General features: G+C 56.5%; 63 protein-coding genes, 4 tRNA genes and 1 rRNA gene (1 of these 68 only partly in view). 55 read left to right on the forward strand and 13 right to left on the reverse strand.

All coding sequences use genetic code 11. The features are described 5' to 3' along the window. Nucleotides 1-61: 61 nt before the first annotated feature. From rrf to bfr, 50 genes are all read left to right on the forward strand, one after another. Nucleotides 62-177, forward strand: a 5S ribosomal RNA gene (gene rrf / locus F475_RS14110). A gap of 135 nt (nt 178-312) precedes the next feature. Then, nucleotides 313-1,272 (forward strand): bifunctional biotin--[acetyl-CoA-carboxylase] ligase/biotin operon repressor BirA, encoded by a 960-nt coding sequence (birA, locus tag F475_RS14115; protein WP_018925649.1) that lies wholly within the window; start codon nt 313-315, stop codon nt 1,270-1,272. Then, on the forward strand, nt 1,262-2,011 hold the full coding sequence (locus tag F475_RS14120) for a pantothenate kinase (protein WP_111454175.1): 750 nt from the start codon (nt 1,262-1,264) through the stop codon (nt 2,009-2,011). The genes birA and F475_RS14120 overlap by 11 nt, the downstream gene beginning before the upstream one ends. A gap of 7 nt (nt 2,012-2,018) precedes the next feature. Next, nucleotides 2,019-2,459, forward strand: coding sequence for a hypothetical protein (locus F475_RS14125; protein ID WP_064620713.1), 441 nt, complete (start codon nt 2,019-2,021; stop codon nt 2,457-2,459). Between the two features lie 143 nt (nt 2,460-2,602). Then, a tRNA-Tyr gene (locus tag F475_RS14130) sits at nt 2,603-2,687 on the forward strand. Between the two features lie 24 nt (nt 2,688-2,711). Continuing rightward, nucleotides 2,712-2,785 (forward strand) — tRNA-Gly (locus tag F475_RS14135). A gap of 26 nt (nt 2,786-2,811) precedes the next feature. Next, nucleotides 2,812-2,887: transfer RNA gene (locus tag F475_RS14140), tRNA-Thr, on the forward strand. 174 nt (nt 2,888-3,061) lie between these two features. Further along, nucleotides 3,062-3,137, forward strand: a tRNA-Trp gene (locus F475_RS14145). Between the two features lie 45 nt (nt 3,138-3,182). Then, on the forward strand, nt 3,183-3,551 hold the full coding sequence (gene secE, locus F475_RS14150; protein WP_007933728.1) for a preprotein translocase subunit SecE: 369 nt from the start codon (nt 3,183-3,185) through the stop codon (nt 3,549-3,551). 9 nt (nt 3,552-3,560) lie between these two features. Further along, complete coding sequence (gene nusG / locus F475_RS14155) at nt 3,561-4,094, forward strand: transcription termination/antitermination protein NusG (protein ID WP_007933727.1); 534 nt, start codon at nt 3,561-3,563, stop codon at nt 4,092-4,094. Between the two features lie 117 nt (nt 4,095-4,211). Further along, complete coding sequence (gene rplK, locus F475_RS14160; RefSeq protein ID WP_007933726.1) at nt 4,212-4,643, forward strand: 50S ribosomal protein L11; 432 nt, start codon at nt 4,212-4,214, stop codon at nt 4,641-4,643. Further along, nucleotides 4,643-5,338, forward strand: coding sequence for a 50S ribosomal protein L1 (gene rplA / locus F475_RS14165; RefSeq protein ID WP_007933725.1), 696 nt, complete (start codon nt 4,643-4,645; stop codon nt 5,336-5,338). The genes rplK and rplA overlap by 1 nt, the downstream gene beginning before the upstream one ends. A 198-nt stretch (nt 5,339-5,536) precedes the next feature. Beyond that, nucleotides 5,537-6,037 carry a 50S ribosomal protein L10 gene (rplJ, locus tag F475_RS14170; RefSeq protein WP_018925653.1) on the forward strand — a complete coding sequence of 167 codons (501 nt, stop codon included), beginning with the start codon at nt 5,537-5,539 and terminating at the stop codon, nt 6,035-6,037. A 78-nt stretch (nt 6,038-6,115) separates the two neighbouring features. Then, the gene (gene rplL / locus F475_RS14175) at nt 6,116-6,481 is read left to right on the forward strand and encodes a 50S ribosomal protein L7/L12 (protein WP_018925654.1); all 366 of its coding nucleotides are present in this window, start codon (nt 6,116-6,118) and stop codon (nt 6,479-6,481) included. A gap of 220 nt (nt 6,482-6,701) precedes the next feature. After that, entirely contained in the window at nt 6,702-10,775 is a 4,074-nt protein-coding gene (gene rpoB / locus F475_RS14180; protein ID WP_018925655.1) for a DNA-directed RNA polymerase subunit beta, read from the forward strand. 64 nt (nt 10,776-10,839) lie between these two features. Next, a complete protein-coding gene (rpoC, locus tag F475_RS14185) occupies nt 10,840-15,039 on the forward strand; it encodes a DNA-directed RNA polymerase subunit beta' (RefSeq protein WP_007933713.1) in 4,200 nt (1,399 codons plus the stop codon). A 218-nt stretch (nt 15,040-15,257) separates the two neighbouring features. Beyond that, the gene (gene rpsL, locus F475_RS14190) at nt 15,258-15,629 is read left to right on the forward strand and encodes a 30S ribosomal protein S12 (protein WP_003186084.1); all 372 of its coding nucleotides are present in this window, start codon (nt 15,258-15,260) and stop codon (nt 15,627-15,629) included. A gap of 118 nt (nt 15,630-15,747) precedes the next feature. Beyond that, a complete protein-coding gene (rpsG, locus tag F475_RS14195) occupies nt 15,748-16,218 on the forward strand; it encodes a 30S ribosomal protein S7 (RefSeq protein WP_002555493.1) in 471 nt (156 codons plus the stop codon). A gap of 30 nt (nt 16,219-16,248) precedes the next feature. Further along, on the forward strand, nt 16,249-18,354 hold the full coding sequence (gene fusA, locus F475_RS14200; RefSeq protein WP_007933703.1) for an elongation factor G: 2,106 nt from the start codon (nt 16,249-16,251) through the stop codon (nt 18,352-18,354). Between the two features lie 30 nt (nt 18,355-18,384). Further along, nucleotides 18,385-19,578, forward strand: a complete 1,194-nt coding sequence (gene tuf / locus F475_RS14205; protein WP_007933700.1) for an elongation factor Tu — start codon at nt 18,385-18,387, stop codon at nt 19,576-19,578. A 158-nt stretch (nt 19,579-19,736) separates the two neighbouring features. Further along, nucleotides 19,737-20,048 (forward strand): 30S ribosomal protein S10, encoded by a 312-nt coding sequence (gene rpsJ / locus F475_RS14210; protein ID WP_003186070.1) that lies wholly within the window; start codon nt 19,737-19,739, stop codon nt 20,046-20,048. A gap of 80 nt (nt 20,049-20,128) precedes the next feature. Continuing rightward, nucleotides 20,129-20,764 (forward strand): 50S ribosomal protein L3, encoded by a 636-nt coding sequence (gene rplC, locus F475_RS14215; RefSeq protein WP_003186059.1) that lies wholly within the window; start codon nt 20,129-20,131, stop codon nt 20,762-20,764. A 12-nt stretch (nt 20,765-20,776) separates the two neighbouring features. Next, nucleotides 20,777-21,379, forward strand: a complete 603-nt coding sequence (gene rplD, locus F475_RS14220) for a 50S ribosomal protein L4 (RefSeq protein ID WP_003228735.1) — start codon at nt 20,777-20,779, stop codon at nt 21,377-21,379. Next, nucleotides 21,376-21,675, forward strand: coding sequence for a 50S ribosomal protein L23 (gene rplW / locus F475_RS14225; RefSeq protein WP_002555488.1), 300 nt, complete (start codon nt 21,376-21,378; stop codon nt 21,673-21,675). The genes rplD and rplW overlap by 4 nt, the downstream gene beginning before the upstream one ends. A 14-nt stretch (nt 21,676-21,689) precedes the next feature. Then, complete coding sequence (gene rplB / locus F475_RS14230) at nt 21,690-22,514, forward strand: 50S ribosomal protein L2 (RefSeq protein ID WP_003186055.1); 825 nt, start codon at nt 21,690-21,692, stop codon at nt 22,512-22,514. Nucleotides 22,515-22,530: 16 nt separating this feature from the next. Continuing rightward, on the forward strand, nt 22,531-22,806 hold the full coding sequence (gene rpsS / locus F475_RS14235; RefSeq protein ID WP_002555486.1) for a 30S ribosomal protein S19: 276 nt from the start codon (nt 22,531-22,533) through the stop codon (nt 22,804-22,806). Between the two features lie 11 nt (nt 22,807-22,817). Continuing rightward, the gene (gene rplV / locus F475_RS14240) at nt 22,818-23,150 is read left to right on the forward strand and encodes a 50S ribosomal protein L22 (RefSeq protein WP_003103908.1); all 333 of its coding nucleotides are present in this window, start codon (nt 22,818-22,820) and stop codon (nt 23,148-23,150) included. Nucleotides 23,151-23,163: 13 nt separating this feature from the next. After that, entirely contained in the window at nt 23,164-23,850 is a 687-nt protein-coding gene (gene rpsC, locus F475_RS14245) for a 30S ribosomal protein S3 (RefSeq protein ID WP_003176422.1), read from the forward strand. Between the two features lie 12 nt (nt 23,851-23,862). Continuing rightward, entirely contained in the window at nt 23,863-24,276 is a 414-nt protein-coding gene (gene rplP, locus F475_RS14250) for a 50S ribosomal protein L16 (protein WP_003228729.1), read from the forward strand. Next, entirely contained in the window at nt 24,276-24,467 is a 192-nt protein-coding gene (gene rpmC, locus F475_RS14255; protein WP_002555481.1) for a 50S ribosomal protein L29, read from the forward strand. Before rplP ends, rpmC begins: the two co-directional genes overlap by 1 nt. Nucleotides 24,468-24,469: 2 nt before the next feature. After that, the gene (gene rpsQ, locus F475_RS14260) at nt 24,470-24,736 is read left to right on the forward strand and encodes a 30S ribosomal protein S17 (protein ID WP_003176419.1); all 267 of its coding nucleotides are present in this window, start codon (nt 24,470-24,472) and stop codon (nt 24,734-24,736) included. A gap of 23 nt (nt 24,737-24,759) precedes the next feature. Beyond that, a complete protein-coding gene (gene rplN / locus F475_RS14265; RefSeq protein ID WP_002555479.1) occupies nt 24,760-25,128 on the forward strand; it encodes a 50S ribosomal protein L14 in 369 nt (122 codons plus the stop codon). Nucleotides 25,129-25,139: 11 nt separating this feature from the next. Continuing rightward, entirely contained in the window at nt 25,140-25,454 is a 315-nt protein-coding gene (gene rplX, locus F475_RS14270; RefSeq protein WP_007896770.1) for a 50S ribosomal protein L24, read from the forward strand. Between the two features lie 20 nt (nt 25,455-25,474). Next, nucleotides 25,475-26,014: a 50S ribosomal protein L5 gene (gene rplE, locus F475_RS14275; protein WP_003210069.1), complete on the forward strand. Its 540-nt coding sequence runs from the start codon at nt 25,475-25,477 to the stop codon at nt 26,012-26,014. A gap of 13 nt (nt 26,015-26,027) precedes the next feature. Continuing rightward, the gene (gene rpsN / locus F475_RS14280; RefSeq protein ID WP_003176414.1) at nt 26,028-26,333 is read left to right on the forward strand and encodes a 30S ribosomal protein S14; all 306 of its coding nucleotides are present in this window, start codon (nt 26,028-26,030) and stop codon (nt 26,331-26,333) included. A gap of 209 nt (nt 26,334-26,542) precedes the next feature. After that, nucleotides 26,543-26,935, forward strand: coding sequence for a 30S ribosomal protein S8 (rpsH, locus tag F475_RS14285; protein ID WP_003186040.1), 393 nt, complete (start codon nt 26,543-26,545; stop codon nt 26,933-26,935). 12 nt (nt 26,936-26,947) lie between these two features. Further along, nucleotides 26,948-27,481 (forward strand): 50S ribosomal protein L6, encoded by a 534-nt coding sequence (gene rplF, locus F475_RS14290; RefSeq protein WP_003176412.1) that lies wholly within the window; start codon nt 26,948-26,950, stop codon nt 27,479-27,481. 10 nt (nt 27,482-27,491) lie between these two features. Then, nucleotides 27,492-27,842 carry a 50S ribosomal protein L18 gene (gene rplR / locus F475_RS14295; RefSeq protein WP_003186037.1) on the forward strand — a complete coding sequence of 117 codons (351 nt, stop codon included), beginning with the start codon at nt 27,492-27,494 and terminating at the stop codon, nt 27,840-27,842. A gap of 3 nt (nt 27,843-27,845) precedes the next feature. Further along, on the forward strand, nt 27,846-28,346 hold the full coding sequence (gene rpsE / locus F475_RS14300) for a 30S ribosomal protein S5 (protein WP_003186035.1): 501 nt from the start codon (nt 27,846-27,848) through the stop codon (nt 28,344-28,346). A 2-nt stretch (nt 28,347-28,348) separates the two neighbouring features. Next, a complete protein-coding gene (gene rpmD / locus F475_RS14305) occupies nt 28,349-28,525 on the forward strand; it encodes a 50S ribosomal protein L30 (RefSeq protein WP_003176408.1) in 177 nt (58 codons plus the stop codon). A gap of 3 nt (nt 28,526-28,528) precedes the next feature. After that, entirely contained in the window at nt 28,529-28,966 is a 438-nt protein-coding gene (rplO, locus tag F475_RS14310; protein ID WP_111454176.1) for a 50S ribosomal protein L15, read from the forward strand. Continuing rightward, nucleotides 28,967-30,295, forward strand: a complete 1,329-nt coding sequence (gene secY, locus F475_RS14315) for a preprotein translocase subunit SecY (protein ID WP_003228718.1) — start codon at nt 28,967-28,969, stop codon at nt 30,293-30,295. Between the two features lie 27 nt (nt 30,296-30,322). Next, nucleotides 30,323-30,439, forward strand: a complete 117-nt coding sequence (rpmJ, locus tag F475_RS14320) for a 50S ribosomal protein L36 (RefSeq protein WP_002555468.1) — start codon at nt 30,323-30,325, stop codon at nt 30,437-30,439. A gap of 130 nt (nt 30,440-30,569) precedes the next feature. Beyond that, on the forward strand, nt 30,570-30,926 hold the full coding sequence (gene rpsM, locus F475_RS14325) for a 30S ribosomal protein S13 (protein ID WP_003186020.1): 357 nt from the start codon (nt 30,570-30,572) through the stop codon (nt 30,924-30,926). A gap of 30 nt (nt 30,927-30,956) precedes the next feature. Beyond that, nucleotides 30,957-31,346, forward strand: a complete 390-nt coding sequence (gene rpsK, locus F475_RS14330) for a 30S ribosomal protein S11 (protein WP_002555466.1) — start codon at nt 30,957-30,959, stop codon at nt 31,344-31,346. An 18-nt stretch (nt 31,347-31,364) separates the two neighbouring features. Continuing rightward, the gene (gene rpsD, locus F475_RS14335) at nt 31,365-31,985 is read left to right on the forward strand and encodes a 30S ribosomal protein S4 (RefSeq protein WP_003176404.1); all 621 of its coding nucleotides are present in this window, start codon (nt 31,365-31,367) and stop codon (nt 31,983-31,985) included. Nucleotides 31,986-32,007: 22 nt separating this feature from the next. Then, nucleotides 32,008-33,009 (forward strand): DNA-directed RNA polymerase subunit alpha, encoded by a 1,002-nt coding sequence (rpoA, locus tag F475_RS14340; RefSeq protein ID WP_003186012.1) that lies wholly within the window; start codon nt 32,008-32,010, stop codon nt 33,007-33,009. 42 nt (nt 33,010-33,051) lie between these two features. Next, nucleotides 33,052-33,438 (forward strand): 50S ribosomal protein L17, encoded by a 387-nt coding sequence (gene rplQ, locus F475_RS14345; RefSeq protein WP_007924175.1) that lies wholly within the window; start codon nt 33,052-33,054, stop codon nt 33,436-33,438. 238 nt (nt 33,439-33,676) lie between these two features. After that, on the forward strand, nt 33,677-35,131 hold the full coding sequence (locus tag F475_RS14350; RefSeq protein ID WP_064620710.1) for a catalase: 1,455 nt from the start codon (nt 33,677-33,679) through the stop codon (nt 35,129-35,131). A 150-nt stretch (nt 35,132-35,281) separates the two neighbouring features. After that, complete coding sequence (gene bfr, locus F475_RS14355) at nt 35,282-35,746, forward strand: bacterioferritin (RefSeq protein WP_018925657.1); 465 nt, start codon at nt 35,282-35,284, stop codon at nt 35,744-35,746. Between the two features lie 72 nt (nt 35,747-35,818). On the opposite strand, the gene uvrA is transcribed toward bfr, so the two are convergent. Next, nucleotides 35,819-38,653, reverse strand: a complete 2,835-nt coding sequence (gene uvrA, locus F475_RS14360) for an excinuclease ABC subunit UvrA (protein WP_018925658.1) — start codon at nt 38,651-38,653, stop codon at nt 35,819-35,821. A 191-nt stretch (nt 38,654-38,844) separates the two neighbouring features. Between uvrA and F475_RS14365 the strand changes: the two genes are divergently transcribed. Together F475_RS14365 and F475_RS14370 are read left to right on the forward strand one after the other, a co-directional pair. Continuing rightward, a complete protein-coding gene (locus F475_RS14365; RefSeq protein ID WP_019650831.1) occupies nt 38,845-40,242 on the forward strand; it encodes an MFS transporter in 1,398 nt (465 codons plus the stop codon). A gap of 9 nt (nt 40,243-40,251) precedes the next feature. Further along, complete coding sequence (locus F475_RS14370; protein ID WP_007933689.1) at nt 40,252-40,773, forward strand: single-stranded DNA-binding protein; 522 nt, start codon at nt 40,252-40,254, stop codon at nt 40,771-40,773. A 173-nt stretch (nt 40,774-40,946) separates the two neighbouring features. On the opposite strand, the gene F475_RS14375 is transcribed toward F475_RS14370, so the two are convergent. The 10 genes from F475_RS14375 to F475_RS14420 all read right to left on the reverse strand — a co-directional run bounded on the left by F475_RS14375 (nt 40,947) and on the right by F475_RS14420 (nt 50,344). Further along, entirely contained in the window at nt 40,947-43,145 is a 2,199-nt protein-coding gene (locus tag F475_RS14375) for an OsmC domain/YcaO domain-containing protein (protein WP_111454177.1), read from the reverse strand. A gap of 120 nt (nt 43,146-43,265) precedes the next feature. Continuing rightward, nucleotides 43,266-44,423 carry a glutathionylspermidine synthase family protein gene (locus F475_RS14380; RefSeq protein ID WP_018925661.1) on the reverse strand — a complete coding sequence of 386 codons (1,158 nt, stop codon included), beginning with the start codon at nt 44,421-44,423 and terminating at the stop codon, nt 43,266-43,268. A 12-nt stretch (nt 44,424-44,435) separates the two neighbouring features. After that, on the reverse strand, nt 44,436-45,164 hold the full coding sequence (locus F475_RS14385) for a DUF1190 domain-containing protein (protein WP_018925662.1): 729 nt from the start codon (nt 45,162-45,164) through the stop codon (nt 44,436-44,438). Between the two features lie 19 nt (nt 45,165-45,183). Next, nucleotides 45,184-45,612 carry a DUF350 domain-containing protein gene (locus F475_RS14390; protein WP_018925663.1) on the reverse strand — a complete coding sequence of 143 codons (429 nt, stop codon included), beginning with the start codon at nt 45,610-45,612 and terminating at the stop codon, nt 45,184-45,186. Between the two features lie 14 nt (nt 45,613-45,626). After that, complete coding sequence (locus tag F475_RS14395) at nt 45,627-46,307, reverse strand: DUF2491 family protein (protein WP_111454178.1); 681 nt, start codon at nt 46,305-46,307, stop codon at nt 45,627-45,629. After that, nucleotides 46,294-47,328, reverse strand: a complete 1,035-nt coding sequence (locus F475_RS14400; protein WP_111454179.1) for an ion channel — start codon at nt 47,326-47,328, stop codon at nt 46,294-46,296. The genes F475_RS14395 and F475_RS14400 overlap by 14 nt, the downstream gene beginning before the upstream one ends. A 71-nt stretch (nt 47,329-47,399) precedes the next feature. After that, entirely contained in the window at nt 47,400-47,963 is a 564-nt protein-coding gene (locus F475_RS14405) for a rhomboid family intramembrane serine protease (protein WP_111454180.1), read from the reverse strand. A gap of 247 nt (nt 47,964-48,210) precedes the next feature. After that, entirely contained in the window at nt 48,211-48,909 is a 699-nt protein-coding gene (locus F475_RS14410) for a PspA/IM30 family protein (protein ID WP_007933675.1), read from the reverse strand. A 24-nt stretch (nt 48,910-48,933) separates the two neighbouring features. Then, nucleotides 48,934-49,515: a YjfI family protein gene (locus tag F475_RS14415; protein ID WP_018925667.1), complete on the reverse strand. Its 582-nt coding sequence runs from the start codon at nt 49,513-49,515 to the stop codon at nt 48,934-48,936. 280 nt (nt 49,516-49,795) lie between these two features. Then, the gene (locus F475_RS14420) at nt 49,796-50,344 is read right to left on the reverse strand and encodes a cysteine hydrolase family protein (RefSeq protein ID WP_018925668.1); all 549 of its coding nucleotides are present in this window, start codon (nt 50,342-50,344) and stop codon (nt 49,796-49,798) included. 101 nt (nt 50,345-50,445) lie between these two features. On the opposite strand from F475_RS14420, the gene F475_RS14425 reads away from it, so the two are divergent. The 3 genes from F475_RS14425 (at nt 50,446) to F475_RS14435 (ending at nt 53,508) form a co-directional block, all read left to right on the forward strand. After that, nucleotides 50,446-51,441 carry a GlxA family transcriptional regulator gene (locus F475_RS14425; protein WP_111454181.1) on the forward strand — a complete coding sequence of 332 codons (996 nt, stop codon included), beginning with the start codon at nt 50,446-50,448 and terminating at the stop codon, nt 51,439-51,441. Nucleotides 51,442-51,650: 209 nt separating this feature from the next. Next, a complete protein-coding gene (locus F475_RS14430; protein WP_111454182.1) occupies nt 51,651-52,760 on the forward strand; it encodes a DUF3182 family protein in 1,110 nt (369 codons plus the stop codon). Next, nucleotides 52,750-53,508, forward strand: a complete 759-nt coding sequence (locus tag F475_RS14435) for a S9 family peptidase (protein WP_018925671.1) — start codon at nt 52,750-52,752, stop codon at nt 53,506-53,508. The genes F475_RS14430 and F475_RS14435 overlap by 11 nt, the downstream gene beginning before the upstream one ends. Before the next feature lie 42 nt (nt 53,509-53,550). On the opposite strand, the gene F475_RS14440 is transcribed toward F475_RS14435, so the two are convergent. Both F475_RS14440 and clsB read right to left on the reverse strand, forming a co-directional pair. Next, nucleotides 53,551-54,537 carry a lysylphosphatidylglycerol synthase domain-containing protein gene (locus F475_RS14440; RefSeq protein ID WP_111454183.1) on the reverse strand — a complete coding sequence of 329 codons (987 nt, stop codon included), beginning with the start codon at nt 54,535-54,537 and terminating at the stop codon, nt 53,551-53,553. Continuing rightward, nucleotides 54,534-55,035: the end of a cardiolipin synthase ClsB gene (clsB, locus tag F475_RS14445; protein WP_111454184.1), read on the reverse strand. It continues 785 nt past the right edge of the window; 502 of the gene's 1,287 nt are visible here — the last part of the coding sequence; its start codon lies beyond the right edge, outside the window; the stop codon is at nt 54,534-54,536. Before clsB ends, F475_RS14440 begins: the two co-directional genes overlap by 4 nt.

The following is a 55,035-nucleotide window of genomic DNA, read 5'->3' on the forward strand; positions in this document are numbered from 1 at the left end:
GCACAAACTATCGCATACCCAATTTGCTGAAGCGTCGAAAGACGGTTCGGTACCCGAATTTCTTGACGACCATAGAGCATTGGAACCACCTGATCCCATCCCGAACTCAGAAGTGAAACGATGCATCGCCGATGGTAGTGTGGGGTTTCCCCATGTGAGAGTAGGTCATCGTCAAGATTAAATTCCGAAACCCCTATCTGCGTATGCAGGTAGGGGTTTTGTTTTGCCCGCAGGAAAACTGACGTTTAGGGTTTCTATGCAACTGCTCGGTGCATGGCTATCATGCGGGCCTCATTGTGAGGCGAGACTTGCATGCTGACGTTGTTAAAGCTTCTTAAGGATGGTCGATTCCATTCGGGCCAGGCCCTGGGCGTCGCCTTGGGCGTCAGTCGTAGCGCTGTATGGAAGCAGCTTCAGCATTTGGAGGCTGAGCTCGGCTTATCCATTCATAAAGTGCGCGGTCGCGGCTATCAGCTGGCTGCGCCATTGACGCTGCTTGATCCTGTCGAGATATGCGCGCGTGAGCCTTCCTGTGAGTGGCCCATCCTGGTCCTCGACTCAATTGACTCTACCAATGCTGAAGCTTTGCGCGCTATCGAGCGTGGCCAGATCGCGCCATTTCTGGTGCTTGCCGAGCGGCAAACGGCCGGTCGCGGACGGCGTGGACGCAAGTGGGTGAGTCCGTTCGCAGAAAACATCTATTACAGCCTGGTGTTGCGCATTGAGGGTGGGATGCGGCAACTGGAAGGCTTGAGTCTAGTTGTTGGGCTCGCCGTACTGCAGGCCTTGCGAGAGCTTGGTATTTCAGGCGCGGGTTTGAAGTGGCCTAATGATGTTCTGGTTGGTCAGAAAAAAATTGCTGGAATATTGCTCGAATTAGTGGGCGATCCTGCAGATGTGTGTCACGTAGTGATCGGTGTCGGGATCAATGTGAACATGCAGATGACTGATGAGGTTGACCAGCAGTGGACGTCCATGCGGCTCGAGTCGGGTAAGGCGGTTGATCGCAATCACCTGGTTGCGAAGTTGGGGGTGATGCTCCGGGCCTACTTGAGTCGCCACCAGGTCGACGGATTTCCGGCTATCCGGGCGGAGTGGGAGCAAAATCATCTATGGCAGGGGCGCGCCGTGTCGTTGATTGCTGGAGCTAGTCAGATAGATGGAGAGGTGTTGGGTATCGATGGTCAGGGTGCCTTGCGCTTGAAGGTGGATGGCGTGGAAAAAGTCTTTAGTGGTGGTGAGCTCAGCCTGAGGTTGCGTGATGATACTTGAGCTCGATTGTGGAAACAGTTTCATCAAGTGGCGTGTGCTCGGCGCGGATGTCGGGCGGGTGGTTGGTGAGGGTGTCGTTGATTCGGATCTCGCGCTGCTTGAGAGTTTGAAGGGGCTCAAGGGGCTCGCTCTCAAGCATTGTCGGTTAGTGAGTGTCAGAACCGCTGAAGAAACCGGAGCCTTGATCTCTTCGTTGACAGAGGCTTTCGGCGTTTCCGTGGTGTGTGCCACACCGGCTCGCGAAATGTCCGGGGTTCGTAATGGCTATGAAGAGTTCGAGCGGCTAGGACTTGATCGCTGGCTTGCAATGCTCGGAGGATTTCACCTGGCTCCAGGTGCTTGTCTGGTGCTCGACTTCGGTACCGCGGTCACTGCTGATTTTGTCGCTAGGGATGGCGAGCATCTTGGAGGCTTCATCTGTCCGGGAATGCCCTTAATGCGTAACCAGTTGCGTACTCATACCCGTAGAATCCGCTATGGCGACCTTGCTGCCGAGCGCGCTTTGGAGAGTCTTGTTCCTGGGCGTACTACCGTCGAGGCGGTCGAGCGAGGTTGTGTGCTGATGTTGAGGGGCTTTGTTCAGGCTCAGCTAGATTTGGCGCGCAGCTATTGGGGGGGGGATTTCGCTGTATTCCTCACAGGAGGAGATGCTGATCTGGTCTCCGAGATTGTGCCTGGGGCCAGGGTGGTTCCAGATCTGGTGTTTGTAGGGTTGGCTATGGCGTGTCCCTTGTCTTGAGGTTTTTATGCGTTGGTTGTTCCTGCTGCTGCTTGTTCTCAATGTGTTCTATTACGTCTGGCACCAACAGGAGGCCCCGCTTCGCGCGAAGGATGTGACCCCCTTGAGTATGTATCGGGGCTCTCAGCAGGACATTCGTTTGTTGAGTGAGGCGACTGATACGACCCGAGATAAAGGAAAATCCACGCAGACAGAAAGCAGTTGTCTCTATCTGGGCGGTTCTGCCCGGCAGGAAGTCGCTCAGGCAATCGAGCATCGATTGAGTGGCATGGACATCAAGTTTCAGCCCTTGCCGAAGGATCTCCCTGAATATGCGGGTTACTGGGTGCGTGTGGCGCCGGAAAGCCGGCGTTTGCTGGATGACTTGCAGTTGCAAAGCCTTTCTAAAGAATTCAATGAGTTAAAACATAAAATAATGCCGTGTGAGGGGGTTGCACCTGTCGAATAGTTTGCATAGAATGGCGCCCGCTTCGCAGTGAAGACCTTTTAAAGGTGGACGGTGCGAAGCGAGGTCAACGCAGCTAACCTCAGGTTTTTAATGAGAAAATGCTTGACAGAAGGCTGGCATAGTATAGAATGCCGGCTCGCTTAGGAGGGGTTCCCGAGCGGCCAAAGGGATCAGACTGTAAATCTGACGTCTACGACTTCGAAGGTTCGAATCCTTCCCCCTCCACCATTTTTAGCGAGAGCTGCAAGCTCCGCGGGTATAGTTTAGTGGTAGAACCTCAGCCTTCCAAGCTGATGATGCGGGTTCGATTCCCGCTACCCGCTCCAGGTTTGCAGGTCCTGCAAAGTGTTACGCTCTTGTAGCTCAGTTGGTAGAGCACACCCTTGGTAAGGGTGAGGTCAGCGGTTCAAATCCGCTCAAGAGCTCCATATAACAAGGCAGATATGAAAATATCTGCCTTTGTTTTAATGGCTTGTAGATGCGCGTTGTTGCCTGAGAGGGTGTTGTGCATCTTTGGTGCTGGTGTGCATGGCCAGGATCGATGAGTAAATTGTTGTAAAGTCTTTTTCGGGCCGGCATAATGGTCGGCCTGATTTTGTTTTAGGTCAGTAGCTCAATTGGCAGAGCGACGGTCTCCAAAACCGTAGGTTGGGGGTTCGATTCCCTCCTGACCTGCCAGATTCACCAGGTGTGTCTGGCTTTCTTTTCACAGGATCTTCATAGATGACTCCTAAAGCTGAAGCTCAAGGCTCTCGCTTCGATCTACTCAAGTGGCTGGTAGTAGTTGCTTTGGTGATTGTTGGCGTTGTTGGCAATCAGTATTACTCTGCTTCGCCGATCCTGTACCGCGTGCTCGCTTTGCTGGTCATTGCTGCTGTAGCTGCCTTTGTAGGCCTGCAGACGGTTAAGGGCAAGTCTTTCTTTGTACTGGTTAAGGAAGCGCGCACCGAGATTCGTAAAGTCGTTTGGCCAACTCGCCAAGAAACTACGCAGACCACGTTGATCGTTGTGGCTGTTGTTCTGGTTATGGCGTTGCTGTTGTGGGGGCTTGATTCCCTGCTCGGTTGGCTTGTTTCCTTGATCGTCGGCTAAGGGTGTCCCGTGGCTAAGCGTTGGTACGTTGTGCATGCTTACTCCGGTTACGAGAAGCATGTCATGCGTTCGTTGATCGAGCGCGTAAAGCTGGCTGGCATGGAAGATGGCTTCGGCGAAATTCTGGTTCCCACTGAAGAAGTGGTTGAGATGCGTAATGGCCAGAAGCGCAAAAGCGAACGCAAATTCTTCCCTGGTTATGTGCTGGTTCAGATGGATATGAACGAGGGTACTTGGCACTTGGTCAAGGATACTCCTCGGGTGATGGGCTTCATCGGTGGTACTGCCGACAAGCCTGCACCAATCACAGATAAAGAAGCAGAAGCGATTCTGCGTCGCGTTGCTGATGGTAGCGACAAGCCGAAGCCGAAGACGTTGTTCGAGCCGGGTGAGTCGGTACGTGTCAACGACGGGCCGTTTGCCGATTTTACCGGCACGGTTGAAGAGGTTAACTACGAAAAGAGCCGGATCCAAGTGGCGGTGCTCATTTTCGGTCGCTCTACTCCGGTAGAGTTGGAGTTCAGTCAGGTCGAAAAGGTCTAGCTGAGCAAGCATCCCAACCCCGCAGCCCTAGGCTGTGGGGTTTTGTCGTCACTGGGATAAACGCGCAAGTAACCGGGGAGCCTTTCGAGGCGTTTGAACCCGTAATTGGAGTGCCTCATGGCCAAGAAGATTACCGCTTACATCAAGCTGCAAGTGAAGGCCGCTCAGGCTAACCCAAGCCCACCTGTTGGTCCTGCTCTGGGTCAGCACGGCGTGAACATCATGGAATTCTGCAAGGCTTTCAACGCCCGTACTCAGGGTCTTGAGCCAGGTCTGCCGACTCCAGTGATCATCACTGTCTACAGCGACCGTAGCTTCACGTTCGAAACCAAATCCACTCCTGCTTCGGTTCTGCTGAAGAAGGCGGCTGGTCTGACTAGCGGTTCCGCTCGTCCGAACACCGTTAAGGTTGGCACTGTGACTCGTGCTCAGCTGGAAGAAATCGCGAAAACCAAAAACGCGGATCTGACTGCAGCTGATATGGAAGCAGCCGTGCGTACTATCGCCGGTTCTGCTCGTAGCATGGGCCTTAACGTGGAGGGTGTGTAATGGCTAAGCTGACCAAGCGTCAAAAGGCTATCGCCGGCAAAATCGAAGCAGGCAAGGCCTACAACTTTGTAGACGCTGCTGCTCTGCTGTCCGAGCTGTCGACTGTCAAGTTCAGCGAGTCGTTCGACGTAGCTGTGAACCTGGGTGTTGACCCGCGTAAATCCGACCAGGTCGTTCGTAGCGCTACCGTGCTGCCGCACGGTACCGGCAAGACCGTTCGCGTTGCTGTGTTCACTCAGGGTCCAGCTGCCGAGGCCGCTCTGGCTGCCGGCGCTGACCGTGTAGGTATGGACGACCTGGCTGCCGAAATGAAAGGCGGCGACCTGAACTATGACGTAGTGATCGCATCCCCGGATGCAATGCGCGTTGTAGGTCAGTTGGGTCAGATCCTCGGTCCACGTGGTCTGATGCCTAACCCTAAAGTCGGCACAGTAACTCCAGACGTAGCTACCGCGGTTAAAAACGCCAAGGCTGGTCAGGTTCGTTATCGCACCGACAAAAACGGCATCATCCACACTTCCGTTGGCAAAGTCGGCTTCGATGCCGTCAAGCTGAAGGAAAACGTTGAAGCCCTGATCGCTGATCTGAAGCGTATCAAGCCAGCTTCCTCGAAAGGTATTTACGTCAAGCGCGTTACCCTGAGCACTACTATGGGCCCAGGTCTGGTCATCGACCAGGGTTCGCTCGACGCGTAAGACGCAGGTTGGCGCAAGTAATTGCGCCAATTGAAAGATTGGGGTCCCTGCCTGGCGGGGGCTATCCAAGACCGTAGGCGACGCAAGTCTTAAACCTCAAGCCTACGCAGATGGTGCTCCCGGTTCCTTACCGAATCAGACACCAAAACGACATCCGGTTTCGACTGGATGAAACGGTAACAAGCAGGAGTTAAACCCGTGGCAATTAAACTCGAAGACAAGAAGGCCATCGTCGCTGAAGTCAACGAGGCTGCCAAAGTCGCTCTGTCCGCTGTCGTGGCTGATGCCCGTGGCGTAACAGTAGGCGCGATGACCGGACTCCGTAAAGAGGCTCGTGAAGCTGGCGTTTATGTACGTGTCGTACGTAACACCCTGCTCAAGCGCGCTGTTGCTGACACTGAATTCAGTGTCCTCAACGACGTGTTCACCGGCCCTACCCTGATTGCATTCTCCAAAGAACATCCAGGCGCTGCTGCCCGGATTTTCAAAGAGTTCGCCAAGGGTCAGGACAAGTTCGAGATCAAGGCAGCTGCGTTTGATGGCAAGTTCCTTGCCGCTAACCAGATCGACGTGTTGGCTACCCTGCCGACCCGCGACGAAGCTATTGCGAAACTGATGAGCGTGATCCAAGGCGCTACCAGCAAGCTGGCTCGTACCCTGGCAGCCGTTCGCGACCAGAAAGAAGCTGCTGCTGCCTAAGGCACAGCGAGACCTTTCAAAATCATATGTTTAATTTGATGGCTGCGTAAGCTGTCACCCCAATACAGGATTCAAGTCATGTCTCTGACTAACGAACAAATCATCGAAGCAATCGGCCAGAAAACCGTTCTGGAAGTTGTTGAGCTGATCAAAGCAATGGAAGAAACCTTCGGCGTTACCGCTGCTGTTGCTGCTGCTGGTCCAGCTGCTGCTGCCGCTGTTGTTGAAGAGCAAACTGAATTCAACGTCATGCTGACCGAAGCTGGCGAGAAGAAAGTTAACGTGATCAAGGCTGTACGTGAACTGACCGGTCTGGGCCTGAAAGAAGCCAAGGCTGTAGTTGACGGCGCTCCTGCCATGGTTCTGGAAGCTGTTGCCAAAGACGCAGCTGACAAAGCCAAAGCAGCTCTGGAAGAAGCAGGCGCTAAAGTCGAGCTGAAATAAGCATCGACTTTGCTCCTCCAGCCCGAGCGTTAAGCGAAAGGCTGATGGCTGGTGGCTCTTGCCACCGGCCTTTTTCCGTTATTGGCAGCCGACTGGGTCGGTGCTGGTAACGAGCTGTATCCACCCGATGTGGTGGCGCAAACCATGGGGTTTGCACGATTTTCTGGCTGCTCCCGTCGGGAGGGGCCAAACAAGCAGGTGACCAAGCTGGGGAACGCTGATGGCTTACTCATATACTGAGAAAAAACGTATCCGCAAGGACTTTAGCAAGTTGCCGGACGTCATGGATGTGCCGTACCTCCTGGCCATCCAGCTGGATTCGTATCGTGAATTCTTGCAAGCGGGAGCGACTAAAGATCAGTTCCGCGACGTGGGCCTGCATGCGGCCTTCAAATCCGTTTTCCCGATCATCAGCTACTCCGGCAATGCTGCGCTGGAGTACGTCGGTTATCGCCTGGGCGAACCGGCATTTGATGTCAAAGAATGCGTATTGCGCGGTGTAACTTACGCCGTACCTTTGCGGGTAAAAGTGCGCCTGATCATTTTCGACAAAGAATCGTCGAACAAAGCGATCAAGGACATCAAAGAGCAAGAAGTCTACATGGGTGAAATCCCCCTGATGACTGAGAACGGTACCTTCGTAATCAACGGTACCGAGCGTGTAATCGTTTCCCAGCTGCACCGTTCCCCGGGCGTGTTCTTCGACCACGACCGTGGCAAGACGCACAGCTCCGGCAAACTGCTGTACTCCGCGCGCATCATTCCTTACCGCGGTTCGTGGTTGGACTTCGAGTTCGACCCGAAAGATTGCGTATTTGTGCGTATCGACCGTCGCCGCAAGCTGCCTGCATCGGTACTGCTGCGCGCGCTGGGCTATACCACTGAAGAAGTGCTGGACGCGTTCTACACCACCAACGTCTTCCATGTGCAGGGTGAAAACCTCAGCCTGGAACTGGTGCCTCAGCGCCTGCGTGGTGAAATTGCTGTCCTCGATATTCAGGATGACAAAGGCAAGGTTATTGTCGAGCAAGGTCGTCGTATCACCGCTCGCCACATCAACCAGCTGGAAAAAGCCGGGATCAAAGAGCTGCAAGTGCCTCTGGACTACGTCCTGGGTCGCACTACCGCCAAGGTCATCGTGCATCCGGCTACCGGCGAAATCCTGGCAGAGTGCAACACCGAGCTGAACACCGAAATCCTGGCAAAAATTGCCAAGGCGGGCGTTGTTCGCATCGAAACTCTGTACACCAACGATATCGACTGCGGTCCGTTCGTCTCCGACACCCTGAAGATCGACTCCACCAGCAACCAATTGGAAGCGCTGGTCGAGATCTATCGCATGATGCGTCCAGGCGAGCCGCCAACCAAGGACGCTGCCGAGACACTGTTCAACAACCTGTTCTTCAGTCCTGAGCGCTATGATCTGTCTGCGGTCGGCCGGATGAAGTTCAACCGTCGTATCGGTCGTACCGAGATCGAAGGTTCGGGCGTGTTGTGCAAAGAAGACATCGTCGCGGTTCTGAAGACTCTGGTCGACATCCGTAACGGTAAAGGCATCGTCGATGACATCGACCACCTGGGTAACCGTCGTGTTCGCTGCGTAGGCGAAATGGCCGAGAACCAGTTCCGCGTTGGCCTGGTACGTGTTGAGCGTGCGGTCAAAGAGCGTCTGTCGATGGCGGAAAGCGAAGGCCTGATGCCGCAAGACCTGATCAACGCCAAGCCAGTGGCTGCGGCGGTGAAAGAGTTCTTCGGTTCCAGTCAGCTGTCCCAGTTCATGGACCAGAACAACCCGCTGTCCGAGATCACCCACAAGCGTCGTGTCTCTGCACTCGGCCCAGGCGGTTTGACTCGCGAACGTGCAGGCTTCGAAGTCCGTGACGTACACCCGACTCACTACGGTCGTGTATGCCCGATTGAAACGCCGGAAGGTCCGAACATCGGTCTGATCAACTCCCTGGCCGCCTATGCGCGCACCAACCAGTACGGCTTCCTCGAGAGCCCGTACCGCGTGGTGAAAGACGCTCTGGTCACCGACGAGATCGTTTTCCTGTCCGCCATCGAAGAAGCTGATCACGTGATCGCTCAGGCTTCGGCCACGATGAACGACAAGAAAGTCCTGATCGACGAGCTGGTAGCTGTTCGTCACTTGAACGAGTTCACCGTCAAGGCGCCGGAAGATGTCACCTTGATGGACGTGTCGCCGAAGCAGGTAGTTTCGGTTGCTGCGTCGCTGATCCCGTTCCTCGAGCACGACGACGCCAACCGTGCGTTGATGGGTTCGAACATGCAGCGTCAAGCTGTACCAACCCTGCGTGCTGACAAGCCGCTGGTAGGTACCGGCATGGAGCGTAACGTGGCTCGCGACTCCGGCGTTTGCGTCGTGGCTCGTCGTGGCGGCGTGATCGATTCCGTCGACGCCAGCCGTATCGTGGTTCGTGTTGCTGATGATGAAGTTGAAACCGGCGAAGCTGGTGTCGACATCTACAACCTGACCAAGTACACCCGCTCCAACCAGAACACCTGCATCAACCAGCGTCCGCTGGTGAGCAAAGGTGATCGGGTTCAGCGCAGCGACATCATGGCCGACGGTCCGTCCACCGATATGGGTGAACTGGCTCTGGGTCAGAACATGCGCATCGCGTTCATGGCATGGAACGGCTTCAACTTCGAAGACTCCATCTGCCTGTCCGAGCGTGTTGTTCAGGAAGACCGTTTCACCACGATCCACATCCAGGAACTGACCTGTGTGGCGCGTGACACCAAGCTTGGGCCAGAGGAAATCACTGCAGACATCCCGAACGTGGGTGAAGCTGCACTGAACAAGCTGGACGAAGCCGGTATCGTTTACGTAGGTGCTGAAGTAGGCGCAGGCGACATCCTGGTAGGTAAGGTCACTCCGAAAGGCGAGACCCAACTGACTCCGGAAGAAAAACTGCTGCGTGCGATCTTCGGTGAAAAAGCCAGCGACGTTAAAGACACCTCCCTGCGTGTGCCTACCGGCACCAAGGGTACTGTCATCGACGTACAGGTCTTCACCCGTGACGGCGTTGAGCGTGATGCTCGTGCACTGTCGATCGAGAAGACTCAACTCGACGAGATCCGCAAGGACCTGAACGAAGAGTTCCGTATCGTTGAAGGCGCTACTTTCGAACGTCTGCGTTCCGCTCTGGTCGGCCACAAAGCCGAAGGCGGCGCCGGTCTGAAGAAAGGTCAGGAAATCACCGACGAAGTTCTCGACGGTCTTGAGCACGGCCAGTGGTTCAAGCTGCGCATGGCTGAAGATGCTCTGAACGAGCAGCTCGAGAAGGCTCAGGCCTACATCGTTGATCGCCGCCGTCTGCTGGACGACAAGTTCGAAGACAAGAAGCGCAAGCTGCAGCAGGGCGATGACCTGGCTCCAGGCGTGCTGAAAATCGTCAAGGTTTACCTGGCAATCCGTCGCCGCATCCAGCCGGGCGACAAGATGGCCGGTCGTCACGGTAACAAGGGTGTGGTCTCCGTGATCATGCCGGTTGAAGACATGCCGCACGATGCCAATGGCACCCCGGTCGACGTCGTCCTCAACCCGTTGGGCGTACCTTCGCGTATGAACGTTGGTCAGATCCTTGAAACCCACCTGGGCCTCGCGGCCAAAGGTCTGGGCGAGAAGATCAACCGGATGGTCGAAGAGCAGCGTAAGGTTGCTGAACTTCGCACCTTCCTGGACGAGATCTACAACCAGATCGGCGGTCGTAACGAAGATCTGGATAGCTTCTCCGACCAGGAAATTCTGGATCTGGCGAAGAACCTGCGTGGCGGCGTTCCAATGGCCACTCCAGTGTTCGACGGCGCCAAGGAAAGCGAAATCAAGGCCATGCTGAAACTGGCAGACCTGCCAGAAAGCGGCCAGATGCAGCTGACCGACGGCCGTACCGGCAACAAGTTCGAGCGCCCGGTTACTGTTGGCTACATGTACATGCTGAAGCTGAACCACTTGGTAGACGACAAGATGCACGCTCGTTCTACCGGTTCGTACAGCCTGGTTACCCAGCAGCCGCTGGGTGGTAAGGCGCAGTTCGGTGGTCAGCGTTTCGGGGAGATGGAGGTCTGGGCACTGGAAGCATACGGTGCTGCTTACACTCTGCAAGAAATGCTCACAGTGAAGTCGGACGATGTGAACGGCCGGACCAAGATGTACAAAAACATCGTGGACGGCGATCACCGTATGGAGCCGGGCATGCCCGAGTCCTTCAACGTGTTGATCAAGGAAATTCGTTCCCTCGGCATCGATATCGATCTGGAAACCGAATAACACGTGACGCGAATCGAGAGCGGGGCAGGATTGCCCGCTCTCTGCTCCGCCAGGAGGAAAGGCCTTGAAAGACCTACTGAATTTGCTGAAAAACCAGGGTCAAGTCGAAGAGTTCGACGCCATCCGTATTGGATTGGCATCGCCTGAGATGATCCGTTCGTGGTCGTTCGGTGAAGTTAAAAAGCCGGAAACCATCAACTACCGTACGTTCAAACCTGAGCGTGACGGCCTGTTCTGCGCCAAGATCTTTGGCCCGGTAAAGGATTACGAGTGCCTGTGCGGTAAGTACAAGCGCTTGAAGCACCGTGGTGTGATCTGCGAGAAGTGCGGCGTTGAAGTCGCGCTGGCAAAAGTTCGTCGTGAGCGCATGGCGCACATCGAGCTGGCCTCGCCAGTAGCCCACATCTGGTTCCTGAAATCGCTGCCGTCCCGTATCGGCTTGCTGATGGACATGACCCTGCGTGATATCGAGCGCGTTCTCTACTTCGAGAGCTATGTCGTTATCGATCCAGGCATGACCACCCTTGAAAAGGGTCAGCTGCTCAACGACGAGCAGTACTTCGAAGCGCTGGAAGAGTTCGGCGACGATTTCGATGCCCGCATGGGTGCCGAAGCTGTCCGTGAACTGCTGCACGCTATCGACCTGGAGCACGAGATTGGCCGTCTGCGTGAAGAGATTCCGCAAACCAACTCCGAAACCAAAATCAAAAAGCTGTCCAAGCGTCTGAAGTTGATGGAAGCCTTCCAGGGTTCCGGCAACCTGCCAGAGTGGATGGTGCTGACCGTTCTGCCGGTTCTGCCGCCAGATCTGCGTCCACTGGTCCCATTGGATGGCGGTCGTTTCGCGACTTCCGACCTCAACGATCTGTATCGTCGAGTGATCAACCGTAACAACCGTTTGAAGCGCCTGCTTGATCTGTCCGCTCCGGACATCATCGTGCGCAACGAAAAGCGTATGTTGCAGGAAGCCGTCGACGCACTGCTCGACAACGGTCGTCGTGGCCGCGCTATCACCGGTTCCAACAAGCGTCCTCTGAAATCCCTGGCTGACATGATCAAGGGTAAGCAAGGTCGTTTCCGTCAGAACTTGCTCGGTAAGCGTGTTGACTACTCCGGTCGTTCGGTAATTACCGTAGGTCCGACCCTGCGTCTGCACCAGTGCGGTCTGCCGAAGAAGATGGCTCTCGAGCTGTTCAAACCGTTCATTTTCGGCAAGCTGGAAATGCGTGGTCTTGCTACCACCATCAAAGCGGCCAAGAAGATGGTTGAGCGTGAGCTGCCAGAGGTTTGGGACGTTCTCGCTGAAGTGATTCGCGAACACCCGGTTCTCCTCAACCGTGCACCGACCCTTCACCGTCTGGGTATCCAGGCGTTTGAACCGGTACTGATCGAAGGTAAGGCTATCCAGCTGCACCCTCTGGTCTGTGCTGCGTACAACGCCGACTTCGACGGCGACCAAATGGCCGTGCACGTACCGCTGACGCTGGAAGCCCAGCTGGAAGCGCGTGCGTTGATGATGTCGACCAACAACATTCTGTCGCCAGCCAACGGTGAGCCGATCATCGTTCCTTCGCAGGACGTTGTATTGGGTCTGTACTACATGACTCGTGAAGCGATCAACGCCAAAGGCGAAGGTCGTGTGTTCGCGGATCTGCAGGAAGTTGACCGTGTGTTCCGTGCCGGCGAAGCCGCACTGCACGCCAAGGTCAAGGTGCGGATCAACGAAACCGTGAACGATCGTGATGGCGGCAGCGTGACCAACACTCGTATCGTCGATACTACCGTCGGCCGTGCGCTGTTGTTCCAGGTTGTGCCAAAAGGTCTGTCCTTCGACGTCGTCAACCTGCCGATGAAAAAGAAAGCGATCTCCAAGCTGATCAACCAGTGCTACCGCGTGGTTGGTTTGAAAGAGACCGTGATCTTCGCTGACCAGTTGATGTACACCGGTTTTGCCTATTCGACCATCTCCGGCGTTTCCATCGGTGTTAACGACTTCGTTATCCCGGATGAAAAAGCCCGCATCATCGGTGCCGCCACCGACGAAGTGAAAGAGATCGAAAGTCAGTACGCCTCCGGCCTGGTAACCCAGGGCGAGAAGTACAACAAAGTGATCGACCTTTGGTCCAAGGCGAACGACGAAGTATCCAAGGCGATGATGGCCAACCTCTCGAAAGAGAAAGTCATTGACCGCCATGGCGTCGAAGTTGACCAGGAATCCTTCAACTCGATGTACATGATGGCCGACTCGGGCGCACGGGGTTCTGCTGCGCAGATCCGTCAGCTCGCCGGTATGCGTGGCCTGATGGCCAAGCCGGACGGTTCCATCATCGAAACGCCGATTACTGCGAACTTCCGTGAAGGCTTGAGCGTACTTCAGTACTTCATCTCTACTCACGGTGCTCGTAAAGGTCTGGCGGATACCGCGTTGAAAACTGCGAACTCCGGTTACCTGACTCGTCGTCTGGTAGACGTGGCGCAGGATCTGGTTGTGACCGAGATCGATTGCGGTACCGAACATGGCCTGGTAATGACTCCGCACATTGAAGGCGGTGACGTTGTTGAGCCGTTGGGTGAGCGCGTATTGGGTCGTGTCATTGCCCGTGACGTATTCAAGCCAGGTACCGAGGAAGTTATCGTTCCTGCCGGCACTCTGGTAGACGAGAAGTGGGTCGAGTTCATCGAGCTGAACAGCATCGACGAAGTGATCGTGCGTTCGCCGATCAGCTGCGAAACCCGCTATGGCATTTGCGCCAAGTGCTACGGTCGTGACTTGGCTCGTGGTCACCAGGTGAACATCGGTGAAGCGGTCGGCGTTATCGCTGCCCAGTCCATCGGTGAGCCGGGTACCCAGCTGACCATGCGTACGTTCCACATCGGTGGTGCGGCAAGCCGGACCTCCGCAGCCGACAGCGTTCAGGTGAAGAATGGCGGTACCGTCCGTCTGCATAACCTGAAGCACGTTGAGCGAGTGGACGGTTGCCTGGTTGCTGTGTCCCGTTCCGGTGAGCTGGCAATCGCTGATGACTTCGGTCGTGAGCGTGAGCGCTACAAGCTGCCGTACGGTGCTGTGATTTCGGTTAAAGAAGGTGACAAGGTCGACGCTGGCGCAATCGTGGCCAAGTGGGATCCGCACACTCACCCAATCGTTACCGAAATGAAAGGTACCGTGACCTACGTGGGCATGGAAGAAGGCATCACGATCAAGCGTCAGACTGACGAATTGACCGGTATGACCAACATTGAAGTACTCGACGCCAAAGACCGTCCAGCTGCCGGTAAAGATATCCGTCCTGCTGTGAAGATGGTTGATGACAACGGCAAGGATCTCTTGCTGCCGGGTACCGACGTAATTGCTCAGTACTTCCTGCCTGCTAACGCCCTGGTCGGTGTAGCGGACGGTGCGAAAATCGCGATCGGTGATGTTATCGCTCGTATTCCGCAAGAGACTTCGAAGACCCGTGACATCACCGGTGGTCTGCCGCGTGTTGCCGACTTGTTCGAAGCTCGTCGTCCGAAAGAAGCCTCGATTCTGGCTGAAGTCAGCGGCACCATCGCGTTCGGTAAAGAGACCAAAGGCAAGCGCCGTCTGGTTATCACCCCGAACGACGGTAGCGATCCGTACGAAGAGCTGATTCCGAAGTGGCGTCACCTGAACGTCTTCGAAGGCGAACAGGTAAACCGCGGCGAAGTTATCTCCGACGGTCCGAGCGATCCACACGACATCCTGCGTCTGCTGGGTGTGAGTGCGCTGGCCAAGTACATCGTGAACGAGATCCAGGACGTTTACCGTCTGCAAGGCGTGAAGATCAACGACAAGCACATCGAGACCATCCTGCGTCAGATGCTGCGTAAAGTTGAGATCGCTGAATCCGGCGATTCCAGTTTCATCAAGGGCGACCAGATGGAATTGACTCACGTGCTGGTAGAGAACGAGCGTCTGAGCAATGAAGACAAATTTGTCTCCAAGTTCACTCGCGTTCTGCTGGGTATCACCAAGGCGTCGTTGTCCACCGAATCGTTCATCTCGGCGGCTTCCTTCCAGGAAACCACTCGCGTACTGACCGAGGCGGCGGTAACCGGCAAGCGCGATTACCTGCGCGGCTTGAAAGAAAACGTGGTCGTGGGTCGTCTGATCCCGGCCGGTACCGGTCTGGCTTATCACAGCGAGCGCAAGCGCCGCCGTGATGCTGACAAACCGTTGCGCGTGAGCGCCAGTGAAGTGGAAGCTGCACTGACCGAAGCGCTGAACTCGAGCGGTAACTGAGTTCTGCGGTAGTAAATGAGTGCAGGCCCTGATCGCTCCGTTCATCCAGTCGAGACAATTTGTCGAGGTTGGATGGGGGGAGAGGTCGGGGCCTTGCCTTGACTGGGGGCAAGATCCTCTTTAGACTCTTGTACCCCTAAATTTGGCGGGGATTCGTTCCTGCCATTTTGCTTTTCTTGCAAGACAATAGCGTCGCAAGACAACAGTGGAGCTAGTAGATGGCAACTATCAACCAGCTGGTACGTCAGCCGCGTAAGCGTATCGTCGAGAAATCCGACGTGCCTGCGCTGCAGAACTGCCCGCAACGTCGTGGCGTATGCACCCGTGTGTATACCACTACGCCGAAAAAACCTAACTCGGCACTGCGTAAAGTATGCCGTGTGCGTCTGACCAACGGTTTCGAGGTTTCCTCGTACATCGGCGGTGAAGGCCACAACCTGCAAGAGCACAGCGTGGTACTGATCCGCGGCGGTCGTGTAAAAGACTTGCCAGGTGTTCGTTACCACACCGTTCGCGGCTCTTTGGATACTTCCGGCGTTAAAGGTCGTAACCAAGGTCGTTCGAAGTACGGTACCAAGCGTCCGAAGTAATAGTCGCTTGCAGCAAAAAACCGATTTCTATTTTTCTGAGTCGATAAGAGTAAGGTCGGAGGCGTCCCGAAAGGGCACCGATTCCGAGCGAACCTGAAGACCGTTTGAGGGCTTATCCATGCCAAGAAGACGCGTAGCAGCCAAGCGCGAAGTGCTTGACGATCCAAAATACGGAAGCCAAATCCTGGCCAAGTTCATGAACCACGTGATGGAAAGCGGCAAAAAAGCCGTTGCCGAGCGTATCGTTTATGGCGCGCTGGAAAAGGTTAAAGAACGCAAGAACAGCGACCCCCTGGAAATCTTCGAGAAAGCTCTCGACGCCATCGCTCCGCTGGTCGAAGTAAAGTCGCGCCGTGTAGGCGGTGCTACTTACCAGGTTCCGGTCGAAGTTCGTCCGTCCCGTCGTAACGCGCTGGCAATGCGCTGGTTGGTAGACTTCGCCCGTAAGCGCGGCGAGAAGTCTATGGCTCTGCGTTTGGCTGGCGAACTGTTGGACGCTGCTGAAGGTAAAGGTGCTGCTGTTAAGAAGCGTGAAGACGTGCACCGTATGGCTGAAGCCAACAAGGCTTTCTCGCACTACCGCTTCTAATTTTAGCTTCACTAATTTTGCGAGGGCTTTATGGCTCGTACTACTCCGATTAGCCGCTACCGTAACATCGGTATCGTTGCTCACGTGGATGCTGGTAAAACCACCACCACCGAGCGCGTCCTTTTTTACACTGGCAAAAGTCACAAAATGGGCGAGGTGCATGACGGCGCCGCGACCACAGACTGGATGGTGCAGGAGCAGGAGCGTGGTATTACCATTACTTCTGCTGCTATCACCGCCTTCTGGAAAGGTTCTGAGAAGCAGTACTCGCACGAACACCGTTTCAACGTTATCGATACCCCGGGCCACGTAGACTTCACTATTGAAGTTGAACGCTCCCTGCGCGTACTCGACGGCGCTGTCGTTGTGTTCTGCGGTACTTCGGGTGTTGAGCCTCAGTCGGAAACCGTATGGCGTCAGGCCAACAAGTACGGCGTTCCACGTCTTGTTTACGTAAACAAGATGGACCGTGCTGGCGCTAACTTCCTGCGCGTGATCGGTCAGATCAAGCAGCGTCTGGGTCACACTCCGGTGCCAATCCAGTTGGCTATCGGTTCCGAAGACAACTTCCAGGGTCAGATCGATCTGATCAACATGCAAGCTGTCTACTGGAATGACTCTGACAAGGGTATGGTCCCTGTTCGCAAGGACATTCCTGCCGAGCTGCAAGAGCTGGCTGAAGAGTGGCGCAGCAACATGGTCGAGGCTGCGGCCGAAGCCAACGAAGAGCTGATGAACAAGTATCTCGAAGGGGAAGAGCTCTCCATCGAGGAAATCAAGGCCGCTCTGCGTCAGCGTACTATCGCTGGTGAGATCGTTCTGGCTGTTTGCGGTTCTTCCTTCAAGAACAAGGGTGTTCCCCTGGTTCTCGACGCCGTTATCGACTTCCTGCCTGCTCCTACCGACATTCCTGCTATCAAGGGTTCCAACCCGGATAACGAGGAAGAGGAAATGGAGCGTCATGCAAGCGACGACGAGCCTTTCGCGGCTCTGGCGTTCAAGATCGCTACCGACCCATTCGTGGGTACCTTGACCTTTGTTCGGGTTTACTCGGGCGTGTTGGCCTCCGGCGACGGCGTGATCAACTCGGTAAAAGGCAAGAAAGAGCGCGTGGGTCGTATGGTGCAAATGCACGCAAACGCCCGTGAAGAAATCAAGGAAGTACGCGCTGGTGACATCGCGGCCTTGATCGGCATGAAGGACGTCACCACTGGTGAAACTTTGTGCAACGCTGACAAGCCAATCATCCTGGTTCGCATGGACTTCCCGGAGCCGGTTATTTCGGTTGCCGTAGAGCCTAAGACCAAGGATGACCAGGAAAAAATGGGTATCGCTCTGGGCAAACTTGCTCAGGAAGACCCGTCTTTCCGCGTCAAAACTGATGAAGAGACTGGTCAAACGATCATCTCCGGCATGGGCGAGCTGCACCTGGACATCCTGGTTGACCGGATGCGCCGTGAGTTCAACGTCGAAGCCAACATCGGTAAGCCTCAAGTTTCGTACCGTGAGCGCATCACGAAGAGCTGCGAAATCGAAGGCAAGTTCGTTCGTCAGTCCGGCGGTCGTGGCCAGTTTGGTCATTGCTGGATCCGTTTTGCACCTGCTGACGAAGGTCAGGAAGGTCTGCAATTCCTGAACGAAGTAGTGGGTGGTGTGGTTCCTAAGGAATACATCCCGGCTATCCAGAAGGGTATCGAAGAGCAGATGAAGAACGGTGTTGTTGCCGGCTATCCGCTGATCGGCCTGAAGGCTACCGTGTTTGATGGTTCTTACCACGACGTCGACTCGAACGAGATGGCGTTTAAGGTGGCTGCTTCCATGGCGACCAAGCAACTGGCCCAGAAGGGTGGTGGTGAGTTGCTTGAGCCGATCATGGCGGTAGAGGTTGTTACGCCTGAAGACTATATGGGTGACGTGATGGGCGACCTTAACCGTCGTCGCGGCATGATTCTGGGTATGGAAGATACGGTTTCCGGTAAAGTAATTCGTGCCGAGGTTCCGTTGGGCGAGATGTTCGGTTATGCGACCGACGTTCGTTCCATGTCTCAGGGTCGCGCAAGCTACTCTATGGAATTCAAAAAATACAATACGGCTCCGTCGCACATCGTCGAAACCGTTACCAAAAAACAAGGCTGATTCAGTCCTTTAGGCAAGGAGTTAATTGTCGTGGCTAAAGAAAAATTTGATCGTTCCCTACCGCACGTCAACGTTGGCACTATCGGTCACGTTGACCACGGTAAAACCACTCTGACCGCTGCTCTGACTCGCGTCTGCTCCGAAGTTTTCGGTTCGGCTCGTGTTGACTTCGACAAGATCGACAGCGCACCAGAAGAGAAAGCTCGCGGTATCACCATCAACACCGCTCACGTTGAGTACAACTCGAAGATCCGTCACTACGCTCACGTTGACTGCCCAGGTCACGCTGACTATGTGAAGAACATGATCACCGGTGCTGCTCAAATGGACGGCGCTATCCTGGTTTGCTCGGCCGCTGATGGTCCGATGCCACAAACCCGTGAGCACATCCTGCTGTCCCGTCAGGTAGGCGTTCCGTACATCGTGGTTTTCCTGAACAAGGCTGACCTGGTAGACGACGCTGAGCTGCTGGAACTGGTTGAGATGGAAGTGCGCGATCTGCTGAGCACTTACGACTTCCCAGGTGACGACACTCCAATCATCATCGGCTCCGCTCGTATGGCGCTGGATGGTCTGGACGATAACGAGATGGGCACCACTGCCGTCAAGAAACTGGTTGAAACTCTGGACAGCTACATCCCAGAACCGGTTCGTCTGACTGACAAGCCGTTCCTGATGCCAATCGAAGACGTATTCTCGATCTCGGGTCGCGGTACTGTTGTGACTGGTCGTATCGAGCGCGGTATCGTTCGCGTTCAGGATCCACTGGAAATCGTTGGTCTGCGTGACACTACCGTCACCACCTGCACCGGTGTTGAAATGTTCCGCAAACTGCTCGACGAAGGTCGTGCTGGCGAGAACTGCGGCGTGCTGCTGCGCGGCACCAAGCGTGATGACGTGGAGCGTGGTCAGGTTCTGGTTAAGCCAGGTACCGTTAAGCCGCACACCAAGTTCACCGCAGAAGTTTACGTTCTGAGCAAAGAAGAAGGCGGTCGTCACACTCCGTTCTTCAAAGGCTACCGTCCACAGTTCTACTTCCGTACTACTGACGTGACTGGTAACTGCGAGCTGCCAGAAGGCGTTGAAATGGTAATGCCAGGCGATAACATTCAAATGACTGTTACCCTGATCAAAACCATCGCAATGGAAGATGGTCTGCGTTTCGCTATTCGCGAAGGCGGCCGTACCGTTGGTGCTGGCGTTGTAGCTAAAATCATCGAGTAAGCTTCTCTTCTGAGATAGCTTCGATGCTTTGAAAAAGCCCCCGCTCAGCGGGGGCTTTTTTATTGGGTTGACACCTATCGGGGGCGTCTATAGAATTGCGCCTCCTTTTAACGGGCGTATTGCGCCCGGTGGGAATAGCAGCCGGAGTCTGAAATCCAATGCAAAATCAGCAAATCCGTATCAGGTTGAAGGCTTTTGACCATCGCCTGATCGACCAATCCACCCAGGAAATCGTGGAAACCGCGAAACGTACTGGTGCTCAAGTGCGTGGTCCAATTCCACTGCCTACCCGTAAAGAGCGGTTCACCGTTCTGGTCTCCCCGCACGTCAACAAAGACGCGCGTGACCAGTACGAGATCCGTACTCATAAGCGCGTTCTGGACATCGTCCAGCCAACGGATAAAACCGTTGATGCTCTTATGAAGCTTGATCTTGCGGCCGGTGTGGAAGTGCAGATCAGCCTCGGCTAAGACTCGGTCTTAGTCGTGTAACGCTCTGAAATGGGCGGCCATAGCGGGTGAAAGCCCCGTACACTCATGAGGTTTACAACATGACTATTGGTGTAGTCGGTCGTAAATGCGGTATGACCCGTATTTTCACCGAAGAAGGTGTCTCCATTCCGGTCACGGTCATTGAGATCGAGCCGAATCGCGTCACCCAGTTCAAAACTGAAGAGACCGATGGCTATCGTGCAGTGCAAGTCACTGTAGGCGAGCGTCGTGCTTCGCGTGTTACAGCTGCGCAAGCTGGCCACTTCGCTAAGGCGAACGTTGCCGCTGGTCGTACCGTGATGGAATTCCGCCTTGAAGAAGGCGAGTACCAGGCCGGCGATCTGATCAATGCTGAAATCTTCGCTGCTGGTCAACTGGTTGATGTAACCGGTCAGTCCAAAGGTAAAGGCTTCCAGGGTACGATCAAGCGTTGGAATTTCCGCGGGCAAGATAACACCCACGGTAACTCCGTATCCCACCGCGTTCCAGGCTCTATCGGCCAGTGCCAGACTCCTGGTCGTGTATTCAAGGGCAAAAAAATGTCCGGTCATATGGGCGCTGAGCGCGTGACCGTGCAGTCCCTCGAAGTAGTGCGCGTGGACGCTGAACGCAATCTGTTGTTGGTCAAGGGCGCTGTTCCTGGCGCTACTGGCGGCAACTTGGTTGTACGTCCAGCAGCCAAGGCTCGCGGTTAAGGGGAAGCTGACATGCAATTAAATGTAAATGACGCTCAAGCGATCGAAGTTTCCGAACTGACATTTGGCGGCGAATTCAACGAGACGCTGGTTCACCAAGCAGTCGTGGCCTACATGGCCGGCGGCCGTCAAGGTAGCAAGCAGCAAAAGACCCGTTCCGACGTTCGTGGTGGCGGTAAGCGCCCATGGCGTCAGAAAGGTACTGGCCGTGCTCGTGCCGGTACTATCCGTAGCCCAATCTGGCGTGGCGGCGGTACCACTTTCGCAGCTCGTCCTCAGGATCACTCCCAGAAGCTGAACAAGAAGATGTATCGCGCAGCAATGCGTTCCATCCTTGCTGAGCTGGTGCGTACTGATCGTCTGGTCGTGGTTCAGGATTTCGCTGTTGAAACGCCGAAAACCAAAGACCTGCTGGGCAAACTGAACAACATGAGCCTGACCGACGTTCTGATCGTGTCGGACGCTGTTGATCAGAACCTGTACCTGGCTGCTCGTAACCTGCCGCACGTTGATGTGCGTGATGTGCAAGGTTCCGATCCAGTTAGTCTGATCGCATACGACAAGGTGTTGATCACCGTGTCGGCCGTGAAGAAATTCGAGGAGCTGCTGGGATGAACCAGGAACGCGTATTTAAAGTTCTGCTTGGCCCGCACGTTTCCGAGAAGGCTACGGTTCTGGCAGACAAGAAAGGCCAGTTCGTTTTCAAGGTTGCCACTGACGCAACCAAGCTGGAAATCAAGAAGGCCGTCGAAAGCCTGTTCAGCGTGAAAGTAGAGCGTGTTACTACCCTGAATGTTCTGGGTAAGAGCAAGCGCACTGCTCGCGGTCTGGGCAAGCGTAATGACTGGAAGAAGGCAGTTATCTCCCTTCAGCCAGGCCAAGATCTCGATTTCAGCAGCAGTGCTGAGTAAGGAAGGGGTGCATCATGGCAATCGTTAAATGCAAACCGACTTCCCCTGGCCGCCGTTTTGTGGTCAAGGTGGTCAACCAGGAGCTGCATAAAGGCGCTCCTCACGCACCGCTGCTCGAGAAAAAATCGAAGTCTGGTGGTCGTAACAACAATGGTCGTATTACCACTCGTCACATTGGTGGTGGCCATAAGCAGCATTATCGTCTGGTCGATTTCCGTCGCAACGACAAAGATGGCATCGCTGCCACTGTTGAGCGTATCGAATACGATCCAAACCGTACTGCTCACATCGCTCTGCTGCTGTACGCAGATGGCGAGCGTCGCTACATCATCGCGCCTAAAGGCGTGAGTGCTGGCGACCAGCTGATCGCAGGTGCTCTGGCACCGATCAAGCCGGGCAACGCTCTGCAACTGCGTAACATTCCAGTTGGTAGCACCGTACACGGCATCGAATTGAAGCCAGGTAAAGGCGCGCAAATCGCTCGTTCCGCTGGTGCTTCGGCTCAGCTGATCGCTCGTGAAGGTGTCTACGTGACCCTGCGTCTGCGTTCTGGTGAGATGCGTAAAGTGCTGGCTGAATGCCGCGCGACCCTGGGCGAAGTCTCGAACTCCGAGCACAGCCTGCGTTCGCTGGGTAAAGCTGGTGCCAAACGCTGGCGTGGCGTTCGCCCAACCGTTCGTGGTGTTGCCATGAACCCGGTTGACCACCCACATGGTGGTGGTGAAGGTCGTACCTCTGGTGGTCGTCATCCGGTATCGCCATGGGGCTTCCCGACTAAGGGCGCGAAGACTCGTGGTAATAAGCGTACCGACAAAATGATCGTCCGTCGTCGCAAGTAAATAGAGGGATACGACAGTGCCACGTTCTCTGAAAAAAGGTCCTTTTATCGATCTTCACCTACTGAAGAAGATCGAAGTGGCGGCGGAAAAGAACGATCGCAAACCAGTTAAAACCTGGTCGCGTCGCTCGATGATCCTGCCACAAATGGTCGGTCTGACCATCGCAGTACACAACGGTCGTCAACACGTCCCAGTTCTCGTTAACGAAGACATGGTCGGCCACAAACTGGGCGAGTTCGCCGGTACCCGCACATATCGTGGGCACGTGGCAGACAAGAAAGCCAAGCGTTAAGGGGTTAGGAAATGGAAGTAGCCGCTAAGTTGTCGGGCGCTCGAATCTCCGCCCAGAAAGCCCGCTTGGTCGCCGACCAGATCCGCGGGAAGAAGGTGGGCGAAGCGCTCAACCTGTTGGCTTTCAGCAGTAAGAAAGCCGCCGAGATCATGAAGAAAGTGCTGGAGTCGGCCGTAGCCAACGCCGAGCATAACGAAGGCGCAGACGTTGATGACCTGAAAGTCAGCACCGTTTTCGTTAACGAAGGGCGTTCGCTGAAGCGCATCATGCCACGTGCCAAAGGCCGTGCTGATCGCATCGTCAAGCGGTCTTGCCATATCACTGTCAAGGTTGCTGACAAGTAACGGAGTCGAAGAGATGGGTCAGAAAGTACATCCCATTGGCATTCGCCTGGGAATCGTCAAGGAGCACACCTCCGTCTGGTACGCAGACGGTCGGACTTATGCGGACTACTTGTTCGCTGATCTGAAGGTGCGTGAGTATCTCCAAGACAAACTAAAAAGCGCGTCCGTAAGCCGTATCGATATCCATCGTCCGGCCCAAACTGCACGTATCACCATCCACACCGCTCGTCCAGGTATCGTTATCGGGAAGAAAGGTGAAGATGTTGAGAAACTGCGTCAGGACCTGACCAAGCAAATGGGTGTGCCTGTGCACATCAATATCGAAGAGATCCGCAAGCCGGAGCTCGACGGTATGCTGGTTGCGCAGAGCGTAGCTCAGCAGCTGGAGCGTCGCGTAATGTTCCGTCGCGCTATGAAGCGCGCTGTTCAGAACGCCATGCGCATTGGTGCCAAAGGCATCAAAATCCAAGTGAGCGGTCGTCTCGGCGGTGCTGAAATCGCACGTACTGAATGGTATCGCGAAGGTCGTGTGCCTCTGCACACCCTGCGTGCCGACATCGACTATGCCAACTACGAAGCTCACACCACTTATGGTGTGATCGGTGTAAAGGTTTGGATCTTCAAAGGCGAAGTAATTGGTGGTCGCCAAGAAGAACTGAAACCACAAGCACCAGCGCCTCGTAAAAAAGCTGCTAAGTAAGGGGTACGCCAAATGTTGCAACCAAAGCGTACGAAGTTCCGCAAGCAAATGACTGGTCACAACCGTGGCCTGGCATTGCGCGGTAGCAAAGTCAGCTTCGGCGAGTTCGCGCTGAAGTCTGTTGCTCGTGGTCGTCTCACCGCTCGTCAGATCGAGTCAGCGCGTCGTGCACTGACCCGTCACGTTAAACGTGGCGGCAAGATCTGGATCCGTGTATTCCCGGACAAGCCTATTTCCAAAAAACCACTCGAAGTTCGGATGGGTAAAGGTAAGGGTAACGTGGAATACTGGGTTGCCCAGATTCAGCCAGGCAAAGTCCTGTATGAAATCGAGGGTGTTTCTGAAGAGCTGGCGCGTGAGGCTTTCGCCCTGGCTGCTGCAAAGCTGCCGCTCGCCACCTCCTTTGTTAAACGGACGGTGATGTGATGAAAGCGAATGAACTTCGTGAAAAATCCGCACAGCAGCTGAACGAGCAACTGCTCGGCCTGCTGCGCGACCAGTTCAATCTGCGTATGCAGAAAGCAACTGGCCAGTTGGGGCAGTCTCATCTGCTCTCGCAAGTTAAGCGTGACATCGCTCGCGTGAAGACTGTGCTCAACCAGCAGGCAGGTAAGTAATCATGGCTGAAGCCGAAAAAACTGTCCGTACGCTGACTGGCCGTGTTGTCAGCGACAAGATGGACAAAACCATCACCGTTCTGATCGAGCGTCGCGTTAAGCACCCGATCTACGGTAAATACGTTAAGCGTTCGACTAAGCTGCACGCGCACGACGAAACCAATCAGTGCCACATCGGCGACAAAGTCACTATTCGTGAAACTCGTCCTTTGGCCAAGACCAAGTCTTGGGCGCTGGTTGATGTTCTCGAACGCGCTGTGGAAGTCTAAGGACTAGGGGTCGGAGAAATTATATGATTCAGACTCAATCCATGCTCGATGTGGCCGATAACAGCGGCGCTCGCCGCGTTATGTGCATCAAGGTGCTGGGTGGCTCCCATCGTCGTTACGCTGGTATCGGTGACATCATCAAAGTTACCGTGAAGGAAGCAATTCCTCGCGGTAAGGTGAAAAAAGGCCAAGTGATGACTGCTGTTGTAGTCCGCACTCGTCACGGCGTTCGCCGTGCAGATGGCTCCATTATCCGCTTTGATGGCAACGCTGCTGTTCTTCTGAACAACAAGCAAGAGCCGATCGGCACCCGTATCTTTGGGCCAGTGACCCGTGAACTTCGTACTGAGAAGTTCATGAAGATCGTCTCGCTCGCCCCAGAAGTGCTGTAAGGAGATCCGACATGCAAAAGATTCGTCGTGACGACGAGATCATCGTGATCGCCGGCAAAGACAAAGGTAAGCGCGGTAAGGTGCTGAAGGTTCTTGCTGATGACCGTCTGGTCGTTGGTGGTCTGAACCTGGTCAAGCGTCATACCAAGCCTAACCCGATGTCGGGCGTACAGGGCGGTATCGTCGAGAAAGAAGCGCCACTGCACGCTTCCAACGTCGCCATCTTCAACGGCGAAACCAACAAGGCTGACCGCGTTGGTTTCAAAGTAGAAGACGGTAAGAAAATTCGTGTCTTCAAGTCGACCCAAAAAGCGGTTGATGCTTGAACACTGCTAGGTAGAAGACCATGGCACGACTAAAAGAGATTTACCGGAAGGAAATCGCACCGAAACTTAAGGAAGAACTTAAGCTTTCGAACGTGATGGAAGTTCCGCGCGTTACCAAAATCACCCTGAACATGGGTCTGGGCGAAGCGATCGGCGACAAAAAAGTCATCGAGCACGCTGTTGCTGACCTGGAAAAGATCACCGGCCAGAAAGTCGTTGTGACCTACGCTCGGAAATCCATCGCTGGCTTTAAAGTCCGTGAAGGTTGGCCGATCGGCGTCAAAGTGACCCTGCGCCGTGAGCGTATGTACGAGTTCCTGGATCGTCTGCTGTCGATCTCCCTGCCTCGGGTTCGCGACTTCCGCGGCCTGAATGCCAAGTCCTTCGATGGTCGTGGTAACTACAGCATGGGCGTTAAAGAGCAGATCATCTTCCCGGAAATCGACTACGACAAGATCGATGCTCTCCGCGGTCTGGACATTACCCTGACCACCACTGCCAAGAACGATGATGAAGGTCGCGCCCTGTTGCGTGCTTTCAAATTCCCGTTCCGCAACTGATTGGAGTAGGAAAATGGCCAAGATGAGCATGAAAAACCGCGAGCTGAAGCGTCAGCTCACGGTTGCCAAGTACGCCAAAAAGCGTGCAGCACTGAAAGCTATCATCGTTGATCTGAACGCAAGTCCAGAAGCGCGTTGGGAAGCTACAGTAGCCCTGCAGAAGCAGCCACGTGACGCAAGCGCTTCGCGCATGCGTAACCGCTGCCGCCTGACCGGTCGTCCACACGGCGTTTACCGCAAGTTCGGCCTTGGCCGTAACAAACTGCGTGAAGCTGCAATGCGTGGTGACGTACCTGGTCTGGTTAAAGCCAGCTGGTAAGCACTGTCGAAGTCTCGGTGTTCGGGGTCGCAAGATCCTGACCATCGGTGACCTTGAACTTGAATCAAGCCCCTATTGGGGCTTGATTCATTTGTGGGGTGTGTCTAGAATACCCGGCTCGCCTGAGCCCGTGTTTTTTTGCGCGGATGTACTCGGCGACACGTAGTAGCCGCAAGGCTAATTTTTTGTGTATTAGGAGCGTCTAGCCCATGAGTATGCAGGACCCGTTAGCGGACATGCTAACTCGAATCCGTAATGCCCAGATGGCTGAAAAGTCCGTCGTAAGCATGCCATCTTCTACTTTGAAGGTAGCTGTTGCCAAAGTCCTGAAGGACGAAGGTTACATTGCGGGTTATCAGATCAGCAGCGAAATCAAGCCACTGCTGTCCATCGAGCTGAAGTACTTCGAAGGCCGTCCGGTCATCGAGGAAGTGAAGCGCGTTAGCCGTCCAGGCCTGCGTCAGTACAAGTCCGTCGATGATCTGCCAAAAGTTCGTGGCGGTCTCGGTGTGTCTATCGTCTCCACCAACAAAGGTGTGATGACGGATCGTGCTGCGCGCGCTGCCGGTGTCGGCGGCGAAGTTCTTTGCACTGTGTTCTAAGGGGGGATAAGCATGTCACGCGTCGCTAAGAACCCCGTTAAGCTGCCAGCCGGTGTCGAAGTCAAATTCGCAGGCCAACAGCTTTCGGTGAAGGGTGCCAAGGGCACTCTCGAACTGAACATCCATTCGTCCGTTGAGATCGTTGAAGAAGCTGGTGAGCTGCGTTTCGCTGCTCGCAATGGCGATCAACAAACTCGCGCAATGGCTGGTACCACTCGTGCGTTGGTAAACAACATGGTCCAAGGCGTAAGCCAAGGCTTCGAGCGTAAGCTCCAGCTGGTCGGTGTTGGTTACAAAGCGCAAGCAAAAGGCACAGTGCTGAACCTGGCTCTTGGCTTCTCGCACCCAGTGGATTATGAACTGCCGGAAGGCATCACCGCTGAGACTCCTAGCCAGACCGATATCCTGATCAAGGGCATCGACAAGCAGCTGGTAGGTCAAGTGGCCGCCGAGATCCGCGACTTCCGTCCACCAGAGCCGTACAAAGGCAAAGGTGTGCGCTACGCGGACGAAGTCGTCCGTCGTAAAGAAGCCAAGAAGAAGTAGGGCATAGCAAATGACCGACAAAAAAGTTACTCGACTGCGTCGCGCTCGCAAAGCACGCCTGAAAATGCACGAACTCGAAGTCGTGCGTCTCTGCGTGTTCCGCTCGTCGCAGCACATCTACGCCCAGGTCATTTCGGCCGACGGCAACAAAGTCCTGGCAAGTGCCTCGACTTTGGATAAAGAACTGCGTGATGGTGCCACCGGCAACATCGACGCGGCCACTAAGGTTGGCCAGCTGGTCGCTACGCGTGCTAAAGCCGCTGGCGTCTCGCAGGTGGCTTTCGACCGCTCTGGCTTCAAGTACCACGGCCGCGTCAAGGCGCTGGCTGATGCTGCTCGTGAAGCTGGGCTGGAGTTCTAAGTTATGTCAAATAACGACCAAAAGCGCGACGAAGGCTACATCGAGAAGCTGGTTCAAGTTAACCGCGTAGCCAAAACCGTTAAAGGCGGCCGTATCTTCACTTTCACCGCGTTGACCGTGGTTGGTGATGGTAAAGGGCGCGTTGGCTTCGGCCGTGGCAAGTCGCGTGAAGTGCCTGCTGCGATCCAGAAGGCAATGGAAGCTGCTCGCCGCAACATGATCCAGGTTGATCTGAACGGCACCACTCTGCAGTACGCAATGAAGTCCGCCCATGGCGCTTCGAAGGTGTACATGCAGCCTGCTTCTGAAGGTACCGGTATCATCGCTGGCGGCGCTATGCGTGCTGTCCTCGAAGTTGCTGGCGTTCAGAACGTTCTGGCCAAGTGCTACGGCTCGACTAACCCGGTAAACGTGGTTCACGCCACTTTCAAGGGTTTGAAAGCAATGCAGTCTCCTGAATCCATTGCCGCCAAGCGTGGCAAAAGCGTCAAGGAGATCTTCTGATCATGGCTACCGTTAAAGTTACGCTGATCAAAAGCATGACCGGCCGCATCCCTAACCACAAACTGTGCGTTAAGGGTCTGGGTCTGCGTCGCATCGGTCACACTGTAGAAGTCCAGGATACTCCCGAGAATCGCGGGATGATCAACAAGGCTTACTACATGCTGCGTGTCGAGGGTTAATCGATGAAACTCAATGATCTGAGTCCAGCGCCGGGTTCCCGTCGCGAAAAGCATCGTCCGGGCCGTGGTATCGGTAGCGGTTTGGGTAAGACTGGTGGCCGTGGTCACAAAGGTCAAACCTCCCGCTCCGGTGGCACCATTGCTCCAGGCTTTGAAGGCGGTCAACAGCCGCTGCATCGTCGCCTGCCGAAGTTTGGTTTCGTTTCCCTGAAAGCCATGGATCGCGCAGAAGTGCGTCTGTCCGAGCTGGCTAAAGTGGAAGGCGACATCGTCACCGTGCAGTCCCTGAAAGATGCCAACGTGGTCAACGTCAACGTTCAGCGTGTGAAAATCATGCTGTCCGGCGAAGTTACTCGCGCTGTCACCATCGGAAAGGGAATCGGCGCCACCAAAGGTGCGCGTGCGGCTATCGAAGCAGCTGGCGGCAAGTTCGAGGAATAAATGGCTAAGCAAGGTGCTCTCTCTGCGCTCGGCAAAGGCGGTATGTCTGAACTCTGGGCTCGTCTGCGTTTTCTGTTCCTGGCGATTATCGTCTACCGAATAGGCGCACACATCCCGGTTCCAGGTATCAACCCGGACCGACTCGCGGACCTGTTTCGACAGAATGAGGGGACCATTCTTAGCTTGTTCAACATGTTTTCCGGCGGCGCGCTGGAGCGGATGAGTATCTTTGCACTGGGGATCATGCCGTACATTTCGGCATCGATCATCATGCAACTGATGACCGCCGTCAGCCCGCAGCTGGAACAGTTGAAGAAGGAAGGTGAAGCTGGCCGTCGCAAGATCAGCCAGTACACCCGCTACGGCACTGTCGTCCTCGCTCTCGTCCAGGCTATTGGCATGTCCATTGGTCTGGCGGGGCAGGGCGTTGCGTTCACTGGTGACTTTGGCTTCCATTTCGTCGCGGTATCCACTTTTGTGGCTGGTGCGATGTTCATGATGTGGCTGGGTGAGCAGATTACTGAGCGTGGTGTTGGCAACGGTATCTCGATGTTGATTTTTTCGGGTATCGTCGCCGGTCTTCCGAGAGCGATCGGGCAGTCTTTCGAGTCTGCACGTCAGGGTGATATCAACATCTTCGCCCTGGTTGCCATCGGTTTGCTGGCAGTAGCGATTATCGGTTTCGTGGTGTTCATTGAGCGTGGCCAGCGTCGTATTGCTGTTCACTACGCCAAGCGTCAGCAGGGCCGTAAGGTCTTCGCTGCGCAGACCAGCCACTTGCCGCTGAAGGTGAACATGGCCGGTGTTATTCCGGCTATTTTCGCGAGCAGCATTTTGCTGTTCCCGGCTTCGTTGGGTGCCTGGTTCGGTCAGTCTGAAGGTATGGGCTGGTTGCAGGACATCTCGCAGTCGATCGCTCCTGGTCAGCCGTTGAATATTCTGCTGTTTAGTGCAGGGATTATTTTCTTCTGCTTCTTCTATACGGCGTTGATGTTCAATCCGAAAGACGTAGCGGAAAACCTGAAGAAGTCCGGTGCCTTTATTCCGGGCATCCGTCCAGGTGAGCAGTCTGCGCGCTACATTGATGGCGTTCTGACTCGCTTGACCATGTTCGGTGCTCTTTACATGACGGCCGTCTGCCTGTTGCCCCAGTTTCTGGTGGTTGCAGCAAACGTACCGTTCTACCTTGGCGGGACCTCGTTGCTGATCGTGGTCGTGGTTGTGATGGACTTCATGTCCCAAGTACAATCGCACCTCGTTTCGCACCAGTACGAATCCCTGATGAAGAAAGCCAACCTGAAGGGTTACGGCAGCGGCATGTTGCGCTGAGTACCCATAAGGTTCGAGGAGTTGGTGATGAAAGTTCGTGCATCGGTGAAAAAGCTGTGCCGTAACTGCAAGATTATTCGCCGCGAAGGTGTTGTTCGAGTAATTTGCAGCGCGGAACCGCGTCACAAACAGCGCCAAGGCTGAGTGTGATTGTGCTTCAAGCCCGGCAGCTAGTGCGCTGCCGGGTTGATTATTTGTTATTACAGCGATATTATCTCGCGCCCTATTTCTTGGCTTCCGGGGCGTAGGTAGCTGTCAATTGGAGTCCCACTGAATGGCCCGTATTGCAGGCGTTAACATTCCAGATAACAAGCATACTGTTATCTCGCTGACCTACATCTATGGTGTTGGTCGCACTACTGCACAGAAAATTTGTGCAGTGACTGGGGTAAACCCAGCGGCAAAGATCAAAGATCTGAGCGACGAGCAGATTGAACAGCTGCGTGGCGAAGTGGCGAAGTTCACCACTGAAGGTGACCTGCGTCGCGAAATCAACATGAAAATCAAGCGTTTGATGGACCTCGGTTGCTATCGCGGTCTGCGTCATCGTCGTGGTCTGCCAGTACGCGGTCAGCGTACCAAGACCAACGCGCGTACCCGTAAAGGTCCGCGTAAGCCGATCCGCAAGTAATCGCCCCAGCGAATCGACAGGAAATTAATCATGGCAAAACCTGCTGCTCGTCCTCGTAAAAAAGTTAAAAAGACAGTGGTTGATGGCATCGCCCACATCCATGCTTCTTTTAACAACACCATCGTGACCATCACCGACCGTCAAGGTAACGCTCTTTCCTGGGCTACCTCCGGTGGTTCGGGTTTCCGCGGTTCCCGCAAGTCCACCCCGTTCGCTGCTCAAGTAGCTGCTGAACGTGCTGGTCAAGCTGCGCTGGAATACGGCCTGAAAAACCTCGACGTTAACGTCAAAGGTCCAGGTCCAGGTCGTGAATCCGCAGTCCGCGCTTTGAACGGCTGTGGCTACAAGATCGCCAGCATCACCGACGTGACGCCAATCCCGCACAACGGGTGCCGTCCGCCGAAGAAGCGCCGCGTGTAATCCAGGAGATTGTAAAGAATGGCTCGTTACATTGGTCCAAAATGCAAACTCGCTCGTCGCGAAGGCACCGATCTCTTTCTGAAGAGCGGCGTGCGCGCGATCGAATCGAAGTGCAACATCGAAGCAGCACCTGGTATCCACGGCCAACGCCGCGGTCGCCAGTCCGACTACGGCACCCAACTGCGTGAAAAGCAGAAGGTCCGTCGTATCTACGGCGTTCTCGAGCGTCAGTTCAGCGGCTACTACAAAGAAGCTGCTGGCAAGAAAGGCGCAACTGGCGAAAACCTGTTGCAACTGCTCGAATGCCGTCTGGACAACGTTGTATACCGTATGGGTTTTGGCTCTACTCGTGCCGAATCCCGTCAGCTGGTATCGCACAAGTCGATCAGCGTTAACGGTCAGACCGTAAACGTTCCGTCCTACCAGGTTCGTGCTGGTGACGTGGTCGCAGTTCGCGAGAAAGCAAAGAACCAACTTCGCATTGTCCAAGCTCTCGATCTGTGTGCCCAACGTGGCCGCGTAGAATGGGTAGAAGTAGACACTGAGAAGAAGTCGGGCGTTTTCAAGAACGTTCCTGCTCGCAGTGATCTGTCCGCCGACATCAACGAAAGCCTGATTGTCGAGCTCTACTCCAAGTAAGGGCTAGAAAATAGGTGCATCCATGCAGATTTCGGTAAATGAGTTCCTGACACCCCGCCATATTGATGTGCAGGTTGTCAGTCCAACCCGCGCCAAGATCACACTCGAGCCTCTCGAGCGTGGTTTCGGCCACACCCTGGGCAACGCGCTGCGCCGCATCCTGTTGTCCTCAATGCCCGGCTGTGCAGTAGTCGAGGCCGAGATTGACGGTGTGCTCCACGAGTACAGCGCCATCGAAGGTGTACAGGAAGACGTAATTGAAATCCTGTTGAACCTTAAAGGTCTGGCTATCAAGCTGCACGGTCGAGACGAAGTTACGCTGACCTTGTCGAAGAAGGGTTCGGGGGTGGTTACCGCTGCCGATATTCAGCTGGATCATGATGTCGAGATCGTTAACCCCGATCACGTAATCGCTAACCTGGCGTCTAACGGCGCCCTGAACATGAAGCTCACCGTAGCTCGTGGTCGTGGTTATGAACCGGCAGACTCGCGTCAGAGCGATGAAGACGAAAGCCGCAGCATCGGTCGCTTGCAGCTTGACTCTTCGTTCAGCCCGGTTCGCCGTATCGCATACGTGGTGGAAAACGCCCGTGTCGAACAGCGTACTAACCTGGACAAGCTGGTTATTGATCTGGAAACCAACGGTACCCTGGATCCTGAAGAGGCTATCCGCCGTGCTGCAACCATTCTGCAACAGCAGTTGGCTGCGTTCGTCGATCTCAAAGGTGACAGTGAGCCAGTGGTTGTCGAGCAGGAAGACGAGATCGATCCGATCCTGCTTCGCCCGGTTGACGATCTGGAACTGACTGTACGTTCGGCTAACTGCCTTAAGGCGGAAAACATCTACTACATCGGCGACCTGATTCAGCGTACCGAAGTAGAGCTGTTGAAGACTCCGAACCTTGGCAAGAAATCCTTGACTGAAATCAAGGACGTTCTGGCCTCCCGCGGTCTGTCCCTCGGCATGCGCCTCGACAACTGGCCGCCTGCAAGTCTTAAGAAGGACGACAAGGCGACTGCCTGATCGTCGTAATCACCGAACGTTGTGTTTGGTAAGGAATGAACCATGCGTCATCGTAAAAGTGGTCGTCACCTGAGCCGCACCAGCTCGCACCGCAAGGCCATGTTTCAAAACATGGCGGTGTCGCTGTTCGAGCACGAGCTGATCAAAACTACACTGCCAAAAGCCAAAGAACTGCGCCGCGTTGCTGAGCCGCTGATCACTTTGGCCAAGACAGACAGCTTGGCTAACCGCCGTCTGGCTTTCGACCGTACTCGTTCGAAAGCTATCGTTGGTAAGCTCTTCAACGACCTGGGCAAGCGTTACGCTACCCGTGAGGGTGGCTACCTGCGCATCCTCAAGTGCGGTTTCCGCGCTGGCGACAACGCGCCTATGGCGTACGTCGAGTTGGTTGATCGTGCTGTCGGCGGTGAAGCTGTATCCGCTGAGTAAGACGTCAGTCTGAAACAAAGAACCGGGCCTAGTGCCCGGTTTTTTGTGCCTGCAAGAAATGCGCTCTGCGTACAAGCTTCAAACCCTTCCCTATAGGCACTATATGCTTGGGTTGATCATTAGTAATTTTCTATTGATGTCTGCAAATTAATGAATTTGTGACTGTCATGTTGATGATCAATACTTCCCACCAAGCCGATTTAGCCGGCAGTTCAAGACTGACAGAGGAAGAGATCGCATGAGCCAAAACAAAACACTTACGACCGCCAGTGGCGCTCCTGTCGCCGACAACCAGAATTCCCGCTCCGCCGGCCCTCGTGGCCCTCTGCTGCTCGACGATTTCCACCTGATCGAGAAGCTTGCCCACTTCAACCGTGAAAACATCCCGGAGCGTCGCGTACACGCCAAAGGCTCGGGTGCTTACGGCACGTTCACTGTGACTCGCGATATCACTCAATACACCAGTGCCAAGCTGTTTGAGTCTGTCGGCAAACAAACCCCGACCTTCCTGCGATTCTCCACCGTGGGTGGCGAGCGCGGCTCGGCTGACACCGAGCGTGATCCACGTGGTTTTGCCCTGAAGTTCTACACCGAGGAAGGCAACTGGGACATCGTCGGTAACAACACGCCGGTGTTCTTCATCCGTGATCCGCTGAAATTCCCTGACTTTATCCACACCCAGAAGCGTCTGCCGCAAAGCAACCTGAAAAGCGCGCAGATGATGTGGGATTTCTGGTCGCATTCGCCTGAGGCGCTGCACCAGGTCACTATCCTGTTTTCGGACCGCGGCATCCCTGACGGTTACCGTCACATGCACGGCTTCGGCAGCCACACCTACAGCTTGATCAACGCCAATGGCGAGCGTCACTGGGTGAAGTGGCACTATAAAACCAAGCAAGGGATCAAGAACCTCGCTCCGGCAGAAGCGGCGCGTCTGGCCGGCACCGATCCGGATTACGCACAACGTGACCTGTTCGGCGCCATTGAGCGCGGTGACTTCCCGAAATGGAGTGTCAACATTCAGATCATGACCGAGGCTCAGGCCTCGACTCACTATGAGAACCCGTTTGACGTGACCAAGACCTGGTCGCAGAAGGAGTTCCCGTTGATCGAAGTGGGCGAGCTTGAGCTCAACCGCAATCCGCTGAACTACTTCGCTGAAGTCGAGCAGGCCGCGTTCGGTCCGAGCAACATGGTCCCAGGCGTCGGCCTGTCACCTGACCGCATGCTGCAGGGGCGTGTGTTCGCTTACGCGGATGCCCACCGGTACCGTGTGGGCACCAATCACCAGCAGCTGCCAGTGAATGCACCTCGCAGTCCGGTCAACACTTACCAGCGCGATGGTTCGATGGCGTTTGGCAGTAATGGCGGTGCGGCGCCGAACTACGAGCCGAACAGCTACGTTGAATCACCGAAACAGGCACCGCACTACGCGGAACCTGCCTTGGCCTTGAGCGGCGCGGCTGACCGTTACGATCATCGCGAAGATACCGACTACTACAGTCACGCGGGTGCGCTGTTCCGTCTGATGAACGATGAGCAGAAAGCGCTGCTGATCAACAACATTGCCGGTGCAATGGCTGGGGTTTCCGGCGACGTGGTTGATCGTCAGCTACAGCATTTCTTCAAGGCCGATCCGGCTTATGGAGAAGGCATCGCGAAGGCGTTGGGCGTACAGCTTAACGAAGTCTAAACGAGAAGCAGAACCGCCCTCATTAGGGCGGTTTTTTGCGTTATTTGAACCCATTTTCTCAGAATATCTTCGCTTTTATTGCGGCGGGCGAGTGACCTTCAGGTCAGGTTGGTTCAAACTACAGACTTTCAAGCAGGGAGATGTAGGGCGATGCAAGGTCACCCAGACGTAATCGATTACCTCAACACGTTGCTGACAGGCGAACTGGCAGCGCGTGATCAATATTTCATCCATTCGCGGATGTACGAGGACTGGGGGTTCACCGAGCTCTACGAACGTATCAACCACGAGATGGAAGAAGAGGCTCAGCACGCTGATGCGCTGATGCGTCGGATCCTGATGCTCGAAGGTACGCCGCGCATGCGTCCGGACGATCTCGATGTCGGCACCACCGTGCCGGACATGCTCGCCGCTGACCTGCGTCTGGAATATAAAGTTCGTGCAGCTCTGTGCAAAGGCATCGAGCTTTGCGAGCGGCACAAGGACTATGTCACCCGCGAGATCTTGCGCATTCAGCTGAACGACACCGAGGAAGATCACACCTATTGGCTGGAGAAACAGCTGGGTTTGATCAAGTTGATCGGATTGGAGAATTACCTGCAATCGCAATTCTGATTTTTAGGCCGACGACGCACAAAAAAGCCCCTGTCACCGACAAAGTGACAGGGGCTTTTTCATGGGCCTGATTCAGGCCTTGTCGCGAGCCAGCAGTGGTTTGAGGTAGTAGCCAGTGTGAGACTGCTTCATCTCGGACACGTCTTCCGGCGTGCCGACGGCAATGATCTGGCCCCCCTTGGAGCCGCCTTCCGGCCCCAGGTCCACCAACCAGTCGGCGGTCTTGATCACATCCAGGTTGTGTTCGATCACCACCACGGTATTGCCATGGTCGCGCAAGCGATGCAAAACATCGAGCAGTTGCTGGATATCTGCAAAGTGCAGGCCGGTAGTTGGCTCATCGAGGATATACAGGGTCTTGCCGGTATCGCGCTTGGACAGCTCGCGGGACAGTTTCACCCGCTGGGCCTCACCGCCCGATAGCGTCGTTGCCGATTGTCCCAGCTTGATGTACGAAAGGCCTACGTCCATCAGCGTCTGAAGCTTGCGCGCCAAGGCCGGAACTGCGTCGAAGAACACCCGGGCTTCCTCGATGGTCATCTCGAGGGTTTCGTGGATGCTCTTGCCCTTGTATTTGATCTCAAGGGTTTCGCGGTTGTAGCGCTTGCTCTTGCAGACGTCGCACGGGACATAGATGTCCGGCAGGAAGTGCATCTCCACTTTGATCAGGCCATCGCCCTGGCAGGCTTCACAGCGTCCGCCCTTCACGTTGAAGGAGAAACGCCCCGGCCCGTAACCGCGGGAGCGCGATTCCGGTACGCCGGCGAACAACTCGCGAATTGGCGTGAACAAGCCGGTGTAGGTCGCCGGGTTGGAGCGCGGTGTGCGACCGATCGGGCTCTGATCGATGTCGACGACTTTATCCAGGTGCTCAAGGCCCTTGATACTGTCGTGAGCCGCCGCTTCCAGTGTCGTTGCCCCATTGAGTGCGGTAGCGCTCAAGGGAAACAACGTGTTGTTGATCAGCGTCGATTTGCCCGAGCCGGACACGCCGGTCACGCAGGTCAGCAGGCCGATTGGAATCTCCAGATCGACATTGCGCAAATTGTTGCCGCGAGCGCCCTTGAGGGATAACGACAACTTCTTGTTACGGGGTGTGCGTTTGGCTGGAACGGCAATCTTCACCCGGCCCGACAAATACTTGCCGGTCAGCGAATCAGGGTGAGCCATGACTTCGTCCGGCGTCCCTTCGGCAACGATATGTCCACCGTGCACACCTGCGCCCGGGCCAATGTCCACCACATAGTCAGCCAGACGAATCGCGTCTTCATCGTGCTCGACCACGATGACCGTGTTGCCGATGTCGCGCAGGTGCTTGAGGGTGCCCAGCAACCGGTCGTTGTCCCGCTGGTGCAGGCCAATTGATGGTTCATCGAGGATGTACAGAACCCCAACCAGGCCGGCGCCAATCTGACTGGCCAGGCGGATACGCTGGGCCTCACCGCCGGACAGCGTGTCAGCACTGCGATCCAGGGAAAGGTAGTCCAGGCCAACGTTGACCAGAAACTGCAGGCGTTCGCGGATTTCCTTGAGGATCTTGTCGGCAATTTCGCCACGGCGGCCGGTCAGCTTCAGCACGCCGAAGTATTCGCAGGCATCGCCGATCGGCAAGTTGGTCACCGCCGGCAAGGTCTTCTCGCCAACCCACACGTGTCGCGCCTCGCGACGCAGACGGGTGCCACGGCAATCCGGGCAAGGCTGGGTGCTGAGGAATTTGGCCAGTTCTTCGCGGACCGAAGCCGATTCGGTTTCGCGGTAGCGGCGTTCCAGGTTCGGCACGATGCCTTCGAACGGGTGCGAGCGCTTGACGATGTCGCCGCGGTCGTTCAGGTACTTGAAGTCGACGTTCTGCGAGCCACTGCCGTGCAGGATGAATTTCTGTTGATCGGCCGGCAGTTCGTTGAACGGCACTTCGAGGCTGAACTTGTAGTGGGCGGCCAGCGAGCCAAGCATCTGGAAGTAATAGACGTTGCGCCGGTCCCAGCCGCGGATCGCGCCTTCGGCCAGGGTCAGTTCACCGTTCACCAATCGTTTGGTGTCGAAGAACTGTTTAACCCCCAGGCCATCGCAGGTCGGGCAGGCGCCGGCCGGGTTGTTGAAGGAAAACAGCTTGGGTTCCAGCTCGCTGATGGCGTGGCCACAGATCGGGCAGGCGAAGCGTGCGGAGAAGATGATTTCTTCGCCGGGCTCGTCGTCCATTGGCGCCACGAGAGCGATGCCGTCCGCCAGTTTCAGCGCGGTCTCGAACGATTCGGCCAGGCGTTGTTGCAGATCGGCGCGGACCTTGAAGCGGTCGACCACGACATCGATCGAGTGCTTCTTCTGTTTATCCAGCTTCGGCAACTCGTCCAGCTCACAGAGCTTGCCGTTGACCCGGGCGCGCACAAAGCCCTGGGCCCGCAGTTCTTCGAAGACTGAGAGGTGCTCACCCTTGCGCTCGCGGATTACCGGAGCCAACAGCATCAGTTTGCTGCCTTCCGGTTGCGCCAGCACCAGGTCGACCATCTGGCTGACAGTCTGGGCTTCCAGCGGAATGTCGTGGTCCGGGCAGCGCGGAATACCGACGCGAGCGTAGAGCAGGCGCAGGTAATCGTAGATTTCGGTAATGGTGCCAACCGTCGAGCGCGGGTTGTGCGAGGTCGACTTCTGTTCGATGGAGATCGCTGGCGACAGACCTTCGATGGTGTCGACGTCAGGCTTTTCCATCATCGACAGGAATTGCCGGGCGTAGGCCGACAGCGATTCGACATAGCGGCGCTGGCCTTCGGCGTACAGCGTGTCGAAGGCCAGGGACGACTTGCCGGATCCGGACAGGCCGGTGATGACGATCAGTTTGTCCCGTGGCAGGGTCAGGTCGATGTTCTTCAGGTTGTGGGTTCGGGCCCCACGAATCAGGATCTTGTCCAAAGTGGCCTCGCTCGGCGGGCGTCGAAAACGTAGGAGTATACGGCCAAATACTGGATGGATGCACACTATCAAATGAGGGGCGCGCAACCTTGCATGAAGATTGCGTCATCTGCGCGCGTCATAGCGTCGCTATATACCCCGTCAATCGATGGGACTGGTAGAATCGCCGCCGGTTCAGATGAGGTTTTTCCATGCACGATCCCCACAGCGAACGCATGAGTGGCAGTGAGACCCGCGCAGCAAGCGGTCTGGCCCTGGTGTTCGCCTTCCGTATGCTTGGCATGTTCATGGTGTTGCCGGTGCTGGCGACCTATGGGATGGACCTGGCAGGCGCGACCCCGGCCCTCATCGGGTTGGCGATTGGCGCTTACGGCCTGACCCAGGCGATTTTTCAGATTCCCTTTGGCTTCATTTCCGACCGCATCGGTCGTCGTCCGGTGATTTACCTGGGGCTGATCGTCTTCGCTCTGGGCAGCGTGCTGGCGGCCAATGCCGATTCGATCTGGGGCGTCATCGCCGGACGCATCCTGCAGGGCGCCGGGGCGATTTCTGCGGCGGTCATGGCATTGCTGTCGGACCTGACCCGGGAACAGCATCGGACCAAAGCCATGGCCATGATCGGCATGACGATCGGTCTGTCGTTCGCGATTGCCATGGTGGTAGGGCCATTGCTGACCCGTGCCTTCGGCCTCTCGGGGCTGTTCTTCGCCACCGGCGGCATGGCGCTGCTCGGTATCGTCATCGTGATGTTCATGGTGCCGCGCGCCACCGGGCCATTGCAGCACCGCGAGTCTGGTGTCGCGCGTCAGGCACTGATCCCGACGCTCAAGCACCCGGACCTGCTGCGCCTGGACCTGGGCATTTTTGTGTTGCACGCGATGTTGATGTCGAGCTTCGTTGCATTGCCCCTGGCGCTGGTCGAAAAAGCCGGTTTGCCCAAGGAGCAGCACTGGTGGGTGTACCTGGCCGCGCTGCTGATTTCCTTCTTCGCCATGATCCCGTTCATTATCTACGGCGAGAAGAAACGCAAAATGAAACGAGTTTTATTGGGCGCGGTGCTGACGCTGATGCTCACTGAGCTATTCTTCTGGCAGTTCGGCGACAGCTTGCGGGCTCTGGTGATCGGCACGGTGGTGTTTTTCACCGCGTTCAATCTGCTGGAAGCGTCCTTGCCGTCGCTGATCAGCAAGGTTTCACCGGCAGGCGGCAAAGGCACGGCGATGGGGGTTTATTCCACCAGTCAGTTCCTCGGTTCGGCACTGGGCGGGATCCTCGGCGGCTGGCTGTTTCAGCACGGCGGTTTGTCGGTTGTGTTCCTGGGATGTGCCGGGCTGGCTGCACTTTGGCTGGCCTTTGCTGTTACCATGCGTGAACCACCTTACGTCACGAGCCTGCGCTTGCCGTTGTCGCCCGAGGCGATCCGCGAAGCGGGTCTGGTTGAGCGCCTGAAGGCCGTCGTAGGGGTAACAGATGCGGTGATCGTTGCTGATGAAGCGGCGATTTACATCAAATTGGACACAGAACTATTGGATCGCACGACCCTTGAGCGCCTGGTGAACAACCCGGCCGAGGCAGCGTGCGTAGCCTAGGAGAACGTTATGGCCCGTGGGGTTAACAAAGTCATATTGGTCGGCACTTGCGGCCAGGATCCCGAAGTTCGCTACTTGCCTAACGGTAACGCCGTGACCAACCTGAGTCTGGCGACCAGCGAACAGTGGACCGACAAGCAAACCGGTCAGAAGGTCGAGAAGACCGAATGGCACCGTGTTTCGATGTTCGGCAAAGTGGCCGAAATCGCCGGCGAATACCTGCGTAAAGGTTCGCAGGTCTACATCGAAGGCAAGCTGCAGACCCGCGAGTGGGAAAAAGACGGTATCAAGCGTTACACCACTGAAATCGTGGTCGACATGCAAGGCACCATGCAACTGCTGGGCGGCCGTCCACAACAGGGCGACCAACAAGGCGGGGGCAATAACTACCAGCAATCCGCTCCAGCCCCACGCCAGCAGGCTCCGCGTCCGCAGCAGTCGGCACCGCAACAGTCGCGCCCGGCTCCACCGCAGGCTGCTCCGCAACCGGCTCCGGATTTCGACAGCTTTGATGACGATATTCCGTTCTAGGACTTACCTGAGACTTTTTTGTAAAGTTTAGGTCTGGAACCCCCGATCAGTCCTCTCGACTGGTCGGGGGTTTTCTTTTGCGCACCATATTGTAGGAGCCGGCTTGCTGGCGATGAACGATAACTCGGTTTGCCTGGTTAACCGCGGCGCCTGGATCGCCAGCAAGCCGGCTCCTACAGGGCGGTCATGTTGGCCCGCGCCATGTGCAGTTTTTTGTAGCTCTCGATCAAGCGCAAATGCCTGTCGAGCCCTTCCAGTTTCATGCTGGTCGGCGTCAAGCCATGGAAGCGCACGCTGCCGTCTACCGATCCGATCGCTGCATCCATCCGCTCGTTGCCAAACATCCGGCGGAAGTTGGCCTCGTAGTCTTCCAGTTCCAGGTCTTCGTCCAGCTTCATCTCCAGCACCACATTGACCGCCTGATAGAACAAGCCGCGCTCAACCGTGTTGTCGTTGTACTGCAGGAACATTTCCACCGCCTCTTTCGCTTCTTCAAATTGTTGCAAGGCGAGATAGATCAGCAGCTTCAACTCCAGGATCGTCAGCTGACCCCAGGCCGTATTGTCGTCAAATTCGATGCCGATCAAGGTGGTGATGTCGGTGTAGTCGTCCAGCTCACTTTCCACCAGACGCTCAACCAGCGCTTGCAGCTCTTCTTCGTCCAGGCGATGCAGGTTCAGGATGTCGGCGCGGAAGAACAGCGCTTTGTTGGTGTTATCCCAGATCAGATCGTCTACTGGATAAATTTCCGAATAGTCTGGCACCAGGATGCGGCAGGCCGTTGCACCGATATGCTCGTAGACCGCCATGTACACTTCCTTGCCCATGCCTTCGAGAATGCCGAACAAGGTCGCGGCTTCCTCGGCATTCGAGTTTTCACCTTGGCCGGAGAAGTCCCACTCCACGAATTCGTAATCCGACTTGGCACTAAAGAAGCGCCACGACACCACGCCGCTGGAGTCGATAAAGTGCTCGACGAAGTTATTCGGCTCGGTCACCGCATGACCTTCAAACGTTGGCTGGGGCAGGTCGTTGAGGCCTTCGAAGCTGCGGCCTTGCAGCAATTCGGTCAGGCTGCGTTCCAGCGCCACTTCCAGGCTCGGGTGCGCGCCGAACGAGGCGAACACACCGCCGGTACGCGGGTTCATCAACGTGACGCACATCACCGGGAATTCACCTCCCAGGGACGCATCCTTCACCAGCACGGGGAACCCTTGCTCTTCCAGTGCCTGAATCCCGGCCAGTATCCCGGGGTACTTCGCCAGCACGTGAGCCGGCACATCCGGCAGGGCAAATTCACCTTCGATGATTTCGCGTTTTACCGCACGCTCGAAGATCTCCGACAGGCACTGCACCTGGGCTTCGGCCAGCGTGTTACCGGCACTCATGCCGTTGCTCAGGAACAGGTTTTCAATCAGGTTGGACGGGAAATACACCACCTCGCCGTCGGACTGGCGCACGTAAGGCAGCGAGCAGATGCCGCGCTCTTCATTGCCCGAGTTGGTGTCGATCAGGTGGGAACCACGCAGCTCGCCGTCGCGGTTGTAAATCTTCAGGCAGTACTCGTCGAGGATTTCGGCCGGCAGTGCATCTTTACGGCCAGGCTTGAACCAGCGTTCGTCCGGGTAGTGCACAAACGCTGCGTCGGCGATGTCTTCGCCCCAGAACTGGTCGTTGTAGAAGAAGTTGCAGTTGAGTCGCTCGATAAACTCGCCCAACGCCGACGCCAGCGCGCCTTCCTTGGTCGCACCCTTGCCGTTGGTAAAGCACATCGGCGAGTGCGCATCGCGGATGTGCAGCGACCACACATTGGGCACGATATTGCGCCAGGAGGCGATTTCAATCTTCATGCCCAGGTCCGCCAGAATGGCCGACATGTTGGCGATGGTTTGCTCCAGCGGCAGATCCTTGCCGGCAATATAGGTGCTCGCCTCTGAGCTGGAAGCAGGCATCAGCAACGCCTGGGCATCGGCGTCGAGGTTGTCCACTTCTTCGATCACAAACTCAGGCCCGGCTTGCACCACTTTCTTCACGGTGCAACGGTCGATGGAGCGCAGGATGCCCTGGCGGTCCTTGTCGGAGATATCCGCCGGCAACTCGACCTGGATCTTGAAAATCTGGTTGTAGCGGTTTTCCGGGTCAACAATATTGTTCTGCGACAGGCGGATGTTATCCGTGGGGATATTGCGCGTGTTGCAGTACAACTTCACAAAATACGCCGCACACAGCGCCGACGAAGCCAGGAAGTAGTCGAACGGACCCGGTGCCGAGCCATCGCCCTTGTAGCGGATAGGTTGATCGGCCACCACCGTGAAGTCATCGAACTTGGCTTCAAGTCGCAGGTTGTCGAGAAAGTTGACCTTGATTTCCATGGGGGATTACCAGAATAACGGCTAAACGAATGGCCGCCATTATCCGGCATTTGCGCAGTAAGTCTTGTGGGTGTCTGACGATATGTCGACACCAGTCCTTTTTAGTGGGCGATGGAGGGCTCAGTCGAGTATCAGATGCGGCAAGAACCGGCTCGAATCCTTGGTAATCAGACTGTTGTCCTCACGCACGCCGATGCCGGCCGCCTGATCCCCGATCACCCAGGAGCCGATCAGCGTGTAGCTGTCGCCAAATTTCGGCAGCGGGGCAAACTCCTGAAGGATAAACGGCGCATCAGTGTAGGGGCCGTCCTCTTTTACGATCAGGCCATCGGCAGTTTGCAGCTCAATGTTCGCGCCTTCCCGTGAGAAGAATGGCTTGCGCACCCAACCTTTGGGCACCGCTTTACTCGGGTCGGAGTCCAGGTGCGCCGCGAGCAGGTTCGGGTGACCTTGGTTGAACTCCCACAGCAGCGGCAGGATGCCCTTGTTGGAGATGATGGATTTCCAGGGCGGTTCGAAAAACTGCGTATCGCTCTGGGCAATCGCTGTGCCGAAGGGTTCGTGGAAGATGAACTCCCAGGCATGCAGTTTGAACAGGTGAGGGATCCAGCGATCTTCGAGGTCGACGAAACGTCCGTCACTGGTGAGGCCAATGTCTTCGATGTCGATGTGCCGCGATTCGATGCCGACCTTTTCCGCGACCAGGCGCAGGTAATCAGTGGTGCCCTTGTCTTCGACCGAGTCTTTCATCGAGGCGAAATAGAAGGGCTGTTTGAGCTGCAGTTGGGCAAAAGCCTGATGCAGCTTGGTGTCGATGCTGTTGAACTGGTCGGCGTGCCTGGGCAGCAAGCCACGCTCGATGCATTGCTCCAGCCAGCCCCACTGAAACGCCGCGGCCTCATACAGGCTGGTCGGCGTGTCGTAGTTGAGTTCCAGCAACTTGGCCGGTCCGCTGCCGTTGTAGGAGAAGTCCATGCGCCCATACAGGTGCGGGTGGCCTTCGAGCCATGAAGTGCGAACCATGTCGAAGAACGGCGCGGGGATGCTCAGGCGCTCCAACAACTCTTCGCTTTGCACCACTCGCGCCACCAGGTCCATGCACATCTCATGAACTTCGGTGGTCGGGTCTTCGAGGTCGTTCTCGATCTGCTTGAGCGTGAACTGGTAGTACGCGCTCTCGTCCCAATAGGGTTCGTCGTCGATGGTATGGAACAGAAAACCGAGGCTTTCGGCGGTCTGTTTCCAGTCATGACGCTCTGCGCAGAGGATTTTCTTCATGGCCTTGTTCCCTTAGCTACTCGAACCGCCAAAGCTCTTGCCTGATCCACCCCACCCACTGCGTGCGCTGGCCTGGCTGCCGAACCCGCCGCGGGAAGTGGACGATGCAACGGACACCGGCTTGCTGCGAGTGATGGTGTCGGTGTAACTGCCACTGCTGCCGTAACGCGCCTGATTGGACCTGTTGAAGGTTGAACCTGACGATACCCGCTGACTGAGTGTCGAGGACGAGTAGTCACCGCGATCATCGCGATAGCGGTAGACCGGTTCGGAGTAGTAGCTGTTGCGGTTGCTGCTGAGCATGTTGCCGATCAGCAGCCCGGTCAGCAGGCTACTGCCGGAGAAACCCGACCCTGCGGCATTCGCTTCCGATGCGGGCAATTTAGCCTTGGCCGCGTCCACTTCGGACTGCGTCACCTCGCCATCGGCACTCAGCTCGAAACCACCGAGCTTGGGGATGAATTTGCCGGCGGAATCCTGCTGGCACCAGTCGGCGACAAAGTCGGCGTCGCAATCAGCCTGGTTGTCGTACACCGGCGCAATGCTTCGATGCTGGGCCATGGCTTTCATATAAGCGTCAGAACAGATGTCGACCGGGAGTTTTTCATCGGCGCACTGCTGGACGGACTGGAAGTTGTACTTTTTGTGTATCTCGTAGGTTTTTTCCGTCGGCCCGCAGCCTGATATCGCCATGGCGACCGATGCCGCCAGCGAGAGCTGAACGTACTTGCTTCGTTTCATCGCAATCTCCGTGGCGCAATCAGTTCTGGGAAGGGGTCATGCACGCGGCGTTCAACATGCCGACGCTGATCGCCACTGCCGCGACATAGATACCCGCTGCGATTTCGCCGTTCTTGATGCGTTCAGAGGCGCCTTTGAGCACCAGGCTGGTCACCAGGAACGCCAGCAGTTGGACGAAAGCGGCGATCACCGCCCAGACGACGAAGTCCAGAATGCTGATCGAGTAGGCGATCACATTGCTGGCCGGAATGGCGAATCCGATGATGGCGCCGCCCAGGGCGATGGCGGCCGCAACGTTGCCCGCACGGATCAACTCGAATTCCCGGTGCGGTGTGATGCGGGTGTAGATGAACTGGAACAGCGCGAACAACACGGCGGCGCCGAGGATGTACAAAACAAACCCGAGCACGGCGGCTTTGTTCAGGGAGATAGAGAGCGCTTCAAGCATGGACTTCTTCCTTTTTAAAAAGTGTTCAGGTCGGTGGTGTACAGCGAAATACCCAGCGAAGTGCTCAAGCTGATGGTGCCTTCGGCGTCTTCTTCGACGGAAAACAGCAGGAATTCCCGGCGATCGGTCAGGCCGGTTTCGCGGGCGTACAACATCGAACAGTGCTGGATGCTGTATGTTTCGTCCGGATTCTTCAGGTGTTCGCTCAACGGCACCAGTTCGGTCTGGCCGTTCTCGGTGCCCCATTCGCGGGTGTATTCGACACCGTTGAGGGTGTAGGTCGGCAGCCCGATCAGGCTTTGAGGGCCGGCCAGCCGCCGCAGCTCCGCTTCACTGTTGATGGTGACGTAACTGAGGTAGTTGAACAGGATCACCGACTCGACCTGCCCGGCGATGTCGCCGGTGGTATGCACTTGCAGCCAGTAGTCTTCGTCGTTCATGTAATAGCGCGACAACCAGGTCGACTGCCCGAGCTCAATGGTGCCGGCGCTCCAGATTTGCTGGGAGCCGGGAATGGTTACCGCGGTTTTTTCGTCGAGCAACAGTTTCAGGGTCGTGTCGAACATCACGCCCTTGCCCAATGCCAGGCCCAGCGGGCCGGTGACTGGCAGGTTATCGTTGGCTGTCCATTTCGAATCGGTATTCGTGCCCGCGTTCGGGGCCTCAAGCCCCAGCAACTGTTTAAACCATCCCATTGGAGATTTCCTTGAGGCGAGTAGAGGCGATGTAGAAGAGTTCGCCGCCCTTGACGCGAGTGGCGCCGGGCGGGTTGATTGAAGGCTGTCGGGCGCCTTTGGCGCGGTAGCCGATAAGGGTCGCGTTATGGCGTTCTTTCATCTGTGCGTATAGATCGCCGAACGTTGTTTCAAAGGTTTCGGGCAGTCTCATCAGGTATTGGGTGGCGCCTTGGCCCACGCACAGCAATTCATTGATGACCACTGACGAGCCCGGATCCTGAGAGGCGCGCACCAACATCTCGATGGCCATGCTTGAGGTGCATTCCAGGCTGGGCGCGTAGGCGCTGGCGAGCGCGGCGATTTCACTTTCATTGAAGTGGGCGACCACATGCCCGACCGGGCTCAGTTGATTGACCGCCAGTACGGTGGCCAGGGTCAGATCGTCTGAATGGGTTCGCACCAGTACGCGTTCGGCGCCAGGTACGCCGGCACGCAGCAAAAGCGCGACAGAGGACAGGCTTTCACCTTTGATAAAGGCCGCCTTGCCCGGCATGGGGTTTTCTTCGAGATCGCAATCGCAAATGACGATCAGGTTGTCATTGGACGTTTCGTCCTGCAGCAGCAACTCAATAACCCGCTCGCTGGACGCGCCTTCCCAGCCGATGAGAACGGTATGGCCGACCTTGCCGGTGAAATCGCCTTTGCCCTTCATGCCTTTTCTCCATACATCGATGACACTGCTGGTGGTTTTGCCGATGGCCGCCGTCAGCAGCGCAATGCCCCCGAGCATGACCCAGGTAGCCACGAAAATCCGTCCCGCGGCTGTCTGTGGCGCAAGATCGCCGTAGCCGACGGTGAGCGTGGTGGTGAGATAGAAGTAGGTGAACGTGGCGGGAGCGATGAGGTGTTGTTCGCCCAGAAGCACCAGGCCCAGCCAGGCCGTGCTCAGGTGTACGCCCAGCGCAATGGCCAGGCCGGCCCAGCCGAAGCGATGGAAGAAGGACGCCGCGTACGCGCGCAATAAAAGGAAAATCGACATTACATCCCTGACTCCTTGGGGGCTCATTCCTGGCGACGTAATCGCTCGGGCATCTAAGTGCTCGAGTGTGGTTACCGGGCGGCATTAAACCTGCTGCGCGGCGTAGATAACAGTACCTTGGCTGCAATATACCCGGCGATTGCAGCAAAAATATGCCCTTCGAAGGAAATGCCCCGGCGCGGAAGGAAGCCAACAATCAGCCCACCATAGAGCAGGGCCACGACACTGGCGGTTATCAGGTTGCTCCAGCTCCTCTGAAACCAGGCGCGCGACAGGAGATACGCCCACAGCCCGAACACCCAGCCGCTGGCACCGATATGCACGCCGGCAAAACCGAACAGCCAGATCAGCGAACCGCCCAGCAAAATGATGATAGCGCTGACGGCCATGAACCGGTTGAGCCCTTCGGCGATGACCAGGGTACCGAGGATCAAAAAGGCAATCAGGTTGGCACTCAGGTGCGCAAAGGATGTGTGCAAGAAAGGCGAGGTGATGATGCCGACCAGTCCGTGCAAGGTTCTCGGAACCAGGCCGAAGGCGTTAAGGCTGTAGCCGGTCGCCACATTGAGCAGTTGCAGCGCAACCATGAAGATGGCCAGGCCAGCGATTGTCTTGAAACCCTTCAGGGCATCCATCCTTGACCTCGACTCGGCAGTAAAGAAGGGCGATCAATTAATGCCTGCCAGTTAAGAGATAGAACAAGCACTGAGTAAAGTTGTGGCGAGGGAGCTTGCTCCCGCTGGGCCGCGAAGCGGCCCCTCTTATCCCCAAAAAGAAGGGACTGCTGCGCAGTCCAGCGGGAGCAAGCTCCCTCGCCACAGGGTCAGTGCACTTGACTGACTGGCATCAGGGCAATGAATGCCCTTTCTGCCGGGGTATTGCTTACTCGGCCGATTTTTTCTTCAGGCGTTCCAGGATCGCATTGGCGCTGCCTTCGTCCGGCGTGATGCCGGCTTCGCGCAGTTTGCGCTCCAGGTCGGTGCCGGTCGACGCATCGGCCAGTTCGTCCTGGGCTTGCAGTTCAGCGGCGCGTTGCTGCTGCTTGGCTTGCAGGCGGTTCAGTGTACCGACAGCGGTTTCCAGCTTGCCGTTGGCGCCGCCACTGGCGATTGAGGCGCTGACCTGGGCTTTCTGTACGCTTTCACGAGCCTTGGCCATATCCACTTGCTGGCGCAGGCTTTTGATGCGGTTTTCGGCCTTGGTGATGTCTTTGCGCATGTTGTCAGCGTAACCACCGAATTCGGTGGCCTGCTTTTGCTCGACATCCAGTTCATTGGTCAGGGTCGAAATGGCTTCGGCCACTTCCAGTGCCAGGTCTTCGCGGTTGGCCTGGATGGCGGCCAGGGCTTTGGATTCCAGGTCCTTGATCTTGGCGTTGTACTCGCTGACGCGGTCAGCCGACAGTTTGTGCTTGGCCATGATGGTGACCAGCTCACGCTTGGCGTTGGCCAGCGCGCTGTCAGCATCGCGAATTTCCTGGTCGAGAATGCGCAGGGCCTGTTGGTCGACGATCGATTCGCCGACTTCGTTGGCACCGCCACGCAGCGCGGTGAACAATTTGCTCCAGATGGACTGAGTCATTGGATATATCCTGTTCCCGAATAATTAATTGAAGAAGCGTTCAAAGGCTTCGCTGGCGCGCTGGACGTTGTCGACGAGGGTTTTGATCTCAGTCACGACGTTGGTCAGGCTGGAGTCGGAGCTCAGCGCGCCGAACATGTTGTAAACGACCTGCCCGTTGGGCATGGACTCGATACCGATCGAGGACAGCGGGAACATTTCCCGGCTGCGCAGAACGGCGTCGTTGAAGGCCGGGACGTCGTTGATCGACTCGACATCGACCAGAACGGTATCGACGATGATCTGATCGCCAACCACCGCGATGTAAATCGGCAAGCCACCGAAATCGTTCATTTCCAGCTTGATGCTGGATTCGGAGCCTTGAACGAGGGAGAGGGTGATTTCGTTCGCAACCACTTCGTCGAGGGCCTGGAGGGCGCTGTAGAGGCGATCGATGTTCCAGTTATTACCTGCGCTCATGTAATTCTCCGACATGAATGAGCCAGCCAGAATCGGTTGGCGTAGCTGTTTCTCCATCTGCTTGAGCAGGCTTCGATTTTCGGGAAGCACCCAAGTCTCGTGTTTCACATAGCCGGCGGCACCCAGGCCCGCGCGCATCTGCTTCATGTAAAAGCTCGATGGTTTTTTCGCGGAGGGTTTCGAGCGCTCTCCTTTGCGGCTCGCTGAATCGGTAACAGACCCGGTAGGCGGATCTGATGGAGAGCTGCTTTTCATGGTGCTGATCCCGTTGTGAAAAACTCACGCGTGATAACACTACAGGCTATTTTTGCAGCCCTCAATAGCTCACGCGTGAGATTTTTTCGACGGTTGCGCAGGTGTATGAAAAAGAAGGGAAGCAACATGATTCCGATCAGTTAAGCGCAATCCTGTGGAACGAGCTTCTTATCTAACCAGCCAGAAAGTCATCGGTGGACACCACGCTGGCATAGGCAAAACCCAAAGCCGACATGAACGCGGCATGCACATGGGCGGCCGGGACGGTGACGCCGTTGAACTCCAGATCAAGGGTGGCACAGGCGTCGTGGATCACCGTGACCGTATAGCCGAAGTCCGCTGCGGCACGGGTGACGCCGTCGATGCACATGTGGCTCATGCTGCCGACCACCACCAGGTGTTCGATACCTTGCTGGTCGAGGATGGCCTTGAGTTCGGTTTCGCGGAACGCGTTGACGAAGTGCTTGAGCACCACCGGTTCATCGGCGCGGTTCAGGACTTTGGGGTGCAGCTTCGCGCCGTCGGAGCCCGGGGTGAAGAACGGCGCGGCGTCGGAGGTGAATTCGTGGCGGATGTGCACCACCGCGTCACCGGCCTCGCGAAAGGCCTGGATCAGCCGTGCAGCGTTGTCTGCGGCGGCATCGGCGCCCGCCAAAGGCCACTTGCCCTGGGGGAAGTAGTCGTTCTGGATATCGACTACGATGAGTGCTTGCTTGGCCATGAGTGTTTCCTCGAAGTGCTTGTTGGGTGTGATTCAAGTATCAGGTTCTGCAGGCCGTCCGAGGATTGGCCGCACCGACAATAGAAGGGGGAAAACTGACAATGGGCGTAGAAAGGGCAGTCGTCGAATTGGGCGTGCTGATCTATCCCGGCGCGCAGATGGCGGCGGTGCATGGGCTGACGGATCTGTTCGGGGTGGCCAACCGGATTGCCGCCGAGTATCAGACGGCGCAGTTGCCGTTGTTGCGGGTCAGTCATTGGCGGGTCGAGGGCGATCAGGTGCCAGAGCGGGTCTATGACAGTCAACCCGGCCCGGCCGAAGCGTTGGTCGCGGTGTTGATCCCGCCGTCGATTGGCGGCTTTTCCGCGGGCCAGGCATCGCAAGGGCTGATCCGCTGGATTCGTCAGCAACACGCCAGTGGTGCGACGTTGGGCGGGGTTTGCGTGGGGTCGATCCTGTTGGCTGAAAGCGGCCTGCTCGACGGCCGTAGCGCCACCACTCATTGGACCTCGGCCAAAGCCTTCGCCGAGCGTTACCCGGCGATCAAGCTCAAGGCTGACACGCCCATCGTCGATGACGGCGATCTGATTACCACCGCCGGGCTGATGGCCTGGTCAGAGCTGGGGTTACGGCTGGTGAACCGCTTGCTGGGGCCGAGCATTGCCACTAGCACGGCACGCTTTCTGGTGGTGGAGCACAGCGACAGCGCGAGCGAATGCGGCAGTAATTTTTCACCGATTCTCAGCCATGGCGATGCCTCGATTCTCAAGGTCCAGCATTGGCTGCAAAGCACCGGGGCGGTCGATGTCTCGCTGGCGGCAATGGCCGAACGGGCGGGGCTGGAAGAGCGCACCTTCCTGCGGCGATTCCGCGCGGCGACCGGGTTGAAACCCACCGAGTACTGCCAGCACCTGCGCGTCGGCAAGGCGCGCGAGATGCTCGAATTCACCAACGGCACCATTGATCACATTGCCTGGACCGTGGGTTATCAGGACCCGAGTGCGTTTCGTGCGACCTTCAAAAAGATTACCGGGCTGGCGCCGAGTGATTACCGGACGCGGTTTGGCGTGACGCCGCCAGCTGTTGTGGCCCGGTAGCCAGAGCACGCCAGATCAAGAAAATGTGGGAGGTTTGAGTCGTGCAAAATGCCGGAGTCCTGAAGGGCGTCGTGCATAATCAAACAGGCGTAATGCCATTACTGTCTGGGCAACCGGCTGATTTAACAGTCGTTCTTCATCAGCCGCCATTGGCCTGATCCCTGCACCCCTCCAGCTACATTTATCCAACGCAGATTGAAGGGGGACGCATGACCCCAACAAATCGCAAGAAACTGGTACTCGCCCATTCGGTACGGCCCGATGCCCCGCTGCACGAAGTTGAAACCAATCGGGCGCTGGCTCGTTGGCTGGCGCAGATCGTCGGGCTCGAATACGGCGGCAGTTACGACCCGCAACTGCACAGCGGTCGTGACCGCTATCTGTTGCCGACCCAGACGCTGGTGGGCGCCGCTATCGCCCGGAAGCTGGGCGTCAAAGGGCCGGAGGATTTGTGGGGCGGTTACGTCGACCACGATTTCATCTGCACCAAAGCCATCAGTCATGGGCTGTTGAACCGCTATGCGTTCGCGCCCGAAGGCTGGGCAACGTTGTTTTGCGAACGGGTGCGCAGCGTCGTGCTCGATGGCCTCAGCGTGTTCTCCCTGGACGATGCGCGCCCGGCGGCGGAGCACCTGCTCTACAGCGGCCCGATCCGCATCAAGCCTATTCACGCCTGCGCCGGACGCGGTCAGGAAGTGATCAAGAGCCTTGACCAGTTCGACGCCATCCTCGCTCGCCCCGAGGCCAAGACACTGTTCACCGAAGGCGTGGTGTTGGAACAGGACTTGACCGAGGTGATCACCCACAGCGTCGGCCAAAGCTTCATCGGCGACAAAGTGCTGAGTTATTGCGGTGATCAATACTTGACCGAAGACGCTCAGGGCGAGCAGGTTTATGGAGGGTCCAATCTGTTGGTGGTGCAGGGTTATTACGAGGACCTGCTGGCGCTGGAACTGCCGGATGACGTGAGGCTGGCGATCCAGCAGGCACAGGTATTCGACAGTGCGGCGGATGAAGCCTACCCCGGTTTCTATGCTTCGCGGCGCAACTACGACATCGCCCAGGGGCTGGACTGCAACGGCCGACAACGCAGCGGCGTGCTCGAACAATCCTGGCGTTTGGGCGGTGCCAGCAGCGCCGAAGTCGCAGCGTTGCAGAGCTTCGTCAACGACCCCGGCCTGCGTGCGATTCGCGTGTCGTCGGTCGAAACCTATAGCGATCAAACGCTGCCGGCGAACGCTATCGAGGTGTACCGCGGGCCGGCGGAACACAGTGATTTTCTTCTCAAGTACGTGACGGTCAAATCCTATGACGGCTAGAAGCGAAACCATTCAGATCGACATCGACGATGAACAGATGAGCGGGACCTTCCTCAGCCCCAAATCGAAAGTCCCGGGGGTGCTTTTCGTCCACGGCTGGGGCGGTAGCCAGGAGCGCGACCTGGAGCGGGCCAAAGGCATTGCCGGGTTGGGTTGTGTGTGCCTGACGTTCGACTTGCGTGGCCATACCGGCGGGACCGGCATTCCGTTGTCCAGGGTCACCCGCGAAGACAACCTGCGCGACCTGCTGGCAGCCTACGACCGCTTGCTCGCCCACCCGGCGCTCGACACCTCTGCGATCGCGGTGGTCGGCACCAGTTATGGCGGTTATCTGGCGGCGATCCTGACGACGTTGCGTCCGGTGCGCTGGTTGGCGCTGCGGGTGCCGGCATTGTATCGCGACGACTTGTGGCACACGCCCAAGCGTGAGTTGGACAAAGCCGACTTGCGCGACTATCGCGGCACGCTGGTGCGCGCCGACAGCAATCGCGCGTTGCACGCCTGCTCGCAATTCACCGGGGATGTGTTGCTGGTGGAGTCCGAGACCGATGCCTATGTACCCCACGCGACGATCATGAGTTACCGCGCCGCGTGTCAGCAGACTCACTCGCTGACTCACCGGATCATCGATGGTGCGGATCACGCCTTGAGCGACCCGGTTTCGCAACAGGCGTACACCTCGATTCTGGTGGATTGGATCACCGAGATGGTGGTGGGTGAGCGGTTGAGCATCATTCAATCGAGTTGAGAGAGGCGGTGGTCTTGCGGTCGTTCGCAGGCAAACCACATCTCACCGAGGTTTCTTCGAGATCCGCAACGACTTGGCCTTGGCTTCCACCACCAGGTACATCACCACGGTTATCAGCAGCGGCAGAATGAAATAGATCGCCCGATAAGCGATCAACCCCGCCACCAGGCTGCCCCGCGATACTTCGTGCTGCAGCAGCGCCACGAACACCGCCTCCAACACACCGAGCCCGGCCGGGATATGGGTGATGACCCCGGCAATGGCGCTGATCAGCAACACACCAAGCACCGGCGGATAGTCCAGTTTGCTCGGCAGCAACGTGAAGATCACCGCCGCCATCAGCGCCCAGTTCAGTGCGCCGAGGGCCAGTTGCAGGATTGCCATGCGCAGCGACGGCAGAATGATATCCACGCCGCGAACCGACCATTTCCGGCGCCTGGAATACCGGCAGGCCGCCAGATATCCCGTGCTCAACAGCAGCAACAAAATCCCCACGTCTTGCAGTGCATTGCTGCTCACTTTCCAGCCTGGCGGCATTCGCATCAGGCCGCTGCTGAACACCGCGCCGGCAATTACCATGTAGCCGAACCAGTTGGTCGCCAGGCTCAGCCCGAGGATTTTTGCGATGTTGCCTTTGCTCACGCCGAGCCGCGAATACAGCCGATAACGCATGGCGACGCCGCCGACCCAGGCGCTCAGGTTGAGGTTGAAGGCATAGCTGATGATCCCCACCGGGAGGATCTGCCGCCAGGTCAGGTTCTGCCGGATGTAGGTGCGCCCGATCAGGTCGAAACAGGCATAGACCAGAAAGCTTGCCAGGGTCACACCTGACGCAATGATCAACGTGCGTACTTTGAAATCAGCCAGGGTATCGAACACTTCGTTCCATTCGATGCGCTGGGCGAGCATCGTGAACAATACGATCAGCGCCAGGAAAAACAGCATCGTCAGCGGCCTTTTCCAGCGGTGCCAGTGGTGTTTGCCCGGCGTGTCGGAGTGCGACGCAGGCTGCGCTTCGGAATGGCTCATGCCTTGGCGCTCCCGGGTGGGTGGATGAAGGGCTTCAGGCGCGGTTTATGCGCCGGCAACCAACCGGCCCATGCGGGGAAATGCCGCAGGAAGTGAAACACCAGAAAGCCGATGGTCATGTCCCAGATCCGCCCGCGAGGGGCTGTGTCCACCGACATGACCTTGCAATGGTTGCTGCTCAACTCGTCGAGACGCTCGTACAGATCGCGGTTGAAGGCACGGTCGCGGATCAGCACGTTGGCTTCCAGGTTCAGGGACAGGCTCAGCGGATCGAGGTTGCTTGAGCCGACAGTGCTCCAGTCCTCGTCGACCAGGGCGACTTTGCCGTGCAGTGGGCGGTCGCAATATTCGTAGATCACCACCCCGGCCCGCAGCAGGTAATCGTAGGTCATGCGCGCGGCGAGCCTGGCCACCCGCAGGTCCGGTTGTCCCTGAAGAATCAGGCGCACCTCGACCCCCCGGCGTGCCGCATTGCGAATCTCGCGCAGCAGCCGATAG

Origin of the sequence: Pseudomonas sp. URMO17WK12:I6 (genome assembly GCF_003253625.1) — a bacterium.
Lineage (GTDB): Bacteria > Pseudomonadota > Gammaproteobacteria > Pseudomonadales > Pseudomonadaceae > Aquipseudomonas.

Bases quoted from the DNA above. Each gene is read 5' to 3' on its own strand.
- F475_RS14370 (WP_007933689.1), top strand. From the start codon at position 40,252: ATGGCCCGTGGGGTTAACAAAGTCATATTGGTCGGCACTTGCGGCCAG.
- F475_RS14385 (WP_018925662.1), bottom strand. From the start codon at position 45,164: ATGAAACGAAGCAAGTACGTTCAGCTCTCGCTGGCGGCATCGGTCGCC.
- rpsN (WP_003176414.1), top strand. From the start codon at position 26,028: ATGGCCAAGATGAGCATGAAAAACCGCGAGCTGAAGCGTCAGCTCACG.
- secY (WP_003228718.1), top strand. From the start codon at position 28,967: ATGGCTAAGCAAGGTGCTCTCTCTGCGCTCGGCAAAGGCGGTATGTCT.
- rplO (WP_111454176.1), top strand. From the start codon at position 28,529: ATGAAACTCAATGATCTGAGTCCAGCGCCGGGTTCCCGTCGCGAAAAG.
- F475_RS14350 (WP_064620710.1), top strand. From the start codon at position 33,677: ATGAGCCAAAACAAAACACTTACGACCGCCAGTGGCGCTCCTGTCGCC.
- rpmJ (WP_002555468.1), top strand. From the start codon at position 30,323: ATGAAAGTTCGTGCATCGGTGAAAAAGCTGTGCCGTAACTGCAAGATT.
- F475_RS14125 (WP_064620713.1), top strand. From the start codon at position 2,019: ATGCGTTGGTTGTTCCTGCTGCTGCTTGTTCTCAATGTGTTCTATTAC.
- rpsL (WP_003186084.1), top strand. From the start codon at position 15,258: ATGGCAACTATCAACCAGCTGGTACGTCAGCCGCGTAAGCGTATCGTC.
- rpmC (WP_002555481.1), top strand. From the start codon at position 24,276: ATGAAAGCGAATGAACTTCGTGAAAAATCCGCACAGCAGCTGAACGAG.
- rpsE (WP_003186035.1), top strand. From the start codon at position 27,846: ATGTCAAATAACGACCAAAAGCGCGACGAAGGCTACATCGAGAAGCTG.
- rplC (WP_003186059.1), top strand. From the start codon at position 20,129: ATGACTATTGGTGTAGTCGGTCGTAAATGCGGTATGACCCGTATTTTC.
- rpsJ (WP_003186070.1), top strand. From the start codon at position 19,737: ATGCAAAATCAGCAAATCCGTATCAGGTTGAAGGCTTTTGACCATCGC.
- rpsQ (WP_003176419.1), top strand. From the start codon at position 24,470: ATGGCTGAAGCCGAAAAAACTGTCCGTACGCTGACTGGCCGTGTTGTC.
- F475_RS14410 (WP_007933675.1), bottom strand. From the start codon at position 48,909: ATGACTCAGTCCATCTGGAGCAAATTGTTCACCGCGCTGCGTGGCGGT.
- F475_RS14435 (WP_018925671.1), top strand. From the start codon at position 52,750: ATGACGGCTAGAAGCGAAACCATTCAGATCGACATCGACGATGAACAG.
- rplA (WP_007933725.1), top strand. From the start codon at position 4,643: ATGGCTAAGCTGACCAAGCGTCAAAAGGCTATCGCCGGCAAAATCGAA.
- F475_RS14380 (WP_018925661.1), bottom strand. From the start codon at position 44,423: ATGAAGAAAATCCTCTGCGCAGAGCGTCATGACTGGAAACAGACCGCC.
- rpsD (WP_003176404.1), top strand. From the start codon at position 31,365: ATGGCTCGTTACATTGGTCCAAAATGCAAACTCGCTCGTCGCGAAGGC.
- F475_RS14420 (WP_018925668.1), bottom strand. From the start codon at position 50,344: ATGGCCAAGCAAGCACTCATCGTAGTCGATATCCAGAACGACTACTTC.
- rplV (WP_003103908.1), top strand. From the start codon at position 22,818: ATGGAAGTAGCCGCTAAGTTGTCGGGCGCTCGAATCTCCGCCCAGAAA.
- rpoA (WP_003186012.1), top strand. From the start codon at position 32,008: ATGCAGATTTCGGTAAATGAGTTCCTGACACCCCGCCATATTGATGTG.
- rplF (WP_003176412.1), top strand. From the start codon at position 26,948: ATGTCACGCGTCGCTAAGAACCCCGTTAAGCTGCCAGCCGGTGTCGAA.
- F475_RS14395 (WP_111454178.1), bottom strand. From the start codon at position 46,307: ATGGGATGGTTTAAACAGTTGCTGGGGCTTGAGGCCCCGAACGCGGGC.
- rplD (WP_003228735.1), top strand. From the start codon at position 20,777: ATGCAATTAAATGTAAATGACGCTCAAGCGATCGAAGTTTCCGAACTG.
- rplK (WP_007933726.1), top strand. From the start codon at position 4,212: ATGGCCAAGAAGATTACCGCTTACATCAAGCTGCAAGTGAAGGCCGCT.
- rpsC (WP_003176422.1), top strand. From the start codon at position 23,164: ATGGGTCAGAAAGTACATCCCATTGGCATTCGCCTGGGAATCGTCAAG.
- rplL (WP_018925654.1), top strand. From the start codon at position 6,116: ATGTCTCTGACTAACGAACAAATCATCGAAGCAATCGGCCAGAAAACC.
- bfr (WP_018925657.1), top strand. From the start codon at position 35,282: ATGCAAGGTCACCCAGACGTAATCGATTACCTCAACACGTTGCTGACA.
- rplB (WP_003186055.1), top strand. From the start codon at position 21,690: ATGGCAATCGTTAAATGCAAACCGACTTCCCCTGGCCGCCGTTTTGTG.
- rpmD (WP_003176408.1), top strand. From the start codon at position 28,349: ATGGCTACCGTTAAAGTTACGCTGATCAAAAGCATGACCGGCCGCATC.
- F475_RS14375 (WP_111454177.1), bottom strand. From the start codon at position 43,145: ATGGAAATCAAGGTCAACTTTCTCGACAACCTGCGACTTGAAGCCAAG.
- rplE (WP_003210069.1), top strand. From the start codon at position 25,475: ATGGCACGACTAAAAGAGATTTACCGGAAGGAAATCGCACCGAAACTT.
- rplN (WP_002555479.1), top strand. From the start codon at position 24,760: ATGATTCAGACTCAATCCATGCTCGATGTGGCCGATAACAGCGGCGCT.
- rplQ (WP_007924175.1), top strand. From the start codon at position 33,052: ATGCGTCATCGTAAAAGTGGTCGTCACCTGAGCCGCACCAGCTCGCAC.
- rplX (WP_007896770.1), top strand. From the start codon at position 25,140: ATGCAAAAGATTCGTCGTGACGACGAGATCATCGTGATCGCCGGCAAA.
- F475_RS14440 (WP_111454183.1), bottom strand. From the start codon at position 54,537: ATGAGCCATTCCGAAGCGCAGCCTGCGTCGCACTCCGACACGCCGGGC.
- secE (WP_007933728.1), top strand. From the start codon at position 3,183: ATGACTCCTAAAGCTGAAGCTCAAGGCTCTCGCTTCGATCTACTCAAG.
- rpsG (WP_002555493.1), top strand. From the start codon at position 15,748: ATGCCAAGAAGACGCGTAGCAGCCAAGCGCGAAGTGCTTGACGATCCA.
- rplR (WP_003186037.1), top strand. From the start codon at position 27,492: ATGACCGACAAAAAAGTTACTCGACTGCGTCGCGCTCGCAAAGCACGC.
- rpsH (WP_003186040.1), top strand. From the start codon at position 26,543: ATGAGTATGCAGGACCCGTTAGCGGACATGCTAACTCGAATCCGTAAT.
- F475_RS14425 (WP_111454181.1), top strand. From the start codon at position 50,446: ATGGGCGTAGAAAGGGCAGTCGTCGAATTGGGCGTGCTGATCTATCCC.
- rpsM (WP_003186020.1), top strand. From the start codon at position 30,570: ATGGCCCGTATTGCAGGCGTTAACATTCCAGATAACAAGCATACTGTT.
- rplP (WP_003228729.1), top strand. From the start codon at position 23,863: ATGTTGCAACCAAAGCGTACGAAGTTCCGCAAGCAAATGACTGGTCAC.
- F475_RS14365 (WP_019650831.1), top strand. From the start codon at position 38,845: ATGCACGATCCCCACAGCGAACGCATGAGTGGCAGTGAGACCCGCGCA.
- rplW (WP_002555488.1), top strand. From the start codon at position 21,376: ATGAACCAGGAACGCGTATTTAAAGTTCTGCTTGGCCCGCACGTTTCC.
- rpsK (WP_002555466.1), top strand. From the start codon at position 30,957: ATGGCAAAACCTGCTGCTCGTCCTCGTAAAAAAGTTAAAAAGACAGTG.
- rpoB (WP_018925655.1), top strand. From the start codon at position 6,702: ATGGCTTACTCATATACTGAGAAAAAACGTATCCGCAAGGACTTTAGC.
- fusA (WP_007933703.1), top strand. From the start codon at position 16,249: ATGGCTCGTACTACTCCGATTAGCCGCTACCGTAACATCGGTATCGTT.
- F475_RS14390 (WP_018925663.1), bottom strand. From the start codon at position 45,612: ATGCTTGAAGCGCTCTCTATCTCCCTGAACAAAGCCGCCGTGCTCGGG.
- F475_RS14405 (WP_111454180.1), bottom strand. From the start codon at position 47,963: ATGGATGCCCTGAAGGGTTTCAAGACAATCGCTGGCCTGGCCATCTTC.
- F475_RS14430 (WP_111454182.1), top strand. From the start codon at position 51,651: ATGACCCCAACAAATCGCAAGAAACTGGTACTCGCCCATTCGGTACGG.
- F475_RS14400 (WP_111454179.1), bottom strand. From the start codon at position 47,328: ATGTCGATTTTCCTTTTATTGCGCGCGTACGCGGCGTCCTTCTTCCAT.
- F475_RS14415 (WP_018925667.1), bottom strand. From the start codon at position 49,515: ATGAAGCAGATGCGCGCGGGCCTGGGTGCCGCCGGCTATGTGAAACAC.
- birA (WP_018925649.1), top strand. From the start codon at position 313: ATGCTGACGTTGTTAAAGCTTCTTAAGGATGGTCGATTCCATTCGGGC.
- F475_RS14120 (WP_111454175.1), top strand. From the start codon at position 1,262: ATGATACTTGAGCTCGATTGTGGAAACAGTTTCATCAAGTGGCGTGTG.